Source organism: Burkholderia sp. L27(2015) (assembly GCF_009765705.1).
Classification (GTDB): domain Bacteria; phylum Pseudomonadota; class Gammaproteobacteria; order Burkholderiales; family Burkholderiaceae; genus LMUX01.
Genome location: NZ_LMUX01000021.1, coordinates 1,180,697 through 1,238,367 on the forward strand (window position 1 = coordinate 1,180,697; position 57,671 = coordinate 1,238,367).

Below are 57,671 nucleotides of genomic sequence, written 5' to 3' on the forward strand. Positions count from 1 at the left end.
CATACGCCTTGCTCCACGACGGACGACTTCACGCGGCGCCAGAGTGTGTCGGCCGATCCCCTCTTATCGAACCGAGGAAAGCAATGAATCTGCTCGATTTGATTCAGTGGCCGGCGATGCTGGTAACGGTCATCGCGTCCTGGCTGGTCTCCTCGCAATCCAAACGCCAGCGGCTGCATGGCTTTTGGTATTTCCTGCTGAGCAACGTTCTGTGGATCGCATGGGGTGTGCATGACCATGCTTATGCGCTGATCGGCTTGCAGATCGCGCTGGCGGCCATGAATATCCGCGGCACTTACAAAAACGAAACATAAGGCGACGACCTGCTCGCGATCAAGGGGGGCGTGTGGCATGCAGTTGTAACAAGCCATGCCGCTATCGACTATGAGATGATGGCAGGCGCCCGGGTTGCGGACCAAGACAGCGGGCCAAGACGGCAGCCCAAGACAGGAAATCACGAATATGCCCGATTCTTCGTTTTTGCAAGGCAGCGACTCGTCGGCCGGTTCGCTCTTGCAACCCGACCTGAAACCGGCTCTGCAAGCGGGCTTTGAAGCGGATTTGGAAGTTGACCCGCAAGCCGATCGCCGTCATTTGCCGGGGCGGCGGCTACGTGACCACCTGGCGCAAACTGCGCTGGCGCGAGCTTGCGTCGGCATAGCGCTCGTCGACGCGAGCGGGCGGTTGCTTGACGCAAATGACGCATTTTGCAACATGGTCGGCTACGAACCGACCGACTTGATCGGCACCTACCTGGATAGCGTGATCCACGCTGCGGATCGCGATGGGGTAGCGCACTTGATCGAGTCAGTGGACGCGGGAAACATCGCCGACGCGTCGGGTGAAATCCGCTTTGTCCGTAAAGACGGCGCATCGCTCTGGAGCCGGACCCATGTGTCGGGACCGGCTCGGACGGCCCGAACGTCACATACCGACGGCTTGGTGTTGATCGTTGAGAACATCGACAGGCTCAAGCTCGCGGAAGAACGGCTGGGCGCACTGGTGGAGCGGCTGGAGGTTGCCACCGACGCCGCAGGCTTGGGCGTGTTCGAGTGGAACGTCGAGGACGACACGGGCATTTCCGAAAACCAGCGCATGCGCGAGATTCTCGGGTACGAATCGGGACAAGCCACGCTCTCCCTGGCCGGGATGATTGCTGAAATCGTCTATCCGGAAGACGCCGCGGCGTTCCAGGATGCGCTGCAAGCGGCGCTGGAACACCCAGGTGCAAGGTTCCATCACGTTTGCCGGATCCGTGTCGGCGGCTCGGGTGAGGTGAGCGCCTTTAAGTGGATCGAGATCGTCGGCCAGATCCGGCGCGACCCGACCGGCGGGCCGACACGTTTGGTGGGAGTTCTGACCGACGTGACGGTGCGCAAGCAGGCGGAAAAATCATTGCTCGATGCGGACTCGCGCAAGAACAGTTTTCTGACCATGCTGGCGCATGAACTGCGCAATCCCTTGGCGCCGATCAAAGCGGCCTCGCTGCTGGTCCAGATGCTGGCGCCCAATCCCGAGTCGAAGATTTACAGCGCCGGGCAGATGATAGAGCGCCAAAGCAATCATCTATCCAACCTCGTTGGGCAGTTGCTGGAAGTCACGCGTATCACCACCGGCAACATCGAGCTGGTGCGCGAGATCGTAGAGCTGTCCGCCTTGCTTCGCGATGCGGTGGAGCCGATGACGCTGTTGCTGGATTCGCGCAATCAATCCTTCACGATCGATACGCCGGTCAACCCGATCTGGGTCTATGCCGATACATTGCGACTGACCCAGGTGTTCACCAATCTAATCGATAACGCATCGAAATACACCGCCAACGGCGGCCACATCGAAGTCAGGCTTATGGCGCTAGCGGGCAGCGAACGCTGTGAGGTCAGCGTGACCGATAACGGACAAGGCGTGCCGCCCGAATTGTTGCCTCATGTATTCGACCCGTTTGTGCAGGGCAACGTATCGGTGGCGAGGACGGATGCCGGCCTGGGCATCGGTCTTTCGATCGTGCAGCAACTGGTGAGCTTGCATGGCGGCGGTGTGACAGTCAGCAGCCCAGGGGCTGGCGCCGGTAGCACCTTCGTGGTGACGCTGCCGGTTTCGCAGCAAAGCGCGGCGGCCGTCGCGCCTCCCGTAACGATCCAGTCCAGCTTGGCCGACGGTGGCCGCGTATTGATCGTGGACGATAACGCGGATGCGGCGGAATCGCTCGCCGAGCTGCTCACGCTGGCGGGGTGTCAAGTCCAAACCGCCGGAAATGGCGCCGAGGCGTTTCAGACGGTACGGTCGTGGAAGCCCGCGGTGATTGTTCTGGACATCGGCTTACCCGATCTCGATGGCTTCCAGATCACGCTGGAATTGCGGTCGAGACGGGAGATGCAAGATGTCTTGATCATCGCGCTAAGCGGCTATGGCAGTGCCGAATATGTAGAGCGAGCTCGCGTCGTCGGCATCGATATGTACTTGACGAAACCGGCTCCGATGGAGATCTTGATCACGTCGATTCAGAAAAAGCTGCGCGAGGTGTCGTCCGCGTCACGGCAATAAGGCGCTTTCAGCGGCGGCATTAACGCCAGGTGTTGCAGCCGTCTGCGCGCCCGTGCCGCCGCTCGTGTAGCTCCCCGTGCAGCCTCGCGCGTGTCAGCCGGTCTCGCGTTGCGTGATCAAGCGTATCGGTATGGACTTCGAAGCGGGCACCTTGCTCTCTTTTGCGTAATGCCACAGTGGAATCAAGGGATTGAGCTCCGGATAGTAACCCGCCACGCAGCCCTGCGGAATATCGTATGGTTCGACACGCAGGTCGCTGACCCGGCGTTGCACGCCGTCGTTCGCGTGAGTCTCGGCCGTGACGAATTCGCCCGCTTCGAGACCGAGCCGCGTCAGATCGTAGTGATTCATCAGAAGAACGCGGCGCGTACCGAACACGCCGCGGAATCGGTCGTCCAGCGAATAGACGGTGGTGTTGAACTGGCTGTCGCCGCGCGTGGTCATCAGGCGCAGGACGTCGGGTGCGTCGGCCGGCATGTCGGGATCGGCATCGAAACCATCGGGCGCAATAAAATTCGCTTTGCCGTTCTTGGTCTTCCAGACCCGATCGCGCGGTGGCATCGGGCGGGGAAATCCGCCCGGCGTCCACATCCGCTCGTTGAAGTCGTGAAAAATCTCGGGATAGGTCTGCGCAATCGCGTCGCGCACCAGCGAATAATCGCCGACCCATGCATCCCAGTTCAGCTTCGGATTGTGCGGCAGCATCGCCTTGGCCAAGCCCGCCACTATGGCGGGCTCGGAGAGCAGGCTCGTGCTGGCGGGCTCCGACACCCCGTGCGAGCCGTGCATGCAACCCGTGCTGTCTTCCACCGATACCGATTGTTCACCGCTAGCCTGCCGGTCGATCTCGATGCGCCCCAGGCACGGCAACAGATACGAGTTTTTGCCGTGGACAATTGCACTGCGGTTAAGCTTGGTCAACACCTGCACTGTCAAATCGATGTTCGCCCAGGCCGGTTCCATTTGTCCATGATCGGGTATGGCGCGCACGAAATTGCCGCCTAGCATCACGAACGCACGGACCTTGTTCGCGAGAACGGCTTCGCAGGCTTCCACCGTATTGAGGCCTTTTTGCTCGGGCGTATCGAAACCGAACTGGGCCTTGAGCTTGTCGGCCGGCACCAATTCCGGCTTCTCCGTAATGCCGACCGTGCGTTGCCCCTGCACGTTCGAATGACCGCGTATCGGGCAGATGCCGGCGCCCAGCTTGCCGATATTGCCGCGTAGCAGCAGCAAGTTGGTCAGCATATGGATGTTGCGCACGCCTTCGCGGTGTTGGGTAATGCCCATTCCATACATGATCATTGCGGTCTTGGCTCGCGCATACGTTTGCGCGGCTTGTTCGAGCTCCGCCTGGCTGACGCCAGACTCGCGCTCGATATCGCACCACTGAGCCGAGCGTGCCGCAGCGGCGAAAGCCTCGAAGCCCGAGGTATGTTCGGCCACGAAGGCGGCATCGATCACGCGCTCCCCGCCCGCCTGACGTGCAGCATCGTCGGCCTCGATGATCCATTTGGCCAGGCCCATCACCGCGGCGGTGTCGCCACCAATCTTGATCTGGACAAACTGGGTGCTGATTTTTGTTTCCTTGGTCGACAGCATCTCGACGGGCGACTGCGGATTGGCGAAACTGACCAGCCCTCGTTCTCTCAGCGGATTGAAGGTGATGATGGGCACGCCGCGCTGTCGTGCTTCTTGCAGCGGATGCAGCATCCGGGGCGCGTTGGTGCCGGTATTGTGTCCGAAGAACAGGAAGCACTCGGCCGCCTCGAAATCGGGCAGGTGCACAGTGCCGACTCCCACGCCTATGGACTTGAGCAATGCGACCGAGGTGGACTCGTGACACATGTTCGAGCTATCGGGCAGGTTGTTGTTACCGTACATCCGCGCCAACAGTTGATACATGTAGGAAGTTTCCAGCGAGGCGCGGCCCGATGAATAGAACACCACGGATTGCGGTGCCATTGCACGCAGCTGTGCGCCGATTTCAGCGAAGGCTTGTGCCCACTCGATTTCCACGTAATGATCGGAAGCTGGGTCGTAGCGCATCGGAACCGTCAAACGCCCGATCGATTCGAGTTCGTAATCGGTCCAGCCGGCGAGCTCGGTCACCGTGTGCTTGGCAAAGAATTCGGCCCTGACGCGCTTGCTCGTGATTTCCCATGCGGTGGCTTTCGCGCCGTTTTCGCAGAATTCAAACGCGTGGGGGTCGGCGGGTTTGGCCCACGAGCAGCTCACGCAAGCAAAACCTTTCGGCTTGTTTTGTTTCATCAGCACGCGTGTTCCGTTGATCAGTACGTGCTGGTCGTTCAGGATCGACACGAGGGCTTTGACGGAGCCCCAGCCGCCTGCCGGATGGTTGTATTGCTCGAACGTTGCGGTTTCCGGTAGGTCTTTTTTCATGCGGGTTCTCCGTTGCGGATCTGTAGCGGGCACCCCGAGAAGGCAGGGCGGTTGGTTCATGTACTTCAGGCCTCAGCAAGAAACGTGCGCGGCGTTTTTGGCGGGTTGCGGGTAGCGGGCGATCGAGGGTGCGAGGGTGCGAGGGTGGCAGGCACGTAGTTTGCTGCTGTTGAATGTCGCAAGAGAAGCCACAGCAGTAGGAGCAGTCTATGGCAGACAAACTTTCCGAATACGCGCGCAAACGCCATTTCGATCGCACCCCCGAGCCGTCGAGCGCGCCGTCCGCAAAAACGCCGCACGCGGTCGCCGGGAAAGCGGCGCGCGGGCTCACGGGTGCTCAAGCGGGTAAGCACGCAGGTAAGCACTCGGGTCGGCAACTATTCGTCGTGCAAAAACACGCTGCCTCGCACCTGCACTACGATTTTCGCCTGGAACTCGACGGCACCTTGAAGTCATGGGCCATTCCCAAGGGGCCCAGTTTGGATCCGAGCGTCAAGCGGCTCGCGGTGCATGTCGAAGACCATCCGCTCGACTATGCGAACTTCGAGGGGGTAATACCGGCCGGAAATTATGGAGCGGGAGAGGTCATCGTTTGGGACTACGGTACATGGGAACCCGTGGGCGGCGATGCCACCGGCGATTTCGCCCGCGGCAAGCTTAAATTCACACTCACCGGAGAAAAGCTTGCGGGCGGCTGGACGCTCGTTAAGAGTCATATGCGTGGCAGTGGTGCCGGCAAGGAGCAGGACACCTGGCTGCTGTTCAAGGAACGCGACGCGCAGGCGCGCGAGGAAGGCAATTTTTCAGTCACTGAGGCCAGCCCCGAAAGTGTCATTAGCGGCGCTGTGCTTGCGGCGGATGGTCGCGAAGGAGGCCGCAAGATCGCCAAGCCATCAGTGAGCAGGTCTCCTACGCATAAAGCTCGGAGCGCGGGCGCCCCAGGCTCGAACGCCGTCGCCGCGTCGCTGCCCGACTCACTGGCACCCCAACTCGCAACGCTGGTTGAGCACGCTCCGCCCTCAGACGATTGGTCTTACGAGATCAAGTTCGACGGCTACCGCCTGCTCGCAAGAATCGATCACGGCGCGGGCAAGCCCACAGTACGGCTATTTACCCGCAACGGTCATGATTGGTCGCACAAATTTCCGCGCGTCGCCGAAGCGCTCGCGGGACTGGATTTGAAGTCCGGTTGGCTCGACGGCGAAGCCGTGGTGCTCGACTCAGAGGGGCTTCCGAGCTTCCAGGCGCTGCAGACGGCATTGGACGGCACGCACCCGGACATCTTGTATTACCTGTTCGACATGCCCTATATGAACGGCTGGGATCTGCGCGCGACGCCACTGGTTGAGCGGCGCGCGTTGTTGAAGAATGTGTCGCAAGCGGATCCGAACGCGGTTGAACATAACCCGTTGCGCTTTTCGGAGGATCTGCACGAATCCGCCGAGAATCTGTTGCGCTCGGCGTGTTCGATGCGGCTCGAGGGCATTATCGGCAAACGGTGCGACAGCACCTATATTGAAGGACGGTCGAGTGCGTGGATCAAATTGAAGTGCCGACAACGGCAGGAGTTCGTGATTGCCGGATATTCCGACCCGGCCGGCAAGCGTAGCGGATTTGGCGCATTGCTGCTAGGTGTGCACGATGCGCAGGGCGAACTCCAGTATGCGGGTCGGGTCGGTACGGGCTTCGATCAAACGTTGCTGGACCAGATCGAGCAGCGCCTCAAGAAGCGCAGCCGCTCGCGTTCGCCTTTCAAGATTCCACCCAAGGAGCGCAGCCGTGTGCCCGTGCATTGGGTGCGTCCGGACCTGGTCGCGGAGATCATGTTTAGCGAATGGACCAACGAAGGCCTGGTACGCCAAGCCTCGTTCGTCGCGCTGCGTGAGGACAAACCGGCCGCTCAAATAGTCCGCGAAATACCGCGCGATGCAAGCGCAGGGGAGAAACGCGAAGCCATGTCAACTCAAGATAGCGCAGGCGACCAAGTCGCGGGCATCACCATCACGCATCCGGATCGCGTTATCGACAAAGCGGCGCATGTCGACAAGATCATGCTCGCTCGTTATTACGATAGCGTCGCCGAACGGATGCTGCCGCATCTGGCCGACCGCCCCGTGGCGTTGTTGCGTGGCATGGATGGGATCTCAGGCGAACAGTTTTTCCAGAAGCACGAAGAGCGCATGGTGATTCCACATGTTGCACGTCACCCGGGCCTCGACCCCGGTCATGCTCCGCTGCTCACTATCGATAACGTGGAAGCGCTGATAGGCGCAGTGCAAATGGGCACGCTTGAATTTCACACGTGGAACGGATCGATTCGAAACCTGGAAAAGCCCGATCGGATGATTTTCGATCTCGATCCCGATCCGAAATTGGCTTGGGAGCGCATGGTAGAGGCCGCCATGCTGTTGCGCACTTTGCTCGGTGAGCTGGGGCTCGAAGCGTTTATAAAAACCAGTGGCGGCAAGGGGTTTCATGTGGTGGTGCCGCTACGCCGCGACGCGGGCTGGGAGCCGGTCAAGGACTTTGCCCACGCGATCTCGATACATATGGCGACGACCTTTCCGAAACTGTTTTCAGCGAAGATGGGACCTCGCAACCGGATCGGCAAGATCTTTATCGATTACCTGCGCAACAGCCGTGGCGCGAGTACGGTCGCTGCCTACTCGACACGCGCACGTCCGGGGCTGGGGGTTTCAGTACCGGTGAGTTGGGACGAAGTGCCACAACTGGAGAGTGCCGACCAGTGGAATGTGAAGACGCTCGGCACGCGCTTGAAGCAGACGCCGGAAGACCCGTGGGCCGCTTATTGGAAAACGCAACAGCGTATTACGGCTGCGATGAAGCGCAAGCTGGAGTTGGATGACTCTTGATGCTCGGCGTTTGAGGCACGAGGCACGAGGCATGAGGCTTGCCGTTTGCCGCATGGGGCATGACGCGTGAGCATGAGCCTGGAGCCAAGGGATCACCGACCGAGTGCTTTCGCCGCTTGCGCCTTATGCTCCAGAAAAGCTATCAGCATCGCCTCGTGCGTCTTCAACCCGCTGTACCGCTTGGGCTTGGGCAGCGCGGCCAGTTCGCCCGCTTCGTAGGCGACGAACAGTTCCGGGTGGACATAGCAGCGACGACATACCGCGGGCGTGTTGCGCAGCAACTTGGCCGCGTCCTTCACCACCGCCACGATATGTTTGCGTGCCTCGACCGCGTCGGTGGCTTGGCTTTTGCGCAAGGCCTCCAACGCAAATACGCTGCCTGCCCACGTCCGATAGTCCTTGGCGGTGAACTCCATGCCGCTGATTTCGCGTAGATAGGCATTGATATCCGACGAGCTCACCGTGTGCCGTTGGCCGGCGTCGTCGAGGTATTGGAACAGGTCGTGCCCGGCAATATCCATACAGCGCCGGACCACCCTGACGATGCGGCGATCGCGCACGGTGACGTCATGTTCGATGCCGCTTTTGCCGCTGAATTTGATGCGCATTTGTCCCGCTTGCGGACGCAGGTGCTGCAGGTGTTTTTTGCGCAACGTGGTCAATCCGTAGGAGTGGTTGTCGCGTGCGTATTCCGCGCCACCGATGCGTATCAGCGTGGTATCGAGCATCTTCACCACGGTAGCCAATACTTTGTTGCGTTGAATGCCGGGCAGCCGGAGATCCCGATTCACGCGTGCACGAATGCGCGGCAGCGCCGCGCCGAACGCAGCCATGCGCTCGTACTTGGTGGTTTCCCGCAGCGTTTGCCAATCCGGGTGATAGCGATATTGTTTACGTCCACGAGCATCGCGACCGGTCGCCTGCAAATGCCCGCGTGCGTCGGCACATATCCACACGTGCGTGTAGGCCGGTGGGATGGCGAGTTTATTGATCCGGTGAATCTGGGCGATGTCACGCACTCGCTCGCCGCCGGTATCGAAATAGACAAAGTGGCCACGCAGCCGGCGACGGGTGTAGCCGCGACGCGTATCGCTGGAGTAGCGCAAACCGGCTTCTTCGAGATTTTCGATGCCGGGCGTAGGCGCCGCACATGGCGACGATTTGCGCTTGCCAACGGAAGCGCTAACGGGGAGGCTTGCGGGGGCGAACGCGACTTGCATGTTATTTCGAGCCTGGCTCGCGACGACGGAAGGGCGATTTCAAACCCAGTTCGGGGAGGAAATCATGTTCGACTGCCTTTGGATCGGGATCGGGATCGGGATCGGGATCGCTGTCGAGACGCGGCTCAATGGGAGCTGCAACAGGGGCTTGAACGGGCGTTTGGACGGGTGCCCGTTCGGGTGCCTGAGCGAGCCCCCGAACGGGTGACTCCATCGGCCCTATTGCGTGCCCGTCCGCGCCTAACGAAGGCGCGCTGGGCATATAGGTTTCGGTGGGGTGATAGTAGCGATGCACGTCCATCTTCCACTGCTCGTCCGGCATGACGGGCCACCCCTTGCTGATTGTCTCTGGCGCATTTCTGACCACCGCTGAGTTGACTTCAAGCGTAAAGCAGTGACGTGCCGGGTCGAACAACAACGCGCTCCATGGCAGGGCGCGCAACTCGCTTTGCCCGACAGCAGGATGCTTCGGTGCTACCAACACATAGGCGATCTGCCCGACGCGGCCGGCGACATCGACGATCACCTCGGTCACGACTCCCACCGATTCGCCGTCCGACGCGAACACGACGCAGCCGCCCAAGGCGCTTGCGCCTACTAGAACAGGACGATGCGCCTTAGCATCGGGGGCATTTGCGCCGTCAAGATTATCTACACTCGGTGTCGCGCTTCCGACAGAGTCGGCGGCGGCTGAAGGGGGCGATGCGGTGGCCCATGAAGCGGCCGATGATCTCGCCGAATCTGGAGGTAAATCGCTGTGCATGATCGATCTCCTGTCGCAAATGCTACTGCGTGGTGTGCTTAGAAAACGACGAAGCAAGGCGTGTGCCGCGTTTGCACGGCGCCTTGCGTAGGCCGCATTCTCGGCCCTTTTGGCGAGCTTGAGGTTAGACCTGCCGGGCGTTGCGGGCACCACGGTTTGCTGTGGAACAGGCGAACGAGCGCGGGTCGACATTGCGCAGAGGGGTTGTAACAAAGGCCGCCGTCGGTAATTATTTCCGCTTGCGCAGATGCTGCGAGCAGTTCAAATGAGGCTGACGACGAGAGTCGGAAAAAAAACGCACTACACTCAACGTAGGCAGGGGCACAGCCACAACCGATTGCATGGCCTATCTCCGGATGACGCGGATTTCACCAACGCGTTCGAGAATGTCAAATGGCATGGCTCTTGCTGTTGATAAGGGTTCCACCGACACACACGCCTTGATCTACAAGGAGTTGCCATGAATTCGTCCGAGCACAATCCAACGCGCAAACATCAGCAGGCGCAAATCAACCGCGATCCCATGAAGACCCCTGCGACCGAGACCGCCTCGGCTCATCCCAGGGACGTCGCCAATGCGGTAGCCAAGAACCGTAAGCCGGGTGAACCGGCGAGTGGCAAGACAGGACAGTCCGATCGGCCACCCGAGTCCAATCCGAATCAACCAGGTAGCGATGCCGCTTCCACGGTGGCTGAGTCGGGGAAATCCACGGCAAAAGCGCCGCCTGCGAGCGCTTTTCCGGGAGGTGCCGGTCCCGAGGCAGCAATGTGGCTGGAATTGTCTGATCGTAGCGATCCAGGTTCCTCGATTGCCGGCGACAAGCCTGTATCGACACCGTCAACCGCATTCCCGGATGACATCGGAGTGCTGCCTAAAGACGATGAATGAAGACGACGAATGAGGATAACGAATGAAGACGACGAACAAGAATAACGTATGGCTCGCAGCCTGCTACGGCTAACCCGCAGCAGGCTGTGCGCGCATTACAGCGGATCGTTCGGCGGCAACATCGTCGCGTCGCTCGGCAACGTCCGGTTTTCATCCCAATAGCGCGGCGTCCGATAGAAATCATGCAAATCGCTGGCCCATTGTGGATCGGCCATCGTAGGCCAATGGTCCTTGTCAAATCCAGGCGCGTTTTTCACTTCTGCGCCCGTGACGTTGAGTATGAACGATTTGTTATCGGTGTCCAGGGTGAGGGCACCCCAGGGTATGGCCAGCAATTTATCGCCGATTCCGAGGAATCCGCCGCTGGATAGCACTGCATAGGCAACTCGTCCGCTTCTTACATCCAGCATGATGTGTTTGATCTTGCCGAGATGCTCGCCGTCGGAACTGTGCACTGCGTTGTCTTCCAGCGTATTGGCCGCCATCACATTGGGGCCTGGGCCGTCCGCGCTCATTTTGCCTTGCCCAACGATCTGGGCGCCGCCGTTGCGACCGGCTTCCATTGCGCCACGTTGCATATCTGTGGTTTGCATAACAATCTCCTGCTGGTGGGTTGAAGGAGACCGTGACGGCCTCCCAAAGTCTTGATGCCTACGGCGCCGTCTTTAGGTAAGCGTATTTGCCGTGCGGCCGTATGGAGTTAGTCAGCAGAATATGTGCCCGCCGCGCTTCGACGCGGGGCGCGAGTAGGGGCATAAAAGGGGCAAGTCCGGCGGCCGCACGCTGATCCTGATGACTCCCTCGCCGACCCCTCGCTGGCCCGTCGCGACCCGTTAGCTGCCGAGATGCCTCAGCCCAAATGCCGACGATCCCACGGATCACTACGGCTGAGCGGACGAATCGCTTCACTGGTGATTTTTACATCGTTTGAAATCCGGTTTGCGCCCCGAATGCAGGTGTACACGGGAAGCCGATCTGAGCGGAACGACTCGTCCGACCCGCCCAGCCATTGATTTCCGGCACCGCGATAGGCGTGCCGGTGAAACGCTGATTATTTGAGCACTTGTCGATACAACCCGGTGAACCGACGCAGTTCTCCCTGTTCTAACCTGCACCTTTTACTGGCAGAGAGAACAGGAGTTGTGTCCCATGACAAGACATTCCCTCGCAGGCAGCGAGCGAGCCATATTACCGGGCGCGAGTTGCGTCGGCCGGGCAAATCCCAATGAGCGCGTACAGATAAGCGTGATTGTGCGTCGGCAGTCGCAAGACCAATTCACGCAGCTCGTTCGCCAGTTTGAACAGGGCACCCCACCCGCAGCACCGCTTGCGCGCGACGAGTTTGAAAAGCGCTTTGGCGCCAGCGCTCAAGACATCTTCGCCGTCCGCGAATTTGCGCGGCAACACGGGCTACAGACGGTCAGCGATGACCCGGCACGGCGTTGCGTGATTTTGTCGGGGACCGTCGAGCAGGTCAACGCCGCATTCGAAGTCGATCTGCAGCAATATGCTCATCCGCGCGGAAAGTACCGTGGCAGGGAAGGGGTCATTACCGTTCCCACTGCACTGGCGAATATCGTCACGGCGGTGCTCGGCCTCGATAATCGTCCTCAGGCCCACACACAATTTCGGTTTCGGCCGCCGATCCGTGCGGCGCAGGCGGGCGCGATATCCTATCTGCCGACTCGCCTCGCGACACTTTACCGCTTCCCCGACGGCACCGGCGCCGGTCAATGCGTGGGCGTGATCGAACTGGGCGGTGGCTACAACACCAGCGACTTGCAGACGTATTTCTCGGGCATCGGCCTGGCACCCCCCACCGTCGTCGCGGTGCCGGTCGACGGCGGCCACAACCAGCCGACCGGCGATGCGAACGGACCGGACGGCGAGGTGACGCTCGATATCGAGGTGGCGGGTTCGATCGCACCGGCCGCCAAGATCGCCGTCTACTTTGCCGGCAACACCGACACCGGTTTCGTCGATGCGGTCAGTTCGGCGGTCCACGATCAAGTCAACCGGCCCTCGGTCGTTTCGATCAGTTGGGGCGCATCGGAATCCACCTGGACGCAGCAGGCCATGCAGGCCTTCAACGACGTCTTGCAAGAAGCGGCGACCCTGGGCGTCACGGTGTGCGTGGCCTGCGGCGATAGCGGTTCGACCGACGGCGTCAGCGGTCGCTCCAATCACGTCGATTTTCCCGCGTCCAGCCCCTATGCGCTTGCATGTGGCGGCACCAGCTTGCATACAAGCGGCACTGCCATCAAGAGCGAGGTCGTGTGGAACGACGGCTTGCAAGGCGGCGCGACCGGCGGCGGTGTCAGCACGGTGTTCGCGTTACCGACCTGGCAGCAGGGGCTCAAGACGCTGAGCACGGAAGGGCAGCAGAGTGCGCTCGCCAAACGTGGCGTGCCCGATGTCGCCGGCGACGCCGATCCCGCGACCGGTTATTCGGTACTTATCGACGGCACCTCGACCGTTGTGGGTGGTACCAGCGCCGTTGCGCCGCTATGGGCTGGGCTCATCGCCCGAATCAATTCGGCGCGGTCCACGCCGGTGGGGTTCATCAATCCGAAGCTATACACATCGGCCAGGGCGCTGTGCAATGACATCACGCAGGGCAATAATGGTGCTTATGCAGCCGCAGCCGGGTGGGATGCTTGCACTGGCCTAGGCAGCCCCGACGGGCAAAAAATCGCCGCGGCACTTTGAGTCCGCTGCTTTGCGTCCGGCGCTTTCAGGCCGCCTTGAGCTCGCTTTGATCCCAGTTGCGGCGCATTTCGGCCGCCGCAGATAACGGAGAAAACATGACAGGCCCACACACGACATCATCGAGTTCCGAGGGCGCAAGCCATAGCGCCGCGACTTCCGATCATCCCTATTTCGACGCGACGGCTTATGGCAATGGTCCGGGCGATTCGGTCAGCGATGCGACCGAAAATGCCGCGATCACGCATCACAGTATCAAGCTGGGCGGCAAGACGATCGCTTACACCGCGACAGCGGGGCACTTGGTGACGGTCGACGCCAGCAGTTCGCTGCCCAATGCAAAAATATTCTATGTCGCCTTCACGGCGCAGGGCCATGCGCGCGAGGCGCGGCCGGTCACGTTCTTTTACAACGGCGGACCGGGGTCGTCATCGGTGTTCGTGCTGCTCGGGTCATTCGCGCCCAAGCGCATCCACACGTCGATGCCGGCATTCACGCCGCCGGCGCCCTACAGGCTCGAAGATAACTCCGACAGCATGCTGGACATCAGCGATCTGGTGTTCATCAACCCGGTCGGCACCGGCTACTCGGCGGCGATCGCACCGCACGTCAACAAGGATTTCTGGGGCGTGGACCAGGATGCCGCCTCGATCAAGCAGTTCATCAAGCGCTACTTGACTGCCAACGATCGCTGGAACTCACCGAAATTTCTATATGGGGAGTCGTACGGTACGGCGCGCACTGCGGTGTTGTCGTATTTGCTTCATGAGGACGGTGTAGACCTGAATGGCCTGACGATCCAGTCGTCGATACTCGATTACACGCAGGCAGGCAATCCGGTGGGGGCATTGCCAACCGCAGCCGCCGACGCGTGGTATCACGGCAAGGTGACAGCCCAGCCGGTTCCCACCGATTTGCCGGCATTTGCTGAGACGGTCGCGCTCTTTGCGCGCAGCGACTACGTGCATGCGCTCGATCAGTTTCCACATAGCGACCCGGCGGTGGTGCAAAAGCTGAGCGACTACACCGGTATCGACCTGCAGACCTTGAACGCGTGGAGCCTCGATATCGCGGCCAGCGATAGCGGTGGTACTTCGCTGTTCCTGCGTACGCTGTTGCAATCCCAAGGGCTGGAGCTCGGATCGTATGACGGGCGCGTGACAGGGATAGGGACGGGGATCGCCGGTTCGATCGACCCGAATTCGGGGGGCAACGATCCGACCATGACGGCGGTGACGGGGGTGTACACCGCGCAGTGGAACGCCTACCTGAATGAGACGTTGAAGTTTACGTCGAATTCCGCGTTCACCGATCTGAACGATCAGGCTTTTAAGAATTGGGATTTCTCCCATATCGACCCGACCGGCGCTCAAAAGGGCCTCGACAGCAACGGCAACGTGATTCTTTATACGGCTGGGGATCTGGCTGCGACGATGAGCTTGAATATCGATCTCAAAGTGCTATCGGCCAACGGCTTCTATGATTTCGTCACGCCGTTTTATCAAACCGTGATGGATTTGCAAAGGATGCCGCTTATCGATGCGGCAGTGCGGCAAAATTTGAGCGCGACTTTTTATCCGTCGGGGCATATGGTCTATCTTGATGGCGCTTCGCGGACCGCGCTTAAAGCGGATGTGCGCAAGATGTATGCGGCGGCCGCGGGCGACCATAAAGCGCTGGCGCGCGTGCGAGACTTGCAGGCGCGCAAGGCGAGTTAAAACGTTCACCTGAGGATTTTAAAATGCTAGATCTCGAATACCTCAAGCAACATCCGCAGAGCGCGACGCCCGATCAGGTGCTGGAGCTGATTCGTCTGGTAGAACTATCGCGCAGTACTTTGCCCGATTATTCCGAGGCGGAGGCACAGGCGCAGGATGACGATGGCGCCATCGGCGACATCAAATCCATGCCGCGCTAGGCACACTGAAATTTTTAGGGATCCAGAATTTGGCGTCGCTCTTAAAACCGCTTCTAAACCCCGAAAAGATCATTTCCCGAAATAAGGAACCGCCTTTTGACAACAGTCACCATTGCGCTGCTAAATCCACCTTGACCGCCCATTGATCTTATTTTAATAATGCATTTCGGATTGCCGATCTGTCTCCGATAACAGTTCGTGCTTTCAAATCCTGGAGTGCACCGCAATGGTTAGCCGCCGAACAAGCTACATCCTCGTCTCATTATTGTTGGTCTGTGCGGTGGTTGCCTTTGCGATCTATCGGTACGTTCACACCGGGGCTACTCCCGAAGCGGCCAGCAGCACCGATGCGCCATTCAGCGTGGTCGACGCCGCTAACCGCGAGCTCGATGGCCACCCCGCGCTGGCCCTGACATTTTCGCAGCCGCTAGACACCCGTGGCGATTACGACCAGGTCATACGCGTGTTCAAAATGCCGGCTCCCGTCAACGCCAAGAAGCCTGGTTCCGGCGACGACGACGCGAACAACGACGGCGACACCGACTCCAACGGCAACCCGAAAGCCGCCAGCGAAGTCAGCACCGCGCCCGCATTGACCCAACTGGACGGTGGCAAGCAAATCACCGGCGCCTGGGTCGTCGGCGATAATCCCCGGCTGCTGTTCTTCCCGCATATCGAACCGTTGAGTCGCTATGTCGTGCAGGTGCAGGACACCCTGCGCGCCAAGGACGGCCGCACGCTCGGCCACGAAACGCGCTATTCGATCACTACCCCAGCGGTAACACCCGCCTACTATTTCGCGAGTCGTGGCATTGTGCTGCCGGCCAAGCAAAACGGTGGCCTGCCCGTGGTGACGGTCAACGTTCCCGAAGTCGACGTGCAGTTTCTGCGCGTGCGCGCCGACCAACTGCCGCGCTTTTTCGAGCGAGTGGTAGCCAGCTCGAAACCGGCAGCAACCGATGACCAAGACGCTACGCCCCCCGACGACGACGCAGACAACGACACCTCGCACGCCAACCTGCAAGGCGCCGTCAACAATTGGACGCTCGACTCGCTACACGCGATGACCGAAAGCGTATATCAAGGTCGTTTCGTGACGGAGCAACAGACCGACAAACGCAGCGTCACCTACTTGCCGGTCGAGGACATCAAGGAACTCAAAGAGCCGGGCATTTATGTCGCGGTGATGTCGCAGCCGGGACGTTTTGGCTACGAATACCAAACCACCTATTTTTACGTCAGCGACCTGGGTTTGCACCTGCGGTTGTTCGAACATCACGCGGACGCATTCGTGAGTTCGCTCACGGACGGCGACGGCGTTTCGGGCGTGGAGCTAACATGGCTCGATCAGCAGGGGAAAGTCCTGGCGCATGGCACGACCGATAGCGACGGCCACGCCGCGTTTGCCGAGCAGCCCACCGGCACGGCGCTCGTGCTGGCGAAAAAGGACGACCAGATGTCGATGCTCACGGTGCATGAGCCCGCGCTCGATCTTTCGGAATACGACGCGACCGGCCTGCCCTATAAATCCGTGCGTCTATTCGCCTGGAGCGGGCGCGACCTGTACCGTCCCGGCGAAACCTTCACGGTATCGGTGTTGGCGCGCGATGCCGATGGCCGTGCAGTACCCCCGCAGCCGATTCAGGCGACCCTGAAGCGTGCGGACGGCAAAGTCCAATTCGTCGCCAACTGGCAACCGGATTCGAAGCAGCCCGGTTACTTCAGCAAGGTTATCAGCCTGCCCGCCGATGCCCCGACCGGTTCCTGGTCGCTCGAACTACGCAACGACCCAGCCGACAAACTCGCGGGCACGGTGATGCGTTTTGGCGTCGAGGAATTCCTGCCCGAGCGCATGAAGCTCGACCTCTCCAGCACCGCCACAACACTAACGCCTGACCAGCCGTTCCGCGTGGCCGTGCACGGCACCTACCTGTACGGCGCGGCCGCCGCCGGCAACCGGCTGCTCGGCGTACTGGCATTCCAGCGCAATGCCAATCCGCTCGCGACCCGCTATCCGGGTTTCGAATTCGGCAATGCCAACGACAGCACGTTCTTCAACCGCCAGGAACTGGACGAGCAAAAGCTCGATGCGCAAGGTCGCACCACGCTCAACCTCGCACTCGCTCCGGCGGCCGGCGTGCATTCGCCGGTTACTGTGCGCGCTACGCTGAGCCTGCTCGAATCGGGCGGCCGCCCGGTGATCCGCACGCTAGAGCGCGTAATCTGGCCGGCGCCCGTGCTCACCGGCGTGCGGCCGCTTTACAGCGGCGACTATGCGGCCGAAGAGTCGCCGGCCGACTTCGAAGTCATCCGCGCCGATAGCAGCGGCACGCTCAAAGGCGAACGGGCGATGCCGGTGCGGTTGTTCCGCGAGAACCGCAATTATTATTGGCGCTTTGACGATCAGCGCGGCTGGAATTCAGGCTTCACCGAAACCGACGAACTGGTCGATACGCTCAGCGTCGATGTGCCCGATGGCGGGCGCGGCAAGCTGCGCGTGCCCGTTAAATACGGACGGTACCGGCTCGAGATTCTCGACCCGGTTACCGGCCAGACCATGATTTATCGCTTCTACGCGGGCTGGAGCGCGCAGGGCGACGAGACCACCGGCTCGCGACCCGATCGCGTGGCGCTCAAGCTCGATCGCGATGCCTATCGCGAAGGAGATACTGCCCATCTGACGATTTCACCGCCGCATGCCGGCACGGCGCTGGTCACGGTCGATGGCGATCGCACGCTGTGGACCAAGCGGATTTCAGTCAAAGGCGCGAGCCAGACGATCGATATCCCGGTCGATCCAGCTTGGCAGCGGCACGATTTGTATATTTCGGTGCTGGTGCTGCGCCCGGGCAATCAAGGCGATCTGGTCACACCGGCCCGCGCGTTGGGCCTGATCGCGTTGCCGCTTGCGCGCAGCGAGCGCAAGCTCGACGTGACGCTCGAGGCACCGCAGAAGATGAAATCGGAAACCACCGTCAAGGTCAAAATCAAAGTGCCTAACGCGAAAGGCGAGAAAGCACTGCTGACCTTGTCTGCGGTGGACGTGGGTATTTTGAACATCACCGGATTTACTGCACCCGACCCGTTCCAGTTCTTCTTTGGCCGGCTGCGTTACGGGGCCGATCTGCACGATATCTATGGTCGCCTGATCGAAAAAATGGCGGGCAAGAAGGGCCGGCTGAAGTGGGGCGGCGACACGACGCCGAAAGCCACGCCCAATCTACCGAAGAAGGTGCAACTGGTCGATATCTTCAACGGACCGGTTACGCTGGACGCCAATGGCGAAGCGGAAGTGCCGATAGCTTTGCCCGATTTCAACGGCACCTTGCGATTGACCGCGGTGGTGGCGACGGCCGACCGCTACGGCGAGAAAGATCAGGAAATGATCGTGGCGGCTCCGGTGATTGCCGAGTTGTCGACGCCCCGCTACGTCACGTTCGGCGACCGCTCCACGGTGGCGCTCGACGTGCAGAACCTGACCGGTGCCGCGCAACAGTTCAAGGTCGAACTCGGCGGGGACGATGGCCTGCAAGTGTCGAACGGCGTACGTGATCTCGCGTTGAAGGATCAGGAAAAGCAGACGCTGCGCTACACCGTGGACGCCGGTAACAAATCGGGGCTGCATAGCCTCACGGTAACCGTCAATGGTGGCCCGATCGCCATGACCCGGCATTACGCGCTGCAAGTCGAAGCGCCGACGCCAGCCCGCAGTGTGGTGCGACGCTATACGGTGGAGCCGGGCGCTGCCTTGCAGGTGATCGATCCTACCCTGGGCGGCTTGTATCCGGATTCGCTCAGCGCACATCTGCTCGTCTCGAACCAGCCGCCTATCGACGTGCGCGCCGCTGCGAAATGGCTGCTCGAATACCCATACGGCTGCGCCGAACAGGTCGCGAGCAGCGCCTACCCGTGGTTGTATATCGACGAGGCGGCAGCACGTCAGTACGGACTGAAACCTTATACCCGCGATCAGCGGGCGGAACGCATCGACTTCGCGGTCGCCAAGCTCGGGGGCTATCAGTCGGTGCGCGGCGGTTTCAACTTGTGGGGCAACGGCCCCGACGATTTCTGGCTGTCCGCTTATATAGTCGGCTTCTTGCAGGATGCCCGGGCGCAAGGTTTCAGCGTGCCGGACCGAATGATGCAAAAAGCGCTCGATTACCTGCTGCGTGGTCTGCAGGAAGGCAGCGCACAGGTGACGCCGCTACCCACCCATGTGACGCCCGCGCAGATGCGTGGCCTGATCGATGACTTTGCGCGCAACAATCGTAACTACGAAGGGTTGGTGCAGGCTGGCTATGTTCTTGCGCGCGAACGCAAAGCGCCGTTGTCGACACTGCGGCAGTTATTCGAGCAGCGCGCCTATGCCAATTCGGGCTTGGCGCTCGTCGAGTTGGGTATCGCACTGAACTTGATGGGCGATCAGGCACGCAGCCTGACCGCGCTGCAGGACGGCGTGCGTACCGACCGGCTGCCCGGCTATTGGTGGTGGGACTTCGGCAGTGACCTGCGCGATACGGCGTTGGAATATGTGCTGCTCGATCGCGATAAGATCACGGCGCCGGGCAGCGATCTGCTGGTCGGTAAAGTGGCCAACGCGCTGGCGGCGCGGGACGGTGATTACTACAGCACCCAGGAGCGTCTTGCTCTGTTCCGCATGGGCCGCGCTCTCGGCGATTCCAGTGGCCAGCCATGGACAGCGCAACTGGCGCGCAGTGCCGGCTCTCAAACCTTGAGCGACAAGACGACCGGCTTTGGCGACCTCAGTGTCGCCGACCTCAAGCAAGGAGTGACGCTGACCAACACGTCGGATAAACGGTTGTTCGTTGAAGTCGATATCAGCGGTAATCCGATTGCGGCGCCGGTCGCGCCCACGGGTGCGCAAAACCGCATCAATCTTGCCCGCGAGTATCTGCGTGCGGATGGCACGCTGCTGGCAGGTACGCCGCTCAAGGTTGGCGATACGGTGCTGGTCCATCTGAGCGCGAGTTCGGCCTCGGTGATCGGTTCGGCGTTGGTGGTCGACCGGATTCCCGCAGGTCTTGAGATCGAGAACACGAATCTGGTCAAGGATGCCGGTAGCGTAGGGCTGAAGGTGGGCGATATCGACGTGGCGGACGCGATGAATAGTTCGCAAATCCAGCATGTCGAATTCCGTGACGATCGCTTCGCGGCGGCGGTCAAGCTGGGCTGGGGCAAGCTCGATTTGTTCTACAGAGCACGGGTGGTCACGCCCGGCCAGTTCGGGGTGCCTCCGTTGTATGCGGAAGATATGTACCGTCCTTATGTGTATGGGGTCCTTTCGAATGGCGGTCAGTTGAGTATCAGCGACAGCGATACTGCTTCAACTGCCACGGCTGCTACGGCGCCTCGATCTACCGGGAAGGCCCCAGCCTCGGCGGCTTCGACTTCGGCTTCGGCCTCGCCACCGGCACCGGCTTCCGCAGCTGCGAGCGCGCAGTAAGCAGGCGCCACGATGGACCGAGTCCGACATTCCCGTCTGCGTATTGCCGCCGCCGTGTTGGTCCTGCTGTTCGTGAGCGGCTATGCGCTTGACCGCGCATTTCCACTACCGCCGCCGGGCCGCGACGCGCCATTTGCGTTGCTGGTGGCCGCACGAGACGGCACCCCGCTGCGCGCATTCCCCGATAAACATTATGTCTGGCGTCACCCGATCACACTGGCCGAAGTGTCGCCGCTTTATACCGAGGCGCTGATCGGTTATGAAGACCGCGCCTTCTGGTGGCACCCGGGGGTGAACCCGTTCGCCCTGGTACGTGCCGCCTGGCAGTGGGCGCGCTATGGCCGCGTGGTATCCGGCGGCTCGACCATCACGATGCAGGTAGCGCGCATCGTCGATCCGACGCCCCGTACGCTGCTCGGCAAATTGCATCAGATCCTGCGCGCCTTTCAGTTGGAGCTGCACTACTCCAAGCGCGAAATCCTGACGCTATATCTCAACTACGCGCCCATGGGCGGCGTGCTCGAAGGCGTGGAAGCCGCGAGCCGTGCCTACCTGGGCAAACCGGCCACGCGGCTAACGCACGCCGAGGCGGCGATGCTGGCAGTGTTGCCCCAAGCGCCGTCGCTGCTGCGTCCCGATCGGTATCCGCAGCGCGCCGGCCTGGCGCGCGACAAAGTGCTGCGGCGCATGACCGATCGCTGGAGCCCGGCGCAAATCCAGGACGCGCTTACCGAAACCGTCTACGCCCAGACCATCCGCGAGCCGATGTTGGCGCCGCTGTTGGCCGAGCGTCTGAAACGCACCAGCCACGGCAAACTCCGCATCGATACCACCATCGACGCGCAGATGCAGGAGAGCGTCGAGACCTTGCTGCTCGACCGCGCACGCAGCTTGCCGCCGCATGTTTCGAGCGCGGCACTGGTGATCGATAACGCCACCATGGAAGTGCGCGCTTACGCGGGTTCGGCCGATTTTGGCGATCTCGAACGTTTCAACTACGTCGACATGGTGCGGGCCTGGCGCTCGCCCGGGTCCACGCTCAAACCGTTCCTGTATGGATTTGCCATCGACGCCGGCTTGATCCACTCCGAATCGTTGCTGGCCGACGTGCCGCAATCGTTCGACGGTTACCAACCGGGCAACTTCGAGCAATCGTTTCATGGCGCGGTCAGTGCTTCGGAAGCGCTGGTGCGCTCGCTGAACGTTCCGGCTGTCGAAGTGCTCAACCAGTTCGGCGCCGACCGCTTTGTCGGCAAGCTAAGGCAGGGCGGTTTGAAGCTACGCTTCGCGCGCGGCGCAGAACCGAATCTGTCGGTGATACTGGGCGGCGCGGACGTCACGCTGGAAAATCTGGTGGGTTCCTACGCCGCGTTCGCGCGAGGTGGCATGGCCGGCACGCCACGTCTCACACCCGACGCGCCGCAAGCCGACCACCGGATGATGAGTGCGGGCGCGGCTTTCATCGTGCGCGATATTCTCGAGACCGGTGGCCCGGTTGGCCGCGCCGTCGAGGATCGTGGTGCAAACCGGGGCATTGCCTGGAAGACTGGCACGAGCTTTGGCTTTCGTGACGCCTGGGCGGTCGGCGTCAGCGATCGCTACACGATAGGCGTATGGGTGGGCCGCCCCGACGGCACGCCCAACCCGGGGTATTTCGGCGCGAATGTCTCGACGCCTTTGCTGATGGATTTGTTCGCGGCGCTATCTCACTCATTCGACGCACCGCCGGTGCTTGCCCGCACGCCGCCCCCGAACGTCACGCAAGCACGCATCTGCTGGCCATTGGGCACCCAGGCGGGTGCCCAGCCGGCTGACCTCTGTCCGATCGAGCGCACTGCCTGGCTGCTGGACGGCACCGCGCCGCCGACGTTTCCCGACTCGATCCGCGTCGGCGAACCGGTGCTGCATTACAGCGTCGATAGCGTGAGCGGCATGCGTGCCTCGCCCGATTGCACGGCTGACGTGCTGCGCCCGGCTGAAACCGCGCGCTGGCCCGCCGCGCTCGAACCGTGGCTGGATGCAGGATTGCTGCACCGCACCTTACCGCCGCCCTGGCAGGCGGGCTGCGTGCCCGTGGGCAGCGCAGGCAACGGGGCCGGTGGATTGGCCATCGAGGGCGCCAGCAGCGGCGAAGTCATCAGCCGGATCTATCAGGGCACGGCGCCGCGCTTGCATTTGCACGTCAATGGCGCACAGGGTTCGATCGGATGGCTGGTCAATGGCAAACTGATCGGTAATTCGCCTGCCAGCCAGGGCCAAACGGTGGAACTGGGCGAACCGGGGGCGTACGCCATTACGGCATTCGACGCGCGCGGACATTACGATCGCGTGACAATCAGCGTACGCTAAGCCCATGCGCTGAAGCGCTCCAGCCCGCACGCCTACTCGTGTCGCCGATACTGGGGAACAAATCGGGTCGGTCGGGCGTCTACACAGGCCAGATGCATAGGCGCAAAATGCTCCAACTGTGCCGACTCAACATCGTTGGCATGCAACATCGCAACATCGTTTCAATTCTCCCGTGCCGCGTTCGCTGCCTGGGTCCCTATAGCCTGCTAGCCGGAAAAGTGGCGCTCATGACTACACCCGAATCAACCGTATTCCTGATCGACGTCGACAATACCTTGCTCGACAACGATCATATCCAGCGCGACCTGCGGGAGCAGCTATTGCACACGGTGGGCACCGCGGAGTGCGACCGCTACTGGGAAATCATCGAAACGCTGCGCGAAGAGCTCGGTTACGTCGATTATCTCGGCAGCCTTCAGCATTTGCGCAAGGCCGGTGTGAACGATCTGCAATTGTTGCAGCTATCGACCTTCCTGATCGATTATCCGTTTTCCCAGCGTGTGTATGACCGCGTGCACGAGGCGCTGCGACACCTGCGGCAGTGGGGCCCCACAGTGATACTGTCGGATGGCGACGTGGTGTTCCAGCCGCGCAAAATCCACCATTCCGGGCTGTGGCAAGCCGTAGAGGGTCGCGTGCTTATTTACGTGCATAAAGAGCAGATGCTGGAACAGGTTGCACAAGCGTATCCGGCCCACCACTACGTGATGATCGACGACAAGCTGCGCATCCTGGCCGCCATGAAACAAATCTGGGGCGATCGTTTGACCACCATCTTCGTGCGCCAGGGCCATTACGCGCTCGACGATCACGCCAACGCCGCTTATCCCGCCGCCGATCTCAGCTTCGATCGAATCGGCCAGCTCATCGATTACCAGCCGCGCCCCCGAACGTAGTCGCCGCACTCGGGTTCGCGTCGACCACCCAGGGAGCCGCCATGCAAACCGGTTACGACAAAGCCTTGTACATACTGCCCTTCGATCATCGCAATTCTTACGTGAAATCGATGTTTCACTACACCTATCCGCTCAACACGGAACAGCAAGCCAAGGTCGAGGATAGCAAGCAGGTGATTTATCAGGGATTCCTTCAAGCGGTGACCGATAAGGTGGCCAAGGAAAACGCCGGCGTGCTCGTCGACGAAGAATTCGGCACCGAGATCTTGCGCGACGCGCGCAAGCAAGGGTATGTGACGGCGGTCTCAGTCGAGAAAAGCGGCTCTAACGAATTTCATTTTGAATACGGCGATCAGTTCGCTGAGCACATCGAAACCTTCGATCCCACTTTTGCCAAAGTACTGGTGCGTTACAACCCGGGCGATGACGCGCAGATGAATCGACGCCAGACCGAACGGCTCAAAACGCTTTCGGATTATTGTCGCAACGCCAGCCGGTGGTTGATGTTCGAATTGCTGGTCCCCGCGACCGATGATCAACTCAAGAGCGTGCAGGGCGACAAGGACGCGTATGACTCGAAGCTGCGTCCACAATTGATGCTGGACGCGATACGTGCGCTGCAGGACGGCGGCGTGGAGCCGGCCGTCTGGAAGATCGAAGGACTGGATAAACGCGAGGACTGCGAGCGGATCGTCGCGCTGGCACGCCGCGATGGCCGCGATCATGTGAGTTGCATCGTGCTGGGCCGCGGCGCCGATGACAAGAAAGTGGTCGGCTGGCTGCAAACCGCAGCGGGCGTCGACGGTTATATCGGTTTCGCCGTGGGGCGCACCAGTTTCTTCGGCGCGGTATCCGACTACGAGTCCAAAAAAGTGAGCCGCGAGGAAGCGGTGCGCCGCATAGCGACCCAATATGCCGGCTGGATCGATAGTTTCGAACAAGCGCAGACCAAGCGCACCTGAAGGCATGTCGGTTCAAGGAGTGACAGATGGGCGAGACCAACACAAACCCGAACGCAAACGCGATCACCAATCCGATCACCCTTGCCGCCGAGGAATTGCGCAAAATGCACGCCTATTGGCGCGCCTGCAATTACCTCGCAGTCGGGATGATTTATCTGCGTGCCAACCCTCTGCTGCGCGAACCGCTTAAACCGGAGCACATCAAAAATCGCCTGCTCGGCCATTGGGGTTCGGATCCGGGCCAGTCTTTCCTGCTGGTGCACCTGAACCGGCTGATCAAGAAGCTCGATCTCGACCTTATCTATATCGCGGGCCCCGGGCACGGTGCGCCGGCTACGCTGGCCAGCTGCTACCTCGAAGGTCACTACTCGGAAATCTACCCCGACCGCAGCCTCGACGAGGCGGGCATGCTGCGATTCTTTCGGCAGTTTTCCTTTCCTGGCGGCATTGGGTCGCATTGCACGCCCGAGACGCCCGGCTCGATCCACGAAGGCGGCGAGCTCGGTTACAGCCTGTCGCACGGCTATGGCGCGGCGTTCGACAACCCCGATTTGATCGTCACCGTGATGGTCGGCGATGGCGAAGCGGAGACTGGACCGCTGGCCACCTCCTGGCATTCAAACAAATTTCTGAATCCGATACGCGATGGCGCAGTGTTGCCGGTGCTGCATTTGAACGGCTACAAAATCGCCAACCCGACTATATTGGCTCGCATCCCGCGCGAGGAGCTCGAAGCGCTCTTCGTCGGGTATGGCCACCGGCCCTATTTTGTCGAGTGCGACGATCCTGACGATACCGATGCCATGCATCAGAAAATGGCCGCGACCTTGGAACACTGCATCACCGAGATTCGCGCCATCCAGCAGCACGCGCGTTCGACCGGCCGAGCCGAGCGGCCACGCTGGCCGATGATCGTGCTGCGTTCGCCCAAGGGTTGGACGGGCCCCAAGGAAGTCGACGGGCACAAGGTGGAAGGCTCCTGGCGTGCGCATCAGGTGCCGGTTCTCGATCCAGTGAGCAACAAGACCAGCCTCAAGATTGTCGAACACTGGATGAAAAGCTATCGGCCGGAAGAGCTGTTCGATGACACCGGGCGGCTTGCGCCCGAGCTGCGCGACATGGCGCCCAGCGGCGCGCGGCGCATCAGCGCGAACCCACACGCAAACGGCGGGTTGGTGCGCAAGGAACTCGATATGCCGCCGTTTCGCGAGTACGGCGTCAAGTTCAAATCGCCTGCATCGTCCTACGTACCGACCACCGAAGTGCTGGCCAGATTTCTGCGCGATGTCATGCGGCGCAACATGACCAACTTCCGTGTCTTTGGCCCTGATGAAACGGCCAGCAATCGTCTTACCGCGATCTACGAAGTATCGAAAAAAACATGGCTCGCGCAGACCAAGCCCGAAGACGCCGACGGCGGTGAACTCGCGCTCGACGGCCGCGTCATGGAGATGTTGAGCGAGCACACCTTGGAAGGGTGGTTCGAAGGCTATGTGCTGACCGGCAGGCATGGCTTCTTCGCGACCTACGAAGCGTTCGTGCATGTGATCGATTCGATGTTCAACCAGCACGCGAAGTGGCTGGAAAAATCGAAACTCGAACTCGGATGGCGTGCGCCGGTTCCGTCGCTCAATCTGCTGATCACGTCGCTGGTGTGGCGTCAGGATCACAACGGCTTCACCCATCAAGACCCGGGGTTTCTCGATGTGGTCACCAACAAGAGCCCCGAGGTGGTGCGCATCTACCTGCCGCCCGATGCCAATTGCCTGCTCAGCGTGGCCGACCATTGCCTGCGCTCGCGCGACTATGTGAACGTGATCGTGGCCGATAAGCAGCCGCATCTGCAATATCTCGACATGGCCTCGGCGGTAACGCATTGCACCAAGGGCATCGGTATCTGGGAGTGGGCATCTACCGACGAGAAAGGCGAGCCGGACGTCGTGATGGCTTGTGCCGGCGATATCGCGACGATGGAGTCGCTGGCGGCCGTCAAGATTCTCAAGGAAAAGTTTCCCGATCTGAAAATCCGCTTCGTGAATGTGGTTGATCTGTTTCGGCTGATGCCGGACTCGGCTCACCCGCACGGCCTTTCCGAACGCGACTTCGATTCGCTGTTCACCAAGGACAAACCGGTGATCTTCAACTTTCACTCCTATGGGGCGCTGGTGCATAAATTGACCTACAACCGCACCAATCACGAAAACATGCACGTGCATGGCTACCATGAGAAGGGCAATATCAATACGCCGCTCGAACTTGCCATCATCAACCAGGTGGACCGTTTCGATCTCGCGATCGATGTGATCGACCGGGTTCCGCGGCTGCAGGTGATCGGCGCACATGTGAAAGAGTGGCTGCGCGACCAGATCGTCGAGCATCTGAACTACGCGCATACGGAAGGCATCGACAGCGAAGCGATCCGCAACTGGACCTGGACGAAATAAGCGATGCCGCAGTCATCAACCGTGCATGCGCAGACGATTCTGGTTTTGAACAGCGGCTCCTCGTCGTTGAAGTTCGGATTGTTCGAAGCGGCCAAGGACGACAATAAGGACGGCAATAAGAACGACGAGGTGTTATTGCTGGAGGGGAGCGCAGAAGGGATAGGCCGCGCCGACGGCTGTTTGCAGATGCGTTCCGCCGACGGTACGGTGAATGTACAGCGCAGTCATTTGATGGAATCGCAAACCGACGCGTTGAGCAAACTGGCCGAGGTATTGGCGGAGTATGGACACACAAGGCCGGTGGCGGTCGGGCATCGCGTGGTGCACGGCGGCCCGAATTTGCGCACGCATCAGCGGTTGACGCCGCAGGTATTGCAGCAGCTGAAGGCGGCGATCCATTTCGCGCCGCTACATATTCCCCCGGCCTTGGATTTGATCGAACAGGCTTCGAAAATATTTGGCGACGCCGAGCCGATAGTCTGCTTCGATAACGCATTTCATCGTTCGATGCCGCCGGTGGCGGCGCATCTGCCGTTGCCGCAGCGCTATTTCGACGCGGGTGTGATTCGTTATGGTTTTCATGGCTTGTCCTATGAATCGTTGGTGTATCGGCTGGGAGCCGATTTGCCGAAGCGGGCGGTGTTTGCGCATTTGGGCAACGGCTCGAGCGTGTGCGCCGTGCGCGACGGTAAGTCCATCGATACTTCGATGGGGCTTACGCCAACCGGTGGCGTGCCGATGGGGACGCGTAGCGGCGACCTCGATCCAGGGGTGTTGCTCTATTTGATGCGCAGCGAGTCGCTCGATGCGGATGGGCTGGAGAAGCTGCTTAATCGCGAGTGCGGCTTGGCGGGGCTGGCGGATGGTGAAAGCGATATGCAGGCGTTGGCCAAGCGCATCGCGCACGGCGACGCCGATGCGGAGCTCGCCGTGGAGGTGTTTTCTACGGCCGTGCGCAAATATGTGGGCGCCTACGCGGCGCTGATGGGCGGCCTGGATTTGCTGGTGTTCACCGGCGGGATAGGCGAGCACAGCGAGGACGTGCGCCGGCGCATTTGTGGTGGATTGGGGTTTCTCGGCATATCAGTTGACGAGCACGGCGGCTCAACCGGTAAGTGCCGGGTGATGAAGGCTGAAGAGGAACTGCAGATGGCGCGTCACTGTCGGCAGTTGTTGGCCGGCGCTTAGCCGTTAATTTTGCGATTTCACCCAATCGCTGAATAGCTGCGCCGCAGGCGAGATCGCACGGTCGGCAGGCCATACGAGGTAATAGCCTCCGCAAAGGCAGACCGCAGCATCGGACGCTTTGACCAGGGCGCCGCTTTCTATCAACGAGGCGGTCAGGTACTCCCAACCAAGGATGAGCCCGTTCCCGAGCACGGCCATCTGCACCAGCGTGGCGTAGTGGTTCGCCGTAACCGTGCGTTGTAACTTGCGCGCTTTCACGCCGCAATGTTCGAACCATGCGGACCAGTCCATCCACAGCTGTTCATCGGCCGACAGCAGTGTTTTGTCGACCAATTCCGCCGGCGGCAGAAGCTTGCCGTTGAGGTATTCGGGCGAGCAGAGCGCAAAGACCGTCTCATTGAAAATGTGCTCCGTATGAAGCCCTTCTCGATGATTGTGTTGCAGGTGGTAAATCCCTATATCGAATTCAGCAGCTGAAAACATGGCCACCGAGTCACGCGAGACGATACGAATTTGAACGCCTGGATACTTCGCCATGAAGTCTGCAATGCGCGGCGCGAGCCAGAACACGGCGACGCCCGATGCACACCCGATCGTGAGATCCATCCGCCCGCGCGCTTTCATCAATTCGGTCGTGACTAGCGAGCACTCTTTGAGCAGCCCTTGGACATGTTCACCATATTGCCGTCCGGTAACCGTCAGTTTCAGGCGACGATGTTCGCGGATGAACAGCGTCCTGCCGAGGAATTGCTCCAACTGGACTATCTGTCGGCTAACCGCGCTCGCGGTGATTTCCAGCTCGGTTGCCGCACGCGTGATACTGCTGTGTCGCGAAACAGCCTCAAAGGCGATGAGACACTGTAGTGGTGGAAGATTGGGGATGCGCAAACGACGATGCCTCTTGCCGCGTCGCCAGGAATTTGCTTGACACTGTCAAACGCACTTTTTGGCCGGCTGCTGAATGCACAGAGGCGGGAAACGCCAATGCGCCAATAAATGAAAACCCGGCCAGATTATATTCAACTGACCCGTATAAAACCCCGGCATGCCGACCTGATATGAGAATATTCTTGGTGAGTCTATCTGTGCCTACCTGTGTCTATCGCCCTTAGCGCTTTCGGGCGACTCGTCAGCGACGCTGGAGTCGAGACGATCGAGCACGGTTCTGAGTCGAGTGAGCATAGAGAGGGCGTCGACCGATCGATAGACTGATCGCTCTCTATTTACTTGATCCCAGTGAGGTACCGAATGCCAGGTTTCGCTAGAATTCTGCAAGAGCATGCCGCTCTACCTACACGATGAAACTAGGGCCGTTGGTAATACCTATCCATTCGCTGATCTTCTGTCTCAGTTTGCTCGCCGCGTTCGTCGTGCTACGGATGGTAGAGCGCCCCGGTGCGCGCACCGAGCGCGCGTTCTGGTGGATCCTCGCAGTGGGGCTGTTCACAGCGCGCCTCGTCTTCGTGCTTCGCTACCTTCCTGCTTATGCGGAACGCGTAGAGACGATCTTCGATATCCGTGATCTCGGCTTCGATGCGGTGGCCGGTCTGGTTTCGGCAGCGTGTGTGGCGACCGTGTTTTTGCTGCGCTCGCGTGCGATGCGTAAGCCGCTTGTAGCGGGGATCGCCGCCGGTGTTTTCGCGTGGGGCGTCGCAACGGCTGCGGCAGATTCTTCTGGTGCGGTGCAGACGGTACCTGCGATTTCACTCGCCAATGTGAGCGGCGGCGTCGAGCCGTTGTCGGGGGGCGATGGCAAGCCGACGATAGTCAACCTGTGGGCGACCTGGTGCCCACCGTGTCAGGCCGAGATGCCGGTGCTTGCCCAAGCGCAATCCGAAAATCCTGGCATACACCTGGTGTTCGTGAATCAGGGGGAAACGCGGCAAAACGTCGCGGAGTATGTCGAGGCGCACGGTATGCAGCTACAGCATTCGTTGCTCGATCCGAGCCTGCAAGTCGCCAGGGCCGTCGGCGCGGTAGGCTACCCGACCACGCTGTTCTACGACGCCAATGGGCGCTTGCTGGATGTGCACCTGGGATCGTTCTCCAAGGCGACGCTCCAACTCGCGATGCAAAAGTTTTATGCGTCGGCTCAAACGCCTCCCTGATGAACGCTCAACAAGGGACGATCAACTACCGGCCAATGTTGCTTAGCGCATTCGCTTCGATCGAGCTCCACTCGACCAATCCGATGAAACCGTCGGGGACGGCAATCACCAATCTGCGATGTTGGACGTGTACCAGGCTCCCCGGCGCATACGCGTGCGTTTCGGTCCAGCCCACGGCACGGCGCACAAAGACGGATGTCCCATTGATCTTGGCCTTGCATTCATAGAGACCGTACGCTCGCACGAGGCGTAGTATCGCGGCAACGGGGCGCGCGAAATCGATCGTGCGCTGTTCCTCGGTCAGACGCGGCCAATAGCTGCCCCCCAATTGCGGTCGCGCGGCATTCCAGAGATTGAGAAAATGGGCGGCCACATGGGTCGCGAGTCGCTGCGACGCCATCTCGATTTTCAGGCAGATGCTTTCGTGCGATTCATCCTCGCACAACGGAAAAATATCCTGAGCCAGGATATCGCCCTCGTCGAATTTCGGCGACACCTTGTGGCATGTCACGGCCCATATTTTCTCCTCGTTGAGGATCGCCTGGATCGCGGGGTAGGGACCCCGACCTTTGGGCAGCAACGAGGGATGGAAATTGATGGCGTAAGGGATATACCGCGACCAGTCGCCGATCTTCCAGTCATAGCTCGCAACGATCAAAATGTCGCAGCCGATCTCGCCCAAGTGCTGCAGATCCGATTCCTGCATGCGTGACAATTGCACTGGGACGTTGAGCGCGTTGGCTCGGGCGACGACGTTGGTATTGTGATTGAAGTGCCCATCGACTGGCACAGTGAACACTTTGACCGGTGTCCAGCCCGCTTGAACAAACGCCTCGAGCACGTTCAAGGAACGGTCGATGCAGGTAATTGCAAAACGCATAATCAAACGCCGAAAAAGGGTGCGTTCATTCTATTGCTTGCTGACCAAAAGTCCACGACGCGTCGTTACGTAGAATTACGGCGGCACGATTGCGCGCAGGTTGGCGCCGCGGAAAACAGCGCCCAGATGCATGCTTATAACAGGGTCGGATTTCCGGAAACCCGTGTCATAACGGCGTAACATGTAGAAAAAATTGCTTACTTAACTGTAATTGTATTGGACCCCTAGTGGGGTTACGATAGCTTCGGGCTTATATCTCATCATAACGATTGGGTGCCCGGCTCGGCTGCGAGTCGCTCACCGTCAGGGGATCAGCGTGGATCGAAAAATTTTGCGGTTTGGCATGGCGCTTGCTGCATTGAGCGTGTGCTGCGTAAGTAGTCCTTCTTATGCACGCGTCGCAGTGGGTGTTTACGTTGGGCCCGGTTACCCCTATTATTACGGGCCGCCGGCGGTACCGTATTATTATCCGCCCGTGGTGGAAGTACCCGTTGCGCCGCCCGTCTACGTCGAGAATGACCAAGCGTCGGCCGCGCCGGGTTCGTGGTATTACTGCGATGCGTCGAGGACTTACTATCCGTACGTGAAGCAGTGTGCGGCAGGTTGGCGCGAAGTTCCCGCCCAGCCCGCCCCCTCCAATTGACCATACTCTCGACATTGCACAGATGAAATACACCACACTAGCGGGACTCATCGCACTGACGTTTATCAGTGCCTGTACCGTGGCCCCGACGGGTCCGAGTTTCACGGCCCTCCCAGGCAGGGGAAAAACGTTCGATCAATTCCGAACCGACGATGCTTCATGCCGGCAATATGCCGACAGTCAAATGGGTGGTGTTACGCCAGGGCAGGCTTCCGGTCAAAGTGCCCTGGGCAGTGCGGCTTTGGGAACCGCACTTGGAGCTGCTGCGGGTGCGGCCTTTAATGGCGGCCGTGGCGCAGCGGTAGGTGCGGGTGCGGGCTTGTTGGCGGGTAGTTTGTTCGGTGCGAACGCCGCGCAGGCTTCGGGTGCCAGCGTGCAGCAACGTTACGACGGCGCGTATGCACAATGCATGTACGCGGCAGGCGAGCGCATTCCTTCGTCGGGAGGCCAGCAAGGCGCTGGCGGCTATGCGCCAGCTCCGCCGCCCGGATATTCGGCTCCGCCCCCGGGTTATTACGCTCCGCCGCCGGGCTACTATGCGCCGCCTCCGGGCTACGCTCCGCCGCCCCCCGGCTATTAATTGCTTGGGCTGATCGATCTCTAAAGCCGGTCCTTAGGGACTATCCTTGAGGTCGATCTTGATCGGTGGTGATTGAGTGCCCATCATCGTGAGATAAATCGGCAAGTTGAGTAGATATTCGATCGGTAAAGAAAAGGGAGCAGATGCTACGCCGTAGCACTGCTCCCTTTTCTTTTACTTGGCCGTGCTTGCCGACGCAGGCTGCGTGCTCGCCGATTCCGTCACGCTCCCCACACTACCCACGCTGGTTTGTTCCCCGCTCCATCCGCCGCCCAGGTTCTTGATCAGCAGCACTTCATTTTGTGCCACTTGCCCTTGGGCGTCTCGTTGACCTTGCTCTGCTGTCAGCAAGGTCAACTGCTGAGTCAGCAGATTTTGCTCGCTGGCCGTGCCTGCGCTGAGTTGTGCTTGTTCGCTGTTGAAGAGCAGCACATTGCGCTGATAGACGTTTTGAAACGCGCGGGCCTGATCGTTCAGATGATTGACGGACGACAAGCTATCCTCGACGTTTTGAAACGCCGTCAGTACGGCCTGCCGGTAGTCGGCGGCGTCCTGGTCGTAAGTCGCTTCGGCCTCATGCACTGCGGCAGTCCGAGCGCCGCCGTCCAGCACAGTCGCGGCGAGGTCCGGCCCCAAGGTCCAGACACGGCTGGGCAAGGTGAACAGGTGGGCCAGCGTATTCGCTTCGAAGCCGCCTTGCGCGCTCAAGTTCAGGGTCGGGAAAAACGCCGCCTTCGCCACGCCTATCCGCGCGTTCGCGGACGCTGCGGTACGCTCCGCTACGACCACGTCGGGACGCCGTTCGAGTAGCACCGACGGAATGACAAGCGGGATATCCGGAGCCGCGTACGTATAGCTCGGCTGCGGCGCAATCGAGAAATTCGCGGGCGGCACGCCGATCAGTACGGCGATGGCATGTTCCTCCTGCTCGCGCGCGATCTTCGAGGTCTGGAGATTGGCGATCACGCTTTCGAGCGTGTCTTCCGCAATCAACAAAGTGTCGTTGGATGCAATGCCTTGTTGATAGCTGGCGCGCGTCAGGTCGAGCAAGCGCACGTCGACACGCTGTTGCTTCTCGAGCAGGTCGACGTCGATGTCGTCCTGACGCAAGGCCAGGTAATCGGTCGCGACGCTCGCCGCGATGGACAGGCGCTCGCCGGCGAGTTGCGCATCGGTTGCCTGCAGATTCTCCTTGCCCGATTCGATTTGGCGCCGGATTCCACCCCAGAGATCAGGCTCCCAGCTCGCCGCGAGGCTTGCACTGGTGCTGTTGCGTATGCCACCGTTGGCGACCGCGCCGATGGTCGAGCCACTTGCGCTATTGGTCTTGCTGCGGCTGCCGGAAATATCAGCCGAGACGGTCGGGAAAAGACTGGATCGGTCGGCATCGACTTCGGCCTGGGCAAAGCGATAAGCCGCTTCGGCCGCCACGATGGACTGGTTCGCCTTGAGCGACTGCTCCACGAGGTGCGTCAATTGCGGATCGTTAAAGACCAGCCACCACTGGCTATCCAGCGCGCCTTGCGGATTGGCGGCGCTGCGTTGCCAGTTTGCGCCTTCCTTGAAACCGGTCGGCAACTCGACTTTGGGCTGATGATAATCGGGGCCTATGGTGCAACCGGCGAGGAGCAGCGCTGCAGCAAGCGCGCCGCTGCGCTTCGTTAGCTTATTCATCGTCATGCTCCCTTCCTGCTTTCCTGCGTCTGCGCAGGCGTTGATCGGCTCGGTCGAGCCAGAGGTAAATGACGGGCGTGGTATAGAGCGTCAACATTTGGCTGAAAAGAAGGCCGCCAATGATCGCGATACCCAAGGGCTTGCGAAATTCGGCCCCGTAGCCCGAGCCGAACACCAACGGTACCGCGCCCAGCATCGCCGCGATCGTGGTCATCATGATGGGACGAAAGCGCACCAGGCACGCGCGCACGATGGCCTCTTCGGCGGATAGGTGGTTCTTGCGCTCTTCGGTAATGGCAAAGTCGATCATCATGATCGCATTTTTCTTGACGATACCGATCAGCAAAATGACACCGACCAGCGCGATGATCGTCAATTGCGTGCCGGTGAGCAGCAATGCGATCAATGCCCCCACGCCGGCCGATGGCAGCGTCGACAAGATCGTGAGCGGATGCATCAGGTCCTCGTAGAGGATGCCGAGCACGATATAGACGCACAGCACCGCCGCCAGCACCAGCAGCGGCTCGCTGGCCACCGACTGCTGGAACACCTGCGCGGTGCCCGCAAACGACCCGGTGACGCTCGCCGGCATGCGCAATTGGGCGACTGCTGCCTCGACTTGCTGGGTCGCTTGCCCGATCGAGGCGCCCGGACTCAAGTTAAACGAAGCGGTGACCGCGGGGAACGTACCTTGGTGATTGATCGAAATGGCGGTTTTCTGGATCGTGAACGCGGCCATGGCCGATAGCGGCACGAGCGCCTGCCCGTTGGATAGCGCAGCGGTCGCCGGCGTGCCCGCTTGGGCCGTCGAGAATCTCGATGCTGTTGCGGTGGTAGCCTGCATACTGGATGCAGCCGACGCCGTAGTGCTCGCTGCACCGGAGCCCGCATTGGCGCCACTACCGGTTGCGCTGGGCGCTCCGGCAGGAATATAGATTGCCTTCAACGCCGCCGGATCGGTCCAGTATTCGGGCGCCAGTTCCATCACCACGTGGTACTGGTTTGCGGCCCTGTAGATAGTCGAAACCTGCCGTTGCCCGAACGCGTCGTAAAGCCCCTGGTCGATCGAATCGAAGTTCACGCCCATGCGTGCTGCCGTGTCGCGATTGACGTTGACCGCCGCCTGCATGCTGTTGTCCTGCTGGTCGGTGTTGACATCGCTTAGCGCCGGCAGCTTTTTCATTGCATCGACGACCTTCGGGACCCACGTGTCGAGATCAGCCTGATCGTCGGCCGTCAACGTGTACTGATACTGGGCTCCGCTTTGCCGGCCACCCACCGTGATGTCCTGAGCCGACTGTAGAAAGAGCCTCGCGCCGGGAATATTGCCCAGCGTGCGACGCAACTGGTTGATCACTTCATCGGCGGTGGCATGGCGCACGCCGAGTGGTTTCAGCGATACGAACATCTGCGCGCTATTGATCGCGTTGTTACCGCCGACAAAGCCGCCTACCGTGTCGACGTTGGGATTGGTCAAGACGAGCTGATTGATCTTCTGGAATTTCTGCTGCATGGCGTGATACGAAATGCTTTGCGACGCTTGCACCATGCCGATCAACCGACCCGTGTCCTCCTGCGGAAAGAAACCTTTGGGCATGAGAATAAACAGCAGCACGTTCAAGACGACCACGAGTATCGTCACGATTGCCATGAGCAACGGGTGGCGTATCACCCATCCGAGCGTGCGTTCATAGAATCGATGAAAACGCGAATCGGGATGGTCCGATCGCCCATGCTCGCGCTTCTCCCACTTTGCGCCGCTCTTGCTCTTGAACGCAATGCTGGCGAGCATCGGCGTGACCGTCAACGAGATCACCATCGACATCACGATCGCGACAGACAGCGAGATCGAAAACTCGCGGAACAGGCGCCCGACAATGCCGCCCATCAACAGCAGCGGGATAAACACAGCGATCAGCGAAATACTGATCGTCAACACTGTGAAACCCACCTCTTGCGCGCCGGCAAGCGCGGCTTCCACGGGCGATTCGCCAAGCTCCAGATGGCGCGTGATGTTTTCGACGACCACGATGGCGTCGTCGACCACGAACCCCGTCGAAATGGTCAACGCCATCAACGACAAATTATTCAGGCTGAAGCCCAGGAAATACATAACGCCGAAGGTGCCCAACAATGACAAAGGCACGACGATCGCCGGCACCAACGTGGTTCGCCAGTCTCGAAAGAAGGCGAACGTGACGGCGGTCACGAGAACGATGGAAATCAGCAGCGTGATTTCGACCCCGGTCAGCGACGCCCGAATGGTCGTGGTGCGGTCCATCAGGATGCCGAGCTTGATGGTCGGCAGGATCGAAGATTCCAGAAACGGCAACGCGGCCTTCACGTTGTTGACCGTGTCGATCACGTTGGCGCCCGGCTCCTTGAACACGACCAGCAGCACCGCTGGTTTGCCGTTCGATAAACCGTAGTTCTCCAGGTTTTCGACGTCCTGCCGCACATAGCCGAGATCGGAGATATGCACGACGTCGCCATTGTTCTGCTTGACGACGAGCGGACCGTAGTCGCTCGTGTTGTACAGCATGTCATTGGCGCCGACGTTATACGACTGGCCGTTGGCCGACGTCCAGCCCTTGGGCAAATCGACATTGGCATTGGCGAGCGTGGTGCGGATCTGTTCGAGGCTGATGCCATAGTGGCTGACGCGGTTCGGGTTCAGCTCGATGCGTACCGCGGGCAGGGCGCCGCCGCCCACCGTGACGTCGCCGACCCCCGGCGTCTGCAACAGCTTTTGCTGCAGCACCGTGGAAGCCGCATCGTATAACTGGCCGCGCGTGGCCGAATCGGAGGTCAGCGAGATAATCAGGATCGGCGCATCTGCCGGGTTGACCTTGCGATACGTCGGATTGCCGTCGAGATTACTAGGCAGGTTGGAGCGCGCCGCATTGATCGCGGCCTGCACGTCGCGCGCCGCGCCATCGATGTTGCGGTTCAGGTCGAACTGCATGGTGATGCGCGTCGAGCCCAGCGAGCTGACCGACGTCATCTGCGTGATGCCGGAGATTTGCCCGAACTGGCGCTCGAGCGGGGTGGCCACCGAACTCGACATGGTGGTCGGGTCGGCACCGGGCAATTGCGCCGTGACGTTGATGCTCGGGAAGTCGACCTCGGGCAAGGGTGCTACGGGCAACAGCTTGAACGCCAGCATCCCCGCCAACGCAATGGCGATGGCGATCAGTATGGTCGCAACCGGGCGCCGGACGAACGGTTCTGACAGGTTCATCCCGGCTTACTCCTCGACCAGACGATCGCGCCGGCCGAAAAAGCCCTCGATGCGGTGCATCGCCAGGTAAATCACAGGGGTCGAAAAGAGCGTCAGCAACTGGCTGACCAGCAAGCCGCCGATGATCGTGATGCCCAAGGGATGGCGCAGCTCGGAACCCATGCCGGTACCGAACGCGAGCGGCACCGCGCCGAACAGCGACGCCATCGACGTCATCAGGATAGGCCGGAAGCGCAGCTCGGCTGCGCGCCGGATCGCCACGAGCGGCGTCGCGCCTTCGTTGCGTTCCATCTCCAGCGCGAAGTCGATCATCATAATCGCGTTCTTCATCACGATACCGATCAACAGCACGATACCGATCAAGCCGATGATGTCGAACTGCGTGCCCGTGATCAGCAGTGCCAGCAGCGCACCGAGTGCGGCCGACGGCAGCGTCGAGAGGATGGTGACCGGGTGGATGAAACTTTCGTACAGTATCCCGAGCATCAGATACACGACGATGATGGCGGCGGCGACCAGGAACGCTTCGTTGGACAAGGACGACTGGAACGTCGCCGCCGACCCTTCGAGCGTGGCCTGCACCGTCGCGGGCAGTCCGATTTCCTGCTCGACTTGCGTCAGACGCGACACCGCCGCGCCCAGGGTATTGCCGGGAGCCAGGTTGAACGAGACATCGGCGTAGGGGAATTGGCCTTCGCGGTTGATCGTCACCGGGGCTTGGATGATCTGCATCGTTGCCATGCTGGACAGCGGCGCAACGCCGCCGGAAGCCGTATCGACATAGAGCCCGTTCAACATGGTGGAGATGTTGTCGGGATCCCTGTCGGCGGCGAGCACCACATGGTATTGATTCAACTGCGTGAAGATGGTCGACACCTGCCGCTGGCCGAACGCGTCATACAGCACATCGTCGATGGCTTGCGGCGTGACGCCCAGGCGCGATGCTGTATCGCGGTCGAACGTCAGTTGGATCTGGTTGCCTTGTTGCGAAGCCTGGCTTTGCACATCGGCGAAAATCGGATCCTTTTTCAGCGCCGCGATCAGCTTGCCGGTCCATAGCGAGAGCACAACGGGATCGGTCGCCTGCAAACCCAAACGATACGTCGTGGTCGAGATCGAATCGTCGAGCGTCAGATCCTGCACCGGGTGAAGGAACAGATGCATGCCGGGCGTGTTGGCGTTCGAGTCCGACAAGCGCCGGATCACTTCCGCGCTGCTGCTGCGATCGCCTTTGTCCTTGAGATTGATCAGGATGCTGCCCTGATTGATCGTCGGATTGGTCTGGTCGATGCCGACGAACGAAGACAGGCTCGTGACCGCCGGGTCTTTCAGGATCTGCGTGACGAGTTGCTGTTGCTTGACCGCCATCTGCTGGAAGGAGATGGTCGGTGCGGCCTGCGAAATACCTTCGAGCAGCCCTGTGTCCTGCTCGGGGAAAAAGCCCTTCGGCATCAGGAACAGGATCAGGAAGGTCAGCGCGGTCGTAATGGCCACCGAGATCAGCGTCAGCACGCGATGTTCCAGCACCCAGTCCAGCCCTTGCACATAGCGCCCATTGATGCGGTCGAAGAAATCGGCCTTGTGCTCGGCGTTCGCGTTGTGCGATTTGAGCATGCGCGAGCACATCATGGGCGTGAGCGTCAAACACACGAGCGCTGATATCACGATGGCCACGGCGAGCGTAAGCGCGAATTCGCGAAACAGGCGGCCGACCACATCGCCCATGAACAGCAGCGGGATCATCACGGCGATCAGCGAGACCGACAAGGAAATGATCGTGAAGCCGATTTGCTTGGCGCCTTTGAGCGCCGCGTCGAGTGGGGTGTCGCCGGCCTCGATGTAGCGTGTGATGTTCTCGATCATCACGATCGCATCGTCGACGATGAAGCCGGTGGCGACCGTGAGCGACATCAAGGTCAGGTTGTTCAGCGAGAACCCGAGCAGATACGACACGGCGAGCGTGCCGACCAGCGTGAGCGGCACGGTGACGGCGGGAATGATCGTTGCGGGTATGTTGCGCAGGAACAGGAAAATCACCATCACGACCAGCCCGACAGCGGTGGCCAATTCGTACTGAACGTCGGTCACCGAGGCGCGGATCGTTTGCGTGCGGTCGGTCAGCACATCAACCTTCAGCGTCGCCGGCAGGCCGGCGCGCAATTGCGGCAGCAGCTTCTGGATCCGGTCAACCACATCGATCACGTTGGCGCCCGGTTGGCGCTGGATGTTCAGCACGATCGAAGGCGTGCTGTTGGTCCAGGCGGCTTGCTGGATATTCTCCGGGCCCTGGATCGAATGGGCAATTTGCGAAATGCGGATCGGCGCACCGTTCTTGTACGCGATGATCAAACTGGTGTAATCCTCGGCCGATTGCAACTGATCGTTCGCGCCTATCGAATACGATTGAACCGTGCCGTCGAGATTGCCCTTGGCCTGATTGACGTTGGCGTTGCCCAGCGCGGTACGCACATCGTCGAGCGACATGCCGAGCGAGTTCAGCGCACTCGTGTTGGTTTCGATGCGCACGGCCGGCCGCTGGCCGCCGCTGATCGTCACCAGGCCCACGCCGGAAATTTGCGAGATTTTCTGCGCCAGCCGCGTGTCGGCCAAATCCTCGATCTTCGTGAGCGGCAGTACGTCGGAGGTGAGCGACAGCGTCAGCACCGGTGCGTCGGCGGGGTTGACCTTGCTATAGACCGGCGGATAGGGCAGGTTGGCAGGCAGGAAACTGGCCGATGCATTGATGGCTGCCTGGACCTCCTGCTCCGCCACATCGAGCGACAACGACAGGTCGAACTGCAGCGTGATGACCGAAGCGCCGTTCGAACTCGTCGAGTTCATCGTCTTCAAGCCCGGCATCTCGCCGAACTGGCGTTCGAGTGGCGACGTGATGGACGAGCTGGTCACATCGGGGCTGGCACCCGGATATTGCGTGTAGACCTGGATCGTCGGGTAATCGACCTCGGGCAGCGCGGAAACCGGCAGCAGGTGATACGCGAGCAGGCCAACGAGCAGCATCGCGACCATCAACAGGGTCGTCGCGATCGGGCGTTCGATGAACGGGCGTGAAATATTCATGGCAGTAGCGTCGGTGACTGCATCGATCAATGCGCCACGACTTTCACGAGCGAGCCAGTGTCGAGCTTGTCCGCGCCATCGGTAACTACTTGCTCGCCGGGCTTGATGCCGTTGTTGAGTATCGTGGTGTCATCCAGGTAGGACGGCCCCGATTTCACATTGCGCAGCGTCACCTTGTTGTTGGCGCCGACCACGAAGACGAAATCGCCATTCGAGCCGTGTTGAATGGCCGCGGTGGGCACCACGGGCACCTGGTTGAGCGTATCGGCTTGCATGCGCGCATTGACGAACTGGTTAGGGAACAAGGTGTCGGCGCCGGTCGGGAAGGTCGCCTTGACCTTGACGGTGCCGGTTGCCGTGTCCACCTGGTTGTCGAGCGCGAGCAAGGTGCCGGTGGCAAGCAGATTTTTCTTGTCCCGATCGAACGCGGTCACGGGCACGGGGCCGCGCGCCATCGCTTGATGGATCTGACCGAGATAGTCTTCGGGCACGGCATAGACTACGGTGGCCGGGCTGAGTTGCGTGATGACTGCGACGCCGGTCGTGGCGGCCGTCGTTACATAGTTGCCCGGGTCGACGAGGCGCAAGCCGACCACACCATCGACCGGCGAGGTTATCGTGCAATAGCTGACCTGCACTTGTAGATTCTTGACGTTGCCGGCGTCCGACTTCACTGTGCCTTCGTCTTCTTGTACTGTGGCGACCTGCGTGTCTAGCGTTTGCTGCGTGATCGAGCCGACTTTAATCAACTGCTGGAAGCGGACCAGATCGACCCGGGCATTGGCCAGTGCTGCCTGGTCGTGCGCGAGCGTGCCCTGCGCTTGCAGCAACTGCGCCTCCAGCGCACGCGAATCGATCGTGGCAATCACTTGCCCCGCTTTGACCCGCTGGCCTTCCTTGAAGTTGACCGTGTTCAGGATGCCATTGACCTGGGTGACCACGGTAATGGTGCGAGTGGGGGTGACCGTGCCCAGCGCGTCAATATAGACGGGGACATTCGCCAACTTCGCAGCGACCGCGGTTACCGGTGTGGCAGGCGGCGGCGCGACCGGTTTTTTGGCGTTGTGGAAATGAAGAAATACGATCACTGCCAATACAAGCAACAGCACGACGGAGCCAGCCCATAGCCGGCTTTTCGATCTTGCCTTCATATATTCCTTTTTTGACTGTTCGCCCTAAAGACCAAGAAGCTCGGGGCGCGCAGATTAATGACAGCCGGTGTTCATGATGGTTCTCATGGCCGTGCTTGTGATCGTGCTCATGATCGTGTTCAAGCGCGAGAGATACCAGCCCAACCCACGGCGAGCCAGGGTTTTGGCCGATCGCGTCAACCCTGTTTCAGACTCCGTCTGCGGCATTGCCGGGTTTGCCGCCGTTCGCGCGAGCTCGACTGGGCCGAATGCTGGCGAAATTGAGGGGGCTCCGATAAACAGCGCAAGACTTCGCGGCCGCGCCCCGTTAGGGACACCACGTTCGGTCTGCGTTGAGTGACCGACACGAGATCGCGATCGAGCAATGCTACGACTTCCTCAGCAATGTGGTCTATTTGCGTCGACGACGATTGCACCACCAGCAAGGCCGCGATTTCATGGAGGCTGAACATATTTCATCACCATGAGTTGTCATGGAAGCCCATTCTAAAGCGTGAACCTGACAGTTACGGTACAGGAATATTTCAGTCTTTTACGATGTAACAGGGCTGAAACGTTTGGGGCGGCGTGAGCTGAGGGGTGTAAGTTCGCTACCTGATAGCCGCTTTTTGACTGGGCATTTTAAGAAACGTTCGGCGCGGCGGGTTTGACCCGTTCTCGACCCGGCGTGGGAGCCGCAAAGCCGGGTCGAAGATCGCGAAGGTATTTGGACGAAGTTGGCCGACGAGGTCAGGCCATGCGTTTAGATGAACGAAGTCAAATCGACTGCACTGCGCACAGGATCGCCGTAATCAGCGCAATGCTGAAAATCGAAGCGCCGATCATCTTGCGACGATTCATCTCGGTCCACAACAGCACGCCGGTGATCGAAAGAAAGATCAAGCTTCCCGCGATGGAGTCTGCGAACAAAACCCAGCCCACGTTGACGCCGTTACCACGGTGCAGCCCCTCGAGCGTGGCGAGCAATCCCTGCTCCCGCCGCACGACGTTGATCATGTTCGCGCCTTTCCAGTAGTCGGCATCGACGAGGTAGTGGGGCGCGGTGAAACGCACTTCCCAATGTTCAGGCTGAGTCACAGTCTGGTCGCCCCAGGTCACGGGTTTCGCGGCTTCACGCACGGCGCGCAACGCGGGTCGATCGAGTTTCAGCGTCTCTTGCAGGTACTTCGCCAATTCGCGCGGCGATTTTGGCACGGGGTCCGGCATGGGAAGTTGAATCGTCGATACAACGGGCGCCCCGGTCGGAATCTTCAGCATGGCGCGATGATTCTGCAGGATCCCGGTAACGCCGAACAACAACCCTATCACGGCGCCCCACAGACCGACCCAACCATGAACTCTGCGCAGCCACTTGATGAAAGTGCCGCGGCTGGAGCGGGATTTGACCTGCCGGGTCGATATGTCCGACAACGGGTCTGTCGAGATCTCTACGTTGCGTGCTTGCATGATGACGTCTGTCGTCCAATGAATAAATGTGTGAGGGCCGCAGCCTTCAGGATGCGGCCGGCGTAACCGTATCTCTTCAGAAGTCGAACGTCGAACTCAACTCCAGCGTTCGCCCCAAGCCGACGCCGATTTGGTTCGATCCGGCCGCACTCCAGTAGCGCCGATTGGCCGCGTTTTCCAGGTTCGCCTGGAACGAGGCGTGCCTGCCGAAGATCCGTGTCGAGTAGCGCGCGCCCGCGGAAATCAAATAGTAACTGCCGATAAACGCCTGATCCGCACTGTTGACCGGCCTGGCGCCCACGTAGTAAATGCCGCTGTTGATCGACAGACCCGGCACCGATGGCAGTCGATATTCGGCAAACACGCTGGCGGTGACGTGCGGCGTGTTTTCCAGCGTCTGGCCCACGAGCGTAGGGTCGGAGGCACTGACCTGTGTTGCGTCAAGATAGGTGGCCGAGGCGATCACCGAGACATTTTTTATCGGATCGCCCTGCACCGAGAATTCGATACCGTGATAGCGCGCAGTGCCATCGATCACAAAGAGGTTTTGGCTGTTGGTAATCGCGGAGGGTTGCCGCAGGTTGAACAAGGCCAGCGATGCCAGCGTGTTGCCGGCGAACCGCTGGCGTATGCCGATTTCCTCCTGCTTGCTCACCACAGCGGGCAGCACCTGATTGGCGTTGGCCGCCGTAACCGGCGCTGTTCCAGCGGATTCAAGCGCTTCGACGAAGCTCGCGTAGACGCTCGTATTGGGCGCCAGGCGGTACGTTATGCTGCCCGAAGGCGAGGTATTGGTGACGTCGGAGTAGGGCGTGCCGGCTTGCGACATGGCGTAATCGGAATTACGCACACCGAACATCACCTGCCATCGGGAGGTCAAGTCGACTTGGTCATACGCGTACACGCCGCGATTGCTGATGTGCTGGGCCAGGAACAACTTGGGCGTTCCGCTCGGAATCAGGTTGGTGATGACGATCGGGTTGTAGAGATTCTGGCTCGCGGTAAACGTGTTGGTCGTGAAGTTGGGCTGGAATATCCAATCTTGCGAGACGCCGACGGTGACCGCGTGATTGATAGATCCGGTCTTGAACGCGCCATTCACATCGACGCGAACGATTTTGTTCTCATACATCTGGCCGGTCTGCTGGCTGGCCTGCAGAGTTCCGGCGCCCGTCGCAACATTGTAGTTCTGGAAAACCCAGGCAAAGCGGTCGCGCCGGGTGATCGATTGTCCGACCGAAAACGTCGCGGTCCAGTTTTCCGTGAACGCGTAATTGGCCTGCAGCAACTGTGTGTTGGCGCTCGCATGAGTCGGGTTGTTGGCACTAACCAACAGCTTTGACGGATCGGGAATCGCGGGTAGTGCAATGACGCCCTTGACGGGCGCAAGCGGAGCCAGACCGGCCTGCTCAACGATACTGGTTTCGATATGTTCGAAGTCGTATTTCAGCGAGAGCTGGCTGTTGATGCGCCAGTCCAGGGCGACGCTGGCGAACTTGCGATAACCGTGATCGCCGTCGACCGGTGTCTCGACATGCTCGTCCATTGCGTTGACCCGTATGCCGAACTGATTGTCGGGGCCGAAACGACGGCTGACGTCGACATGCGTTCCATATGAGCCGTTGGAATCGCCAAGCGCCGACACGCTGGTAACCGGATCGGTACCGGCGCGCTTGCTCACCATGTTCACGACCCCGGCCGGCACCGTGAAACCGTAGTACAGCGCGGATGCGCTTTTCAGCACCTCGACGCGCTGCTTGTCTTCCAATGGCATCCAGATGTTGTTGTCGATCGGCAATACGCCGTTGAACAGGAAGCTCGATCGGTTATCGAGCGGAATGCCGCGAATTGAAATGTTGTCGTAGGCCAAGCCGCTGAGTTGCTGCCGCGTCACGCCCGCAACGTTACGCAGTGCATCGTAGAGGCCGGTATCGCCTTGCGCGTCCATGACTTCCCGCGTTATGACATTGACGGTCGCGGGGACGTCGAGCGCGTCGAGTCCGCGATAGGGGCCGGTTTCGATGGTCACGGGCGCAAAGCCGCTCGATTTCTTCCCCGTCACGTCGACCGGCGCGAGTTCCTGGATATCGCTCGGGACAGTTGTTGGAGCGGTTGTCGGGACAGTTGTCGGGGCAGCTGGGGCAGTTGAGCCAGCGGCATCGCCATCGTTAGAGCCGGCGTATACGCCCGGGCTGATGAGTGACCCTAAAATGCCTGCCGCCAGGCAAGCAGTGAACGATCGCGATCGGTTTTTTTTGTTGAACGACGAAATCTTGCCGGTCGCTTTTCTACGGCGCATGAACAAATCCTGTTGACGGTGCGATGGCGCGGGGGAGCAGATCAGGCCCTCAGCGAGGACTCAGCCTAAGTTGCCACTAACCTCGCACGGCAAATACGAATGAGAATGATGCGCATTTATATTTAAAATCGCTTTGAAAGTCAAGTGAAGTGAAAATGACAGCAGGGGCGGGGGTGACGGTATTGGGGCGCGCTAGGTCGATGCCGGTATAGTGTTTTCGCTGCACGGCCTATCATGTCGGCCTATTATGTTCACCCCGTCACCCTGTATTCGCTCCCTCGTGCGATGTCTCTATGAAAAAGATTGGCTTTCTTTCGTTTGGCCACTGGACTGATTCCGCGAACTCGCGGGCACGGTCGGCGGCGGATGTGCTTCTGCAATCCATCGACCTGGCGGTCGCCACCGAGGAACTCGGCGCGGATGGGGCCTTTTTCCGGGTCCATCACTTCGCGCAACAGTTGGCATCCCCTTTTCCACTGCTCGCAGCGGTCGGCGCGAAAACGAGCCGGATCGAAATCGGGACGGGTGTCATCGACATGCGGTACGAGAATCCGCTTTACATGGCGGAAGATGCAGGCGCAACCGATCTGATTGCCGGCGGACGTCTACAACTCGGTATCAGCCGAGGCTCCGGCGAACAGGTTATCGACGGATGGCGCCACTTCGGCTACGCGCCGCAGGAGGGCGAGACTCACGCCGATCTGGCGCGCCGCCATACGGAAGTTTTTTATGAGGTGCTGCGAGGCAAGGGCTTTGCGCAGCCAAATGCCAGGCCCATGTTTTCCAATCCGCCTGGGCTTCTGCGGATCGAACCGCATTCCGCGGGGCTACGCGAGCGTATTTGGTGGGGCTCAGGTTCCGACGCGACCGCGGTGTGGGCCGCGAAGATGGGCATGAATCTTCAGACTTCGACATTGAAAAACGACGAGACGGGCCGCCCACTTCATATCCAGCAAGCCGAACAGATCGCCGCTTATCGCGAGGCCTGGAGAGCCGCCGGGCATACGCGAGAGCCGCGGGTGTCGGTCAGCCGCAGTATTTTCGCGCTCGTGAATGAACAGGACCGTATGTATTTCGGCCGAAGCGCTCAGAGCCGCGACACGGTCGGCTTTCTAGACGATGATGTTCAAAAGATCTTCGGCCGAAATTACGCCGCAGAACCTGACGTCCTGATAGCGGAACTGGCAAAGGACGAGGCAATCGCCGCAGCCGATACGTTGCTGCTCACCGTGCCCAACCAGTTGGGCGTCGAATACTGCGCGCACGTTATCGAGTCGATTCTGACGCATGTCGCACCCAGCCTCGGGTGGCGCTAAAACCAGGCATATCGAGTCTCTAATCAAACGTGATCGTTAAAGCTCGAGCCAAAAGTGTTTCCGTGCATGCGAAGCGGCAAATGGCAATGCCTACGCCAATCGCAGATCCCACAACACATCGAGTACGTGTTGCGTGGAACGCTCGACGTGCCCCGCGCGATGCGCAATGCCGAGCCGACGCCACAACGCCGGGCGCAGCGCACGCATGACAATGCGCCGGTCGGGTAATGGCGTAGTCGCCTCATGGGGCAACAGCGCTGCGCCGTAACCTGCCGCTACCAGACTCTTGATCGCGTCGTTGTAGTTGAGCTGAATGCGCGGCGCAGGATGGTGCCCCCCGGTCGCGAACCACTCCGCAGTCAGACGCGAGAGACGCGTGGTCGCGTCATTGAGAATGAGAGGTTGAGCGGCGAGCCATGCAGGCGTGATGCGAGCCGGACACCGCCAATGCGCGGGCAAAAAGGCCATCACGGGGTCCCGGCGCCAAGGCTTTATCACGAGTCCTGCCACTGGGGGCTGAGGCAGTGCGACCAGCCCAACATCCAGCGTTCCATTCGCCAGTCGGGACAGCGTTTCATGCGAAGTGAGCACCGCAACCTGAATGTCGATAGCGGGATGGTGCAGGCGCAGCACCTCGAGCGCTTGCGGCAACAGGTGCGCGATCACGCCAGTCGACGCACCGAGCCGTGCGCGCCCTTCGAGCCCCTGCACCTGGCGTTGAATATCGTCTAACGCCTGCTCCGCATCGGCCAGCAGTCGACGCGCGCGTTCCACCAGCACCTCTCCTATCGCCGACGGTCTTACATGCCCGCGCTTGCGTGACAGGAGCGGAGCCCCAATGCGGTCTTCGAGTTCAGCGATGTGGAGGCTGACCGTTGGTGGCGCCAGATGCAACGCACGCGCCGCGTCGGCGAATGAGCCACGGTCGGCAATGGCGACCAGGGTGCGCAAGCGGTCCAGGCTGATCTCTCGCATGTCGGCGTCCAGATTCAGAAAAACTGAATGTGCAGGTTATGAAATTCAACTTTCGCTATTGTAGCGGTACGCGGAAGATAGCAGGCTCGTTCTACTTGTATCACCCAGTCACCGGAGTATTCCGCACATGAGCTCTCCCCTTGTTTTCATCGACGGCGACCAAGGCACCACCGGGTTGCAAATTCACGAACGACTTCGCGACCGGACCGATCTGAAGCTGGTCACGCTTCCCGCGGCGGAACGCAAGGATTCTAAGCGTCGCGCCGAAGCCATTAACGCCTGCGACATCGCCATCCTCTGTCTGCCCGATGCTGCCGCGCGAGAGGCAGTGGACGCCATCGTTAATCCTGCCGTCAGAGTAATCGACGCAAGTTCCGCCCACCGTACACAAGCGGCTTGGACATACGGCTTTGCGGAAATGACTCTGGGACAGGCTGAGCGCATTGCGAACGCACGTCGGGTCACCAATCCCGGTTGCTATCCGACCGGTGCAATTGGCTTGCTGCGTCCCCTGCTGCACGCCGGGCTTATACCAGGCAACTACCCGGTCAGCATTTACGCGGTGTCCGGCTACTCCGGACGCGGGCGTGCCGGCGTGGAGGAACACGAGGGGCAGGGTGCTGTCAACGCACCGTCATACCAGGTATATGGTCTGGAGCTCGCGCACAAGCACACCCCGGAGATACAGCAGCACGCCGGACTCGCGCAGCGTCCCATCTTCGTGCCTGCGTATGGTGCGTTCCGCCAGGGCATCGTGCTGACGGTGCCCTTGGAGTTGCGGTTACTGGCACCCGGCGTGGACGGCGCCACGTTACACGCGTGCCTCGCACGCCACTATGCCGAGGCGGCCCACGTAGATGTCTTGCCGCTGCATGAATCGTGCGTCTTAAAGCATCTGGATCCGCAACTGCTGAACGGTACGAACGACATGCGCTTGAGCGTATTTCCTAACATGGAACACGGGCACGTCCTGCTATCCGCGGTTTTCGATAATCTCGGCAAGGGCGCGTCCGGCGCTGCGGTCCAGAACCTGAACCTGATGCTCACGCAGCAATAGTGGTCGATGGCTTGAGCTAATGTTCGGCTGTGCCCATTGCCAACGATTGTTGTCAATCTGGTCATGGCCATCTGCCGGACGCATCGGGTTGGTGTCGACCCGGAACCGCGGTTCGGACACGCACTCCCGTAATGCCCGCTCAAAATCACCAATCTCAGTCATTCAAAAGCAACTTGACGCGTACAACGCCAAGGATATTGAAGCTTGGCTCGCAACATATGCTCCAGACGCAGAGCAATACGCTCTGCATGGTGAAAGACTTGCGCGCGGACATGAAGAAATGCGTTCCCGCATGGAAGCCCGCTTCTCAGAAGCAGACCTGAATGCAAAGCTCGTGAACAGGACTGCAATGGGGAACGTTGTTGTCGACCTTGAAATCATCACTCGAAACTTCCCAGAGGGCCGTGGCACAGTGGAAATGCTTTGCGTATATGAGATCACAGATGGCCTCATACAGAAAGCCTCTTTCGCTTTCGGCCAGCCGAAGATGGATGCGCGTTAATCGGAGTTCTGACACGACATTGCAGGCGCGCTCCTTCGGGCGTTGCGCCTGAATTTCGCGTTAATGTCGGCTATCTGGATTGCTGCGGTCGTTCATCTTCCCTCTTTGCGATGTCCACGAATGTCTCAAACTGGCCGCACTGAGTCAGATAGCGACCGGCTCAGGACGACCCGTTTGAGTCATTCATCCGATTTTGCTAACGTCTGCTCCTGCGCTCTTACGAGACGTTCGCGAACTACGGCTTGGCCTAACATGCACTGGACCGATTTCGGTCCTGCCGACTCAGAACAGCGCGTTGCCTCCATCCGACAAGATCCTGCTTCGTGGTCATCGCGGATGCTTTCATTGCGATCAGCGCGGCCTCGCTCATCTTCTTCTGCCCTTCGAGTGGCGAAGCCTTGGCGGATTTGAGGAACAGCCATCCCACTGACCCAGAAGCGGGATTGGCCGTTCGTTGGCAGAATCGCCGTCAAGCCCTGTCGACGTCAATGATGGCCTTGGCGAACTCTGCCGGTGCCTCTTGCGGCAGATTGTGCCCTATGCCGCCGGTAATGTTGCGATGCTCATACTTGCCGACGTACTTCTTGGCATAGAGGCTCGGGTCAGCATGCGGTGCGCCGTTCGCGTCGCCTTCCAAGGTGATCGTCGGACAAGCGATAGTTGGAAATGTCGCGATCTTCTTCTCCAATCCATCATATTTTCGCTCGCCCGGCTCCAGACCCAAATACCAGCGATAGTTGTAGAGGGAGATACGAACGAAATCCGGGTTTTCAAACGCCGCTGCAGAGCGCTCGAACGTCTCGTTATCGAACGCCCATTTCGGCGAGGCCTGCTGCCAGATGAATCGGTTGAAGTCTTTGGTGTTCTTGGCGTAGCCAGCCTGACCGCGGTCTGTGGCGAAATAAAACAGATACCACCATTTGTTTTCAGCCGCTGGCGGCAGCGGCATCTGGACGGCGGCCTGGCTACCAACGAGATAGCCGCTCACCGAGACCAGCGCCTTGACGCGCTCGGGCCAAAGAAATGCCAGAAGGTTGGCGTTTCTGCCACCCCAGTCAAATCCCCCCATAATCGCTTTATCGATCTTGAGTGCGTCCATGAAGCTGATGGCATCGAATGCGACTGCAGCCGGCTGAGCGTTACGCGGTGTCGAGGCGGAGAGAAATCGCGTTTCGCCGTAGCCGCGCAAGTACGGGACGAGAACGCGGTAGCCGGCCGCCGCGAGTATAGGAACGACATCGACGTAGCTGTGAATGTCGTAGGGCCAGCCGTGGAAGAGCAGCACCGGTGGGCCATCTGCCGGCCCGGCTTCTGCATAAGCGATGCTGAGTACGCCGGCATTGACATGCTTTAGCGGGCCAAAGGACCCCTTCGATGTCCCCGCCGTCACCGACGCAGAAATGCGATTGTTGTTGCTCTCTTGCGCATTGGCGCTTGCAATGGTGCCTAGCTGGGCACCCACGAGACCGAGTGCCGATGCTCCAAGCAAGGTTCGGCGCGATTTATTGACATCTCCTGCCATTTGCTACTCCTTATTAGATTGACTGCCGATAAAGCGTACGCTGGAAACGTATTCAAAATATGTTCGTCCCTGGGTAGTTTTGTAAGTCGATGTATCAAGTCAGCGGCTAGATACATAACGATACAAATGCGTCGGATTCCTAGCTATTGGTGTCGGGTTCGGAATGCGAAAATTTTTTCGCATTCTCTGTACCTTTGCAGCTCGAAATCCGTGCCGATGCTTTTCCGTGTACGCCGCTTCGCGGCAGCTTACACGGTCAAATCATCTCATCGGTACAGGAGGGGTATGCCCACAGACCAGACCTGGCCGTGGAGCTCCGCGGTGACGTTTGCACCCATCCTGCGAACAGGGCGAAGCCGCCGACCAGTTTGCCCACCTTCTTCTTGGGCCCGACCAGTCCGACTGCCAGGTACTGGAGGGACTAGCCCGGCAGTACGCGCACCGCGTGCAGAAAGGCGTCGTAGTCGACGGTGAGCTGATGGATTTGTACCGGGGTCAATAAAAGTCGCGAGCGGTGGTAGGGATGTGACGGAGCGCTCAATGAGCGTGCGAGTTGCGTGTGCCCGCCTTTGGCGTGAGCGAGAGGTGTCATCGGCATCGTGCCGAGAATGCAGAAATCGCAGACTGGTTGATTAAGCTCACCCATGACCAGCGCAACTGGGGGTTCGGCTCGTGCTTTCTTTATCTGCGCAATGTCGAGTGCTTCTGGTTGTACTGGCCGGCGCTTTATCGGCTGTTGTCGTGCTGCTCAATCGGGGCATTCTCCGCTCACTGGGCGGCGAACCGATTCAGCACGACATGGATTTCACATACGACGTGGAAGAGCGCTTGAATTCACCAGGCTATGGCACCGGGGAAGCTGCATAATTTGAAAACTCGGTCCTGATTGGGGCGGGCGCTGTGAACGCATGTCGCTCACTAACGTCAGAGGCCGCCTCCAGCCTGATAGGTGTCATCCGAGAAGATGTGCCGGCCGGCTGCTCCTGGCCGGTCGCTGTCCCACGCATGCCCCTCCATCTTTGGAATATCGCCATGGAGGAATGTTGACTCCGCCAGAATCCATTCGCTATCCACTTCCTGTGAAAACCGGGTGCGCTATCCAATTTCGGCACGTCTGTCGCGGGTCTTGAATGCGTATCGCGGTAATACTTTTGCTACGCTCGGGCGCCATGCGGGATGATTTCCCCATACCGCAACTGGAGCAGGATTTTGAAAGACCCCCTTTTTTGGTGCACCTAACTTCAACACCTGCGCGCTTTCATGACTCGTCGATACGTACAGAACACCACGAACGCGTTCACCAGGAGGGTCTATCCATGCGCGAGGCACCAGAACCCATTCAGGAGGTCGATCTTCTGATCTCGGCGGGATGCATCATTACGATGAATTCCCGTCGGCAAATCATTCTCGACGGAGCCGTCGCCGTCAGCGGCACCGATATTGTTGCCGTAGGCGACGCCCGGGAGATTCGAGCTCGATATCGAGCGCGCAAGACGATCGATGCGCCTCAAGGGCTGATGACACCGGGGCTGGTCGACATACACAATCATCCCATCGACTATCTGATCAAGGGACTATGCGACGACACCCCTCAGCTTCAACGTCTGCGGGAACGACTGATCCCTCATGAAGATGGTCTGACCGAAGAGGAAGCCTATGTGGCGTCGGCGGCGACCTACTTCGAGATGATTCGTCACGGCACCACGTGTTTCATGGACGCGGCCGGCCCCAGGCCGGAATCCGTCGGACGCGCCGCACTCAATGTCGGGATACGAGGAGTGGTCTCGTGCAAGATGGCCGACTTGCCGGGGCCCTTCGGCGGCCGGCGCGAAGATCCACTGCGCATGATTGCACTTGCAGACAAGACGTTCGAACAGTTCAACGAAGCAGGAAACGGCCGGCTACGCGTTTGCTACGACGTCGACTTTCCTCCGATGGTCAGCGACGAGCTCGCCCGTCTCGTGCGCGAACACGCCGGCGAGCGGGGCGCCGGCATGACGGGCCATTTCATCGGCCAGAGACCGGAGTCAGGTCAAGCGGCTGGCTTTCGCAACGCGCATTTGAAGCGCTATGCCGATCTGGGCTTGCTTGGCCCGCGCACGACTCTCGCCCATATCGGATGGATTCCCGAGGCGGATATCCGGGTATTCGCCGACTCAGGAACCCATGTGGCTCACTGCCCGTCTGCGAGTCTGCTGGGCGGCAATGGCTGGGTGACTCACGGTGTCATACCGGATTTGCTGGCCGCCGGCGTAAATGTGGCACTCGGTACCGACGCCGCAGTCATCAGTCGCTTTCTTGACATGGTCCGCGTCATGCACATTGCGTCGACTGTGCACAAGGATGCGAGGATCGATCCTCTGCTCATGCCGGCTTATCAGGTACTTGAGATGGCCACGCTGGGCGGCGCGAAGGCAATGGGCTGGGCGGATCGTATCGGCTCGCTGGAAACTGGAAAGGCGGCGGACCTGGTTGTATTCGATGCATCGGGGCCGCAGTGGATGCCCAACCGATTTTCCAATCCGGTTTCCGACCTCGTCTACGGTAGCAGCGGTAGCGATGCCCAGACCGTGGTCATTGACGGGAGAGTCGTGATGGAAGACCGGCGCTACCGGACCAGTCTGCCATACGAAGAGATCGCTTCGGCAGTCGACGAGGCCGCAAGGACTGCGCTGCATCGATTGGGGATTTCTCCACAGGTGCAATGGCCGGTATCCGGCCCGTCCGTTGTGCAGTGATAGAGTCGGGCAGGCGGGGAACCTGGATTTCCTTGCATTTGTAACATCGGCATCGCGGCTCGGGCCAACTTGAGTTCTGATCCCAACGAAACAGGGGAGCGAGTCGAGGGCACGAGTCGTGAGGCCATCAGCATCGGGGAAGTCAAATGTTTCCTTCCAGTTTTTCATCCGCGCCTGCCCTTGAGGTGCGTTCCGTGAACACGGGTGTCGAAGGCGAGGCATTCGCGCCTTTTACGAATACGCCGTGGCAGGTCCCGTATGACTACGGGACCGTGTTCTATTGCACGGGTGGACGTGCGGAAGCACAGATTGGACTGCATCATCACATGCTTGGGGTTGAACTAACCCCCGGTATCGTTCGGACGCGGCACAACTCTGCTCGCTGGTCGAGCGAGATCATGGTCTCGGGCGCACTCTATTTCGTGGCGGCGGGTTCGACGATCGACGTCAGGAAGGAACACCCCATCGACTTCATACTTGCGACGATCGATCCGGAATCCGCCGATCGTATCTTCAGGGAAGCCGGGGTCTCGGGCGGGGTGCCGAGCTTTGCGGTCAATCTGGTCGACCCGATAGTCGACAGGCAGGCGAGGCAGCTTCGCCAGATGTTCCTGCGTCGGGACCGGGATGTCAGCCTTTTCGCATCCGGTTTTGTACAGCGTGCCGTCAGTCGGGTCATGCGGTACGACCATGCCCGGCATCGTTCCGGCCGCTACCAGCTCGCACCTCACCAGATCCGTTCGGCACTTGAGTTCATCAACGAGAACCTGTCCTCATCGTTATCGATAGAAACATTGGCACAGGAGTCGACGGGGTTGAGCGGCTTTTACTTTGCTCACGCTTTCACGGCGATGCTCGGTCACTCGCCGCATCAGTACATATTGGAGAGACGTCTGTCGCGCGCCCATGAGTTGATTGCGAGTACGACATCGTCTCTCGCTGAAATTTCGTATAGCGTCGGCTTTTCGAGCCAGGCGCATATGACGAGCACCTTTGGCCGGCGACTGGGGATCACGCCGGGGCGTCTGAGGCAACCTTTCGCATAGGTCGCCGAGTTCGCATCTTGACCGGTGACCCGATTGATCCGGATGGGTGTCTCTGGCGCAGGCCACGTTGTCGCAGGATCCTGAAAGCCTTTCGTACAGGTCGTCGATAAGCTTCGAGGTAGTGATCGACAGATGATCGACCATATTTCACGCTTACCCAACCGAGGCTAGAAGAGGGAATCTATGACGAACGGTATGCCTTCCATTCAAAATCCGATGCAAAGTTCCAACCGACTGAAGCTGGGTGTCTTCGGTATCAACGGTGGCGCAGCCTTTACCAATCATCCCGACCGCTTTACCGCAACCTGGGGGAACAACGTTCGTATTGCGAAGATGGCGGATCGCCTCGGCATCGAGGCGCTGGTCTCGGCTTCGCGCTGGAAACCTTTCGGCAAGGACGGCCACTATTCCGGCGACCTGTACGAGACATTCACCTGGGCGGCTGCCGCTGCCGCGGTGACTGAACGCATTTGCGTCATGAGCACGGTCCACCTCTCGGTGATCCATCCGATCATCGCGGCGAAGTGCTCGGCAACCGTCGATCTCATTTCGAATGGCCGCTTTGGTCTCAATCTCGTCTGCGGCTGGTATCGCGAAGAGATGGAGATGTTCGGCGATGCGATGTACGGTCACGACGACCGTTACGGCCTGGCAGACGAGTGGGTCCAGGTGTTCGACCGTCTCTGGGCTGGCAACGCCAGCTTCGACTATGAAGGTCTCTTCTACAAGCTCAAGGGCGCGATCATCCAGCCCAAATCGCCGCATCCGCGTCCGATCCTGATGAATGCGGGCGGCTCCGATCGGGGACGGGAGTTCGCGGCCAAGAATTGCGATGTGGCCTTCATCATTCCCCAAGACCCCAGGCCCGAAGCCCTGAAGAAGCAGGTCGACCACTATCGCGACTTTGCGCGCGAAAAATATGGGAGGGAGATCCAGGTCTGGATGTCCAGCTATGTGGTCCAGCGCGACAGCATGGAAGCTGCTCGCGCCTATGTCCAGGACTATGTAGTCAGCCAAGGCGATGACGAAGGTGTGGATGCCTTCATTGCGAACAACATCGGAAACGCCAAGACCATGCCGGACGGCGTGATGGAGAAGATGAAGTTTGCGATCGCGGCCGGATATGGCGGGTATCCGATCCTCGGTACAGCACAGGATATCGCGGCGACGCTCTCGTCGATTTCCGATGCCGGCGTGGATGGCGTGCTCCTGACGTGGCTCGACTATGAGCGAGGCTTGGCCAGTTTCGGCGAGACGGTGCTCCCGTTACTGGAAAAGCAGGGCCTGCGCACAGCCGTCGAAGTGCCGGCCTGAATGAGTCTGCAGGCCCTGCATCGATCCCCGCCGGCTTGAGGCCGGTGAGGTTCGGCACCCCTATGGCGCTATGCCACTTGCATGGCGCCCCCTTCGAGTCCACCCACAATCGAATCGTGCAGGAACAGGTCATGGAAGAAGAAGCACTGCGAGCTGATTTCAAGCAGGCAATGCGACGCCTGGCGGCGACGATCGCCATCGTGACATCGGGTAACGGCGACGAGAGAACAGGGATGGCGGCGACTGCCATTACCTCCGTCACGTCCGATCCCCCGACGCTGCTGGTGGCGGTGAACCGGAATGCTAGTCTGTCGCCGGTCATGAAGTGCGAACGGAGATTCTGCGTCAATTTACTCGCGGAACGTCATGCCGACATCGTCGGCATCTTCAGCGGTCAGAGAAAGGGCCTCGCCAGGTTCGAGGTCGGTAACTGGACGACTTTCGACGAAGGGCTGCCCATCCTGAGCGACGCGGCCGCGAGCCTCGTCTGCACGATATCGACGACTGTCGAGGTAGGGACGCATACGCTCGTCATCGGTGAGGTGACGAGAGTCTATTGCCATTCGACGATTGATCCACTGATCTGGGTCGATGGGCGTCTCGCTCGTACGAGGGAGCTGTGTTTGTAGGGATGCTCCCTTCGCTGCCCGCTTCCCATAACGACAACATCGCGCCGGCCCGGCATTGCCGGCTGCCAAAGGAATCTCCATGAACACTCGCGCTGCTCGCCATCCCATCCTACCTCTGATTCTCGATCGTTGGTCTCCCCGCGCCTACGATTTTTCCGCGCCCGTGAGCCGTAACGAACTCGCGACACTGTTCGAGGCAGCTCGCTGGGCACCCTCGTCATTCAACGTACAGCCATGGCGTTTCGTCTTTGCATTGCGTGCCGATACGGGCTGGCAGGCCATGCTCGACTTGCTCATTCCCTTCAATCGCAGTTGGGCGGAGGCGGCAGGCGCACTGGTCTGCATCTGCTCGGAAGTCGATGTTCCTACGAAGACACCTGGAGAACGACAACCCTCCTACAGCCATAGCTTCGACACCGGTGCCGCGTGGGCGATGCTTGCGCTGCAGGCGTCCAGTGTTGGGCTCGGCACGCATGCAATGACCGGGTTCGATGTGGACCGTGCGAACAGTGTCCTTCAATTGCCGCGGAACGTGCGGCCGGAGGCAATCATTGCAGTGGGGCGAACAGGCTCGCCCGCCAATTTGCCGGAGGCGCTTCGCGAGCGCGAGGTGCCGAGTAATCGGCAACAAATCGAGACCTTTGTCTACGAACACACATACGGGACGGCCGCGCGTTTCGGCGGGATCTAAAGCACGTCTCAGATCAAAGGATTACGCCAGCGACATTGCGCGAGCTGCGCGAGGCGGCGCTTGCCGACGAACACGGGAAGTGCCTGGACGAACTGGACGCTGACCGTGGATTTCATGCAATCGTGGGAGGTACGGCATGGACAGATTCCTGCCGGTGCTTGGGTA

At 60.0% G+C, this 57,671-nt stretch carries 41 protein-coding genes and 1 pseudogene (1 of these 42 cut by a window edge); 27 read left to right on the top strand and 15 right to left on the bottom strand.

Annotated features, from left to right (window positions below):
• Positions 1 to 83: 83 nt before the first annotated feature.
• On the top strand, positions 84 to 314 hold the full coding sequence (locus tag GSQ77_RS23700) for a hypothetical protein (protein WP_158905378.1): 231 nt from the start codon (positions 84 to 86) through the stop codon (positions 312 to 314).
• Positions 315 to 462: 148 nt separating this feature from the next.
• Entirely contained in the window at positions 463 to 2,541 is a 2,079-nt protein-coding gene (locus GSQ77_RS23705; RefSeq protein ID WP_158905380.1) for a hybrid sensor histidine kinase/response regulator, read from the top strand.
• 93 nt (positions 2,542 to 2,634) lie between these two features.
• On the opposite strand, the gene GSQ77_RS23710 is transcribed toward GSQ77_RS23705, so the two are convergent.
• The gene (locus tag GSQ77_RS23710) at positions 2,635 to 4,944 is read right to left on the bottom strand and encodes an FdhF/YdeP family oxidoreductase (protein ID WP_158905382.1); all 2,310 of its coding nucleotides are present in this window, start codon (positions 4,942 to 4,944) and stop codon (positions 2,635 to 2,637) included.
• Positions 4,945 to 5,153: 209 nt separating this feature from the next.
• Here GSQ77_RS23710 and ligD point away from each other — a divergent pair, with 209 nt between their 5' ends.
• A complete protein-coding gene (ligD, locus tag GSQ77_RS23715; protein ID WP_158905384.1) occupies positions 5,154 to 7,817 on the top strand; it encodes a DNA ligase D in 2,664 nt (887 codons plus the stop codon).
• 92 nt (positions 7,818 to 7,909) lie between these two features.
• On the opposite strand, the gene GSQ77_RS23720 is transcribed toward ligD, so the two are convergent.
• Complete coding sequence (locus tag GSQ77_RS23720; protein ID WP_158905386.1) at positions 7,910 to 9,037, bottom strand: DNA topoisomerase IB; 1,128 nt, start codon at positions 9,035 to 9,037, stop codon at positions 7,910 to 7,912.
• A gap of 1 nt (position 9,038) precedes the next feature.
• Positions 9,039 to 9,620, bottom strand: a complete 582-nt coding sequence (locus tag GSQ77_RS23725; RefSeq protein ID WP_158905388.1) for a PRC-barrel domain-containing protein — start codon at positions 9,618 to 9,620, stop codon at positions 9,039 to 9,041.
• 640 nt (positions 9,621 to 10,260) lie between these two features.
• Between GSQ77_RS23725 and GSQ77_RS23730 the strand changes: the two genes are divergently transcribed.
• Positions 10,261 to 10,689 carry a hypothetical protein gene (locus GSQ77_RS23730; RefSeq protein WP_158905390.1) on the top strand — a complete coding sequence of 143 codons (429 nt, stop codon included), beginning with the start codon at positions 10,261 to 10,263 and terminating at the stop codon, positions 10,687 to 10,689.
• A 95-nt stretch (positions 10,690 to 10,784) separates the two neighbouring features.
• Here GSQ77_RS23730 and GSQ77_RS23735 read toward each other — a convergent pair whose 3' ends face one another.
• On the bottom strand, positions 10,785 to 11,252 hold the full coding sequence (locus tag GSQ77_RS23735; protein ID WP_158906542.1) for a PRC-barrel domain-containing protein: 468 nt from the start codon (positions 11,250 to 11,252) through the stop codon (positions 10,785 to 10,787).
• Between the two features lie 586 nt (positions 11,253 to 11,838).
• Here GSQ77_RS23735 and GSQ77_RS23740 point away from each other — a divergent pair.
• The 9 genes from GSQ77_RS23740 (at position 11,839) to GSQ77_RS23780 (ending at position 28,616) form a co-directional block, all read left to right on the top strand.
• Positions 11,839 to 13,398: a protease pro-enzyme activation domain-containing protein gene (locus tag GSQ77_RS23740; protein WP_158905392.1), complete on the top strand. Its 1,560-nt coding sequence runs from the start codon at positions 11,839 to 11,841 to the stop codon at positions 13,396 to 13,398.
• 95 nt (positions 13,399 to 13,493) lie between these two features.
• Positions 13,494 to 15,113, top strand: a complete 1,620-nt coding sequence (locus GSQ77_RS23745) for a S10 family peptidase (protein WP_158905394.1) — start codon at positions 13,494 to 13,496, stop codon at positions 15,111 to 15,113.
• Between the two features lie 23 nt (positions 15,114 to 15,136).
• The gene (locus GSQ77_RS23750) at positions 15,137 to 15,313 is read left to right on the top strand and encodes a hypothetical protein (RefSeq protein ID WP_158905396.1); all 177 of its coding nucleotides are present in this window, start codon (positions 15,137 to 15,139) and stop codon (positions 15,311 to 15,313) included.
• 226 nt (positions 15,314 to 15,539) lie between these two features.
• On the top strand, positions 15,540 to 20,777 hold the full coding sequence (locus GSQ77_RS23755; RefSeq protein WP_158905398.1) for an alpha-2-macroglobulin: 5,238 nt from the start codon (positions 15,540 to 15,542) through the stop codon (positions 20,775 to 20,777).
• 12 nt (positions 20,778 to 20,789) lie between these two features.
• Positions 20,790 to 23,126, top strand: a complete 2,337-nt coding sequence (pbpC, locus tag GSQ77_RS23760) for a penicillin-binding protein 1C (RefSeq protein WP_158905400.1) — start codon at positions 20,790 to 20,792, stop codon at positions 23,124 to 23,126.
• 227 nt (positions 23,127 to 23,353) lie between these two features.
• Positions 23,354 to 24,022 carry an HAD family hydrolase gene (locus GSQ77_RS23765; protein ID WP_158905402.1) on the top strand — a complete coding sequence of 223 codons (669 nt, stop codon included), beginning with the start codon at positions 23,354 to 23,356 and terminating at the stop codon, positions 24,020 to 24,022.
• Positions 24,023 to 24,063: 41 nt separating this feature from the next.
• A complete protein-coding gene (locus GSQ77_RS23770; RefSeq protein ID WP_158905404.1) occupies positions 24,064 to 24,984 on the top strand; it encodes a 2-deoxy-5-keto-D-gluconate 6-phosphate aldolase domain-containing protein in 921 nt (306 codons plus the stop codon).
• Positions 24,985 to 25,010: 26 nt separating this feature from the next.
• A complete protein-coding gene (locus GSQ77_RS23775; protein ID WP_158905406.1) occupies positions 25,011 to 27,428 on the top strand; it encodes a phosphoketolase in 2,418 nt (805 codons plus the stop codon).
• A 3-nt stretch (positions 27,429 to 27,431) separates the two neighbouring features.
• Complete coding sequence (locus GSQ77_RS23780; RefSeq protein ID WP_158905408.1) at positions 27,432 to 28,616, top strand: acetate/propionate family kinase; 1,185 nt, start codon at positions 27,432 to 27,434, stop codon at positions 28,614 to 28,616.
• Positions 28,617 to 28,619: 3 nt separating this feature from the next.
• On the opposite strand, the gene GSQ77_RS23785 is transcribed toward GSQ77_RS23780, so the two are convergent.
• Entirely contained in the window at positions 28,620 to 29,504 is an 885-nt protein-coding gene (locus tag GSQ77_RS23785) for a LysR substrate-binding domain-containing protein (RefSeq protein WP_158905410.1), read from the bottom strand.
• Positions 29,505 to 29,914: 410 nt separating this feature from the next.
• Here GSQ77_RS23785 and GSQ77_RS23790 point away from each other — a divergent pair, with 410 nt between their 5' ends.
• Positions 29,915 to 30,724, top strand: a complete 810-nt coding sequence (locus GSQ77_RS23790) for a TlpA disulfide reductase family protein (RefSeq protein ID WP_158905412.1) — start codon at positions 29,915 to 29,917, stop codon at positions 30,722 to 30,724.
• Positions 30,725 to 30,749: 25 nt separating this feature from the next.
• On the opposite strand, the gene GSQ77_RS23795 is transcribed toward GSQ77_RS23790, so the two are convergent.
• The gene (locus tag GSQ77_RS23795) at positions 30,750 to 31,604 is read right to left on the bottom strand and encodes a methionyl-tRNA formyltransferase (protein WP_158905414.1); all 855 of its coding nucleotides are present in this window, start codon (positions 31,602 to 31,604) and stop codon (positions 30,750 to 30,752) included.
• Positions 31,605 to 31,947: 343 nt separating this feature from the next.
• On the opposite strand from GSQ77_RS23795, the gene GSQ77_RS23800 reads away from it, so the two are divergent.
• Positions 31,948 to 32,247: a hypothetical protein gene (locus GSQ77_RS23800; protein ID WP_158906544.1), complete on the top strand. Its 300-nt coding sequence runs from the start codon at positions 31,948 to 31,950 to the stop codon at positions 32,245 to 32,247.
• A 22-nt stretch (positions 32,248 to 32,269) separates the two neighbouring features.
• Positions 32,270 to 32,827 (top strand): YMGG-like glycine zipper-containing protein, encoded by a 558-nt coding sequence (locus GSQ77_RS23805; protein WP_158905416.1) that lies wholly within the window; start codon positions 32,270 to 32,272, stop codon positions 32,825 to 32,827.
• Between the two features lie 174 nt (positions 32,828 to 33,001).
• Here GSQ77_RS23805 and GSQ77_RS23810 read toward each other — a convergent pair whose 3' ends face one another.
• The 6 genes from GSQ77_RS23810 to GSQ77_RS23835 all read right to left on the bottom strand — a co-directional run bounded on the left by GSQ77_RS23810 (position 33,002) and on the right by GSQ77_RS23835 (position 45,716).
• Positions 33,002 to 34,501, bottom strand: coding sequence for an efflux transporter outer membrane subunit (locus tag GSQ77_RS23810; RefSeq protein ID WP_174246484.1), 1,500 nt, complete (start codon positions 34,499 to 34,501; stop codon positions 33,002 to 33,004).
• Positions 34,494 to 37,742 (bottom strand): efflux RND transporter permease subunit, encoded by a 3,249-nt coding sequence (locus GSQ77_RS23815; RefSeq protein ID WP_158905432.1) that lies wholly within the window; start codon positions 37,740 to 37,742, stop codon positions 34,494 to 34,496. Before GSQ77_RS23815 ends, GSQ77_RS23810 begins: the two co-directional genes overlap by 8 nt.
• Before the next feature lie 6 nt (positions 37,743 to 37,748).
• A complete protein-coding gene (locus GSQ77_RS23820; RefSeq protein ID WP_158905434.1) occupies positions 37,749 to 40,820 on the bottom strand; it encodes an efflux RND transporter permease subunit in 3,072 nt (1,023 codons plus the stop codon).
• A 26-nt stretch (positions 40,821 to 40,846) separates the two neighbouring features.
• The gene (locus GSQ77_RS23825; protein ID WP_158905436.1) at positions 40,847 to 41,971 is read right to left on the bottom strand and encodes an efflux RND transporter periplasmic adaptor subunit; all 1,125 of its coding nucleotides are present in this window, start codon (positions 41,969 to 41,971) and stop codon (positions 40,847 to 40,849) included.
• Positions 41,972 to 42,727: 756 nt separating this feature from the next.
• Entirely contained in the window at positions 42,728 to 43,417 is a 690-nt protein-coding gene (locus GSQ77_RS23830; protein WP_158905438.1) for a PepSY-associated TM helix domain-containing protein, read from the bottom strand.
• Positions 43,418 to 43,493: 76 nt separating this feature from the next.
• On the bottom strand, positions 43,494 to 45,716 hold the full coding sequence (locus tag GSQ77_RS23835) for a TonB-dependent siderophore receptor (protein ID WP_158905440.1): 2,223 nt from the start codon (positions 45,714 to 45,716) through the stop codon (positions 43,494 to 43,496).
• A 293-nt stretch (positions 45,717 to 46,009) separates the two neighbouring features.
• On the opposite strand from GSQ77_RS23835, the gene GSQ77_RS23840 reads away from it, so the two are divergent.
• Positions 46,010 to 47,032: an LLM class flavin-dependent oxidoreductase gene (locus GSQ77_RS23840; protein ID WP_158905442.1), complete on the top strand. Its 1,023-nt coding sequence runs from the start codon at positions 46,010 to 46,012 to the stop codon at positions 47,030 to 47,032.
• A 90-nt stretch (positions 47,033 to 47,122) separates the two neighbouring features.
• Here GSQ77_RS23840 and GSQ77_RS23845 read toward each other — a convergent pair whose 3' ends face one another.
• A complete protein-coding gene (locus tag GSQ77_RS23845) occupies positions 47,123 to 48,007 on the bottom strand; it encodes a LysR family transcriptional regulator (protein ID WP_158905444.1) in 885 nt (294 codons plus the stop codon).
• Positions 48,008 to 48,134: 127 nt separating this feature from the next.
• Here GSQ77_RS23845 and argC point away from each other — a divergent pair, with 127 nt between their 5' ends.
• Together argC and GSQ77_RS23855 are read left to right on the top strand one after the other, a co-directional pair.
• Complete coding sequence (gene argC / locus GSQ77_RS23850) at positions 48,135 to 49,064, top strand: N-acetyl-gamma-glutamyl-phosphate reductase (RefSeq protein ID WP_158905446.1); 930 nt, start codon at positions 48,135 to 48,137, stop codon at positions 49,062 to 49,064.
• 91 nt (positions 49,065 to 49,155) lie between these two features.
• Complete coding sequence (locus tag GSQ77_RS23855; protein WP_254067758.1) at positions 49,156 to 49,566, top strand: nuclear transport factor 2 family protein; 411 nt, start codon at positions 49,156 to 49,158, stop codon at positions 49,564 to 49,566.
• A 469-nt stretch (positions 49,567 to 50,035) separates the two neighbouring features.
• On the opposite strand, the gene GSQ77_RS23860 is transcribed toward GSQ77_RS23855, so the two are convergent.
• Both GSQ77_RS23860 and GSQ77_RS29305 read right to left on the bottom strand, forming a co-directional pair.
• Positions 50,036 to 51,088: an alpha/beta fold hydrolase gene (locus tag GSQ77_RS23860; RefSeq protein ID WP_158905450.1), complete on the bottom strand. Its 1,053-nt coding sequence runs from the start codon at positions 51,086 to 51,088 to the stop codon at positions 50,036 to 50,038.
• Positions 51,089 to 51,509: 421 nt separating this feature from the next.
• Positions 51,510 to 51,680, bottom strand: a complete 171-nt coding sequence (locus GSQ77_RS29305) for a hypothetical protein (RefSeq protein WP_216854931.1) — start codon at positions 51,678 to 51,680, stop codon at positions 51,510 to 51,512.
• On the opposite strand from GSQ77_RS29305, the pseudogene GSQ77_RS29655 reads away from it, so the two are divergent.
• The 8 genes and pseudogenes from GSQ77_RS29655 to GSQ77_RS30005 form a co-directional block, all read left to right on the top strand.
• Positions 51,654 to 51,794 (top strand): annotated as a pseudogene (locus GSQ77_RS29655) (IS3 family transposase); the annotation flags it as partial. The gene GSQ77_RS29305 and the pseudogene GSQ77_RS29655 overlap by 27 nt on opposite strands.
• Entirely contained in the window at positions 51,788 to 51,955 is a 168-nt protein-coding gene (locus GSQ77_RS23865; RefSeq protein WP_158905452.1) for a hypothetical protein, read from the top strand. The pseudogene GSQ77_RS29655 and the gene GSQ77_RS23865, both read left to right, overlap by 7 nt.
• A 449-nt stretch (positions 51,956 to 52,404) precedes the next feature.
• A complete protein-coding gene (locus GSQ77_RS23870; protein WP_158905454.1) occupies positions 52,405 to 53,826 on the top strand; it encodes an amidohydrolase family protein in 1,422 nt (473 codons plus the stop codon).
• A 146-nt stretch (positions 53,827 to 53,972) separates the two neighbouring features.
• On the top strand, positions 53,973 to 54,872 hold the full coding sequence (locus tag GSQ77_RS23875) for an AraC family transcriptional regulator (RefSeq protein WP_216854932.1): 900 nt from the start codon (positions 53,973 to 53,975) through the stop codon (positions 54,870 to 54,872).
• A gap of 195 nt (positions 54,873 to 55,067) precedes the next feature.
• Positions 55,068 to 56,186, top strand: coding sequence for an LLM class flavin-dependent oxidoreductase (locus tag GSQ77_RS23880; protein WP_216854933.1), 1,119 nt, complete (start codon positions 55,068 to 55,070; stop codon positions 56,184 to 56,186).
• 131 nt (positions 56,187 to 56,317) lie between these two features.
• Positions 56,318 to 56,815, top strand: coding sequence for a flavin reductase family protein (locus GSQ77_RS23885; RefSeq protein ID WP_158905458.1), 498 nt, complete (start codon positions 56,318 to 56,320; stop codon positions 56,813 to 56,815).
• 79 nt (positions 56,816 to 56,894) lie between these two features.
• Positions 56,895 to 57,506: a nitroreductase family protein gene (locus GSQ77_RS23890; protein WP_158905460.1), complete on the top strand. Its 612-nt coding sequence runs from the start codon at positions 56,895 to 56,897 to the stop codon at positions 57,504 to 57,506.
• A gap of 114 nt (positions 57,507 to 57,620) precedes the next feature.
• A protein-coding gene (locus tag GSQ77_RS30005; protein ID WP_367889698.1) for a hypothetical protein crosses the window boundary here: on the top strand, positions 57,621 to 57,671 show its 5' portion. Its footprint extends 21 nt past the window's final position; only the first 51 of its 72 coding nucleotides appear in the window; the start codon lies at positions 57,621 to 57,623; its stop codon lies off the right edge, out of view.

What these genes read in the sequence shown, in the direction of transcription:
- GSQ77_RS23835 (WP_158905440.1), bottom strand. Translation starts at nt 45,716, where the DNA reads ATGCGCCGTAGAAAAGCGACCGGCAAGATTTCGTCGTTCAACAAAAAA.
- GSQ77_RS23710 (WP_158905382.1), bottom strand. Translation starts at nt 4,944, where the DNA reads ATGAAAAAAGACCTACCGGAAACCGCAACGTTCGAGCAATACAACCAT.
- GSQ77_RS23800 (WP_158906544.1), top strand. Translation starts at nt 31,948, where the DNA reads ATGGCGCTTGCTGCATTGAGCGTGTGCTGCGTAAGTAGTCCTTCTTAT.
- GSQ77_RS23890 (WP_158905460.1), top strand. Translation starts at nt 56,895, where the DNA reads ATGAACACTCGCGCTGCTCGCCATCCCATCCTACCTCTGATTCTCGAT.
- GSQ77_RS23860 (WP_158905450.1), bottom strand. Translation starts at nt 51,088, where the DNA reads ATGGCAGGAGATGTCAATAAATCGCGCCGAACCTTGCTTGGAGCATCG.
- GSQ77_RS23730 (WP_158905390.1), top strand. Translation starts at nt 10,261, where the DNA reads ATGAATTCGTCCGAGCACAATCCAACGCGCAAACATCAGCAGGCGCAA.
- GSQ77_RS23790 (WP_158905412.1), top strand. Translation starts at nt 29,915, where the DNA reads ATGAAACTAGGGCCGTTGGTAATACCTATCCATTCGCTGATCTTCTGT.
- GSQ77_RS23720 (WP_158905386.1), bottom strand. Translation starts at nt 9,037, where the DNA reads ATGCAAGTCGCGTTCGCCCCCGCAAGCCTCCCCGTTAGCGCTTCCGTT.
- GSQ77_RS29305 (WP_216854931.1), bottom strand. Translation starts at nt 51,680, where the DNA reads ATGACACCTCTCGCTCACGCCAAAGGCGGGCACACGCAACTCGCACGC.
- GSQ77_RS23870 (WP_158905454.1), top strand. Translation starts at nt 52,405, where the DNA reads ATGCGCGAGGCACCAGAACCCATTCAGGAGGTCGATCTTCTGATCTCG.
- GSQ77_RS23795 (WP_158905414.1), bottom strand. Translation starts at nt 31,604, where the DNA reads ATGCGTTTTGCAATTACCTGCATCGACCGTTCCTTGAACGTGCTCGAG.
- GSQ77_RS23765 (WP_158905402.1), top strand. Translation starts at nt 23,354, where the DNA reads ATGACTACACCCGAATCAACCGTATTCCTGATCGACGTCGACAATACC.
- GSQ77_RS23745 (WP_158905394.1), top strand. Translation starts at nt 13,494, where the DNA reads ATGACAGGCCCACACACGACATCATCGAGTTCCGAGGGCGCAAGCCAT.
- GSQ77_RS23885 (WP_158905458.1), top strand. Translation starts at nt 56,318, where the DNA reads ATGGAAGAAGAAGCACTGCGAGCTGATTTCAAGCAGGCAATGCGACGC.
- pbpC (WP_158905400.1), top strand. Translation starts at nt 20,790, where the DNA reads ATGGACCGAGTCCGACATTCCCGTCTGCGTATTGCCGCCGCCGTGTTG.
- GSQ77_RS23770 (WP_158905404.1), top strand. Translation starts at nt 24,064, where the DNA reads ATGCAAACCGGTTACGACAAAGCCTTGTACATACTGCCCTTCGATCAT.
- GSQ77_RS23705 (WP_158905380.1), top strand. Translation starts at nt 463, where the DNA reads ATGCCCGATTCTTCGTTTTTGCAAGGCAGCGACTCGTCGGCCGGTTCG.
- GSQ77_RS23735 (WP_158906542.1), bottom strand. Translation starts at nt 11,252, where the DNA reads ATGGAAGCCGGTCGCAACGGCGGCGCCCAGATCGTTGGGCAAGGCAAA.
- GSQ77_RS23825 (WP_158905436.1), bottom strand. Translation starts at nt 41,971, where the DNA reads ATGAAGGCAAGATCGAAAAGCCGGCTATGGGCTGGCTCCGTCGTGCTG.
- GSQ77_RS23780 (WP_158905408.1), top strand. Translation starts at nt 27,432, where the DNA reads ATGCCGCAGTCATCAACCGTGCATGCGCAGACGATTCTGGTTTTGAAC.
- GSQ77_RS23840 (WP_158905442.1), top strand. Translation starts at nt 46,010, where the DNA reads ATGAAAAAGATTGGCTTTCTTTCGTTTGGCCACTGGACTGATTCCGCG.
- argC (WP_158905446.1), top strand. Translation starts at nt 48,135, where the DNA reads ATGAGCTCTCCCCTTGTTTTCATCGACGGCGACCAAGGCACCACCGGG.
- GSQ77_RS23830 (WP_158905438.1), bottom strand. Translation starts at nt 43,417, where the DNA reads ATGCAAGCACGCAACGTAGAGATCTCGACAGACCCGTTGTCGGACATA.
- GSQ77_RS23740 (WP_158905392.1), top strand. Translation starts at nt 11,839, where the DNA reads ATGACAAGACATTCCCTCGCAGGCAGCGAGCGAGCCATATTACCGGGC.
- GSQ77_RS23805 (WP_158905416.1), top strand. Translation starts at nt 32,270, where the DNA reads ATGAAATACACCACACTAGCGGGACTCATCGCACTGACGTTTATCAGT.
- GSQ77_RS23880 (WP_216854933.1), top strand. Translation starts at nt 55,068, where the DNA reads ATGCCTTCCATTCAAAATCCGATGCAAAGTTCCAACCGACTGAAGCTG.
- ligD (WP_158905384.1), top strand. Translation starts at nt 5,154, where the DNA reads ATGGCAGACAAACTTTCCGAATACGCGCGCAAACGCCATTTCGATCGC.
- GSQ77_RS23755 (WP_158905398.1), top strand. Translation starts at nt 15,540, where the DNA reads ATGGTTAGCCGCCGAACAAGCTACATCCTCGTCTCATTATTGTTGGTC.
- GSQ77_RS23820 (WP_158905434.1), bottom strand. Translation starts at nt 40,820, where the DNA reads ATGAATATTTCACGCCCGTTCATCGAACGCCCGATCGCGACGACCCTG.
- GSQ77_RS23700 (WP_158905378.1), top strand. Translation starts at nt 84, where the DNA reads ATGAATCTGCTCGATTTGATTCAGTGGCCGGCGATGCTGGTAACGGTC.
- GSQ77_RS23775 (WP_158905406.1), top strand. Translation starts at nt 25,011, where the DNA reads ATGGGCGAGACCAACACAAACCCGAACGCAAACGCGATCACCAATCCG.
- GSQ77_RS23875 (WP_216854932.1), top strand. Translation starts at nt 53,973, where the DNA reads ATGTTTCCTTCCAGTTTTTCATCCGCGCCTGCCCTTGAGGTGCGTTCC.
- GSQ77_RS23845 (WP_158905444.1), bottom strand. Translation starts at nt 48,007, where the DNA reads ATGCGAGAGATCAGCCTGGACCGCTTGCGCACCCTGGTCGCCATTGCC.
- GSQ77_RS23810 (WP_174246484.1), bottom strand. Translation starts at nt 34,501, where the DNA reads ATGAATAAGCTAACGAAGCGCAGCGGCGCGCTTGCTGCAGCGCTGCTC.
- GSQ77_RS23815 (WP_158905432.1), bottom strand. Translation starts at nt 37,742, where the DNA reads ATGAACCTGTCAGAACCGTTCGTCCGGCGCCCGGTTGCGACCATACTG.
- GSQ77_RS23750 (WP_158905396.1), top strand. Translation starts at nt 15,137, where the DNA reads ATGCTAGATCTCGAATACCTCAAGCAACATCCGCAGAGCGCGACGCCC.